Annotated in this window: 55 protein-coding genes, 5 tRNA genes and 1 pseudogene (1 of these 61 cut by a window edge); 34 read left to right on the top strand and 27 right to left on the bottom strand. The window is 35.3% G+C overall.

All coding sequences use genetic code 11. From position 1 onward, the window contains the following. The 5 genes in view from DCS95_RS06550 to rsfS are tightly spaced (at most 41 nt apart) and all read right to left on the bottom strand, a layout consistent with a single transcriptional unit that may run on beyond the window. Nucleotides 1-50, bottom strand: partial view of a phosphatidylserine decarboxylase family protein gene (locus DCS95_RS06550; RefSeq protein ID WP_116769960.1) — the beginning only. Its footprint begins 634 nt before the window's first position; the window shows 50 of its 684 coding nt (coding positions 1-50); its start codon is at nucleotides 48-50; the stop codon falls past the left edge of the window. Further along, nucleotides 40-843: a phosphatidate cytidylyltransferase gene (locus tag DCS95_RS06545; protein WP_116769959.1), complete on the bottom strand. Its 804-nt coding sequence runs from the start codon at nucleotides 841-843 to the stop codon at nucleotides 40-42. Before DCS95_RS06545 ends, DCS95_RS06550 begins: the two co-directional genes overlap by 11 nt. Nucleotide 844: 1 nt before the next feature. Continuing rightward, complete coding sequence (locus DCS95_RS06540) at nucleotides 845-1,456, bottom strand: LUD domain-containing protein (protein WP_116769958.1); 612 nt, start codon at nucleotides 1,454-1,456, stop codon at nucleotides 845-847. Nucleotides 1,457-1,497: 41 nt separating this feature from the next. Then, nucleotides 1,498-3,501, bottom strand: a complete 2,004-nt coding sequence (gene ftsH / locus DCS95_RS06535; protein WP_116769957.1) for an ATP-dependent zinc metalloprotease FtsH — start codon at nucleotides 3,499-3,501, stop codon at nucleotides 1,498-1,500. A 9-nt stretch (nucleotides 3,502-3,510) separates the two neighbouring features. After that, on the bottom strand, nucleotides 3,511-3,888 hold the full coding sequence (gene rsfS, locus DCS95_RS06530) for a ribosome silencing factor (RefSeq protein WP_116769956.1): 378 nt from the start codon (nucleotides 3,886-3,888) through the stop codon (nucleotides 3,511-3,513). Nucleotides 3,889-3,982: 94 nt separating this feature from the next. Between rsfS and DCS95_RS06525 the strand changes: the two genes are divergently transcribed. After that, nucleotides 3,983-4,714 (top strand): biotin--[acetyl-CoA-carboxylase] ligase, encoded by a 732-nt coding sequence (locus tag DCS95_RS06525; protein ID WP_116769955.1) that lies wholly within the window; start codon nucleotides 3,983-3,985, stop codon nucleotides 4,712-4,714. Here the strand turns inward: DCS95_RS06525 and DCS95_RS06520 are convergent. Beyond that, nucleotides 4,711-5,103 carry an SRPBCC family protein gene (locus DCS95_RS06520; protein ID WP_116769954.1) on the bottom strand — a complete coding sequence of 131 codons (393 nt, stop codon included), beginning with the start codon at nucleotides 5,101-5,103 and terminating at the stop codon, nucleotides 4,711-4,713. The two genes, DCS95_RS06525 and DCS95_RS06520, sit on opposite strands and share 4 nt — an antisense overlap. Before the next feature lie 3 nt (nucleotides 5,104-5,106). Then, on the bottom strand, nucleotides 5,107-5,751 hold the full coding sequence (gene pyrE, locus DCS95_RS06515) for an orotate phosphoribosyltransferase (protein ID WP_116769953.1): 645 nt from the start codon (nucleotides 5,749-5,751) through the stop codon (nucleotides 5,107-5,109). Between the two features lie 7 nt (nucleotides 5,752-5,758). On the opposite strand from pyrE, the gene DCS95_RS06510 reads away from it, so the two are divergent. Then, entirely contained in the window at nucleotides 5,759-6,349 is a 591-nt protein-coding gene (locus DCS95_RS06510) for an NUDIX hydrolase (RefSeq protein ID WP_116770184.1), read from the top strand. A 2-nt stretch (nucleotides 6,350-6,351) separates the two neighbouring features. Here the strand turns inward: DCS95_RS06510 and DCS95_RS06505 are convergent, their stop codons facing one another. The 6 genes from DCS95_RS06505 to DCS95_RS06480 form a co-directional block, all read right to left on the bottom strand. Next, nucleotides 6,352-8,094 (bottom strand): M14 family metallopeptidase, encoded by a 1,743-nt coding sequence (locus tag DCS95_RS06505; RefSeq protein WP_116769952.1) that lies wholly within the window; start codon nucleotides 8,092-8,094, stop codon nucleotides 6,352-6,354. Nucleotides 8,095-8,159: 65 nt separating this feature from the next. After that, on the bottom strand, nucleotides 8,160-8,564 hold the full coding sequence (locus DCS95_RS06500; protein ID WP_116769951.1) for a response regulator: 405 nt from the start codon (nucleotides 8,562-8,564) through the stop codon (nucleotides 8,160-8,162). Continuing rightward, nucleotides 8,551-10,404 carry a PAS domain-containing sensor histidine kinase gene (locus DCS95_RS06495; RefSeq protein WP_116769950.1) on the bottom strand — a complete coding sequence of 618 codons (1,854 nt, stop codon included), beginning with the start codon at nucleotides 10,402-10,404 and terminating at the stop codon, nucleotides 8,551-8,553. Before DCS95_RS06495 ends, DCS95_RS06500 begins: the two co-directional genes overlap by 14 nt. A 114-nt stretch (nucleotides 10,405-10,518) precedes the next feature. Continuing rightward, on the bottom strand, nucleotides 10,519-12,366 hold the full coding sequence (locus tag DCS95_RS06490) for a PAS domain S-box protein (protein ID WP_164674134.1): 1,848 nt from the start codon (nucleotides 12,364-12,366) through the stop codon (nucleotides 10,519-10,521). 123 nt (nucleotides 12,367-12,489) lie between these two features. Next, on the bottom strand, nucleotides 12,490-12,942 hold the full coding sequence (coaD, locus tag DCS95_RS06485; RefSeq protein ID WP_116769948.1) for a pantetheine-phosphate adenylyltransferase: 453 nt from the start codon (nucleotides 12,940-12,942) through the stop codon (nucleotides 12,490-12,492). A 31-nt stretch (nucleotides 12,943-12,973) separates the two neighbouring features. Further along, the gene (locus DCS95_RS06480; RefSeq protein WP_116769947.1) at nucleotides 12,974-13,948 is read right to left on the bottom strand and encodes a D-alanine--D-alanine ligase; all 975 of its coding nucleotides are present in this window, start codon (nucleotides 13,946-13,948) and stop codon (nucleotides 12,974-12,976) included. A 175-nt stretch (nucleotides 13,949-14,123) separates the two neighbouring features. Between DCS95_RS06480 and DCS95_RS06475 the strand changes: the two genes are divergently transcribed. From DCS95_RS06475 to DCS95_RS06460, 4 genes are all read left to right on the top strand, one after another. Beyond that, entirely contained in the window at nucleotides 14,124-14,714 is a 591-nt protein-coding gene (locus DCS95_RS06475; RefSeq protein ID WP_116769946.1) for a PASTA domain-containing protein, read from the top strand. Beyond that, a complete protein-coding gene (locus tag DCS95_RS06470; RefSeq protein ID WP_116769945.1) occupies nucleotides 14,715-15,746 on the top strand; it encodes an RluA family pseudouridine synthase in 1,032 nt (343 codons plus the stop codon). Nucleotides 15,747-15,835: 89 nt separating this feature from the next. Beyond that, nucleotides 15,836-16,597, top strand: coding sequence for a peroxide stress protein YaaA (gene yaaA / locus DCS95_RS06465; RefSeq protein WP_116769944.1), 762 nt, complete (start codon nucleotides 15,836-15,838; stop codon nucleotides 16,595-16,597). A 47-nt stretch (nucleotides 16,598-16,644) separates the two neighbouring features. After that, nucleotides 16,645-17,010, top strand: coding sequence for a hypothetical protein (locus tag DCS95_RS06460; protein WP_116769943.1), 366 nt, complete (start codon nucleotides 16,645-16,647; stop codon nucleotides 17,008-17,010). Nucleotides 17,011-17,012: 2 nt separating this feature from the next. Here DCS95_RS06460 and DCS95_RS06455 read toward each other — a convergent pair whose 3' ends face one another. Further along, a complete protein-coding gene (locus DCS95_RS06455; RefSeq protein WP_076551090.1) occupies nucleotides 17,013-17,141 on the bottom strand; it encodes a 30S ribosomal protein THX in 129 nt (42 codons plus the stop codon). Nucleotides 17,142-17,224: 83 nt separating this feature from the next. Here DCS95_RS06455 and DCS95_RS06450 point away from each other — a divergent pair, with 83 nt between their 5' ends. After that, nucleotides 17,225-17,893 (top strand): uracil-DNA glycosylase family protein, encoded by a 669-nt coding sequence (locus tag DCS95_RS06450; protein WP_116769942.1) that lies wholly within the window; start codon nucleotides 17,225-17,227, stop codon nucleotides 17,891-17,893. Nucleotides 17,894-18,190: 297 nt separating this feature from the next. Further along, a complete protein-coding gene (locus tag DCS95_RS06445) occupies nucleotides 18,191-20,737 on the top strand; it encodes a phosphoenolpyruvate carboxylase (RefSeq protein ID WP_116769941.1) in 2,547 nt (848 codons plus the stop codon). 74 nt (nucleotides 20,738-20,811) lie between these two features. Here the strand turns inward: DCS95_RS06445 and DCS95_RS06440 are convergent, their stop codons facing one another. The 12 genes from DCS95_RS06440 to DCS95_RS06385 all read right to left on the bottom strand — a co-directional run bounded on the left by DCS95_RS06440 (nucleotide 20,812) and on the right by DCS95_RS06385 (nucleotide 31,217). Then, the gene (locus DCS95_RS06440) at nucleotides 20,812-20,955 is read right to left on the bottom strand and encodes a hypothetical protein (protein WP_164674133.1); all 144 of its coding nucleotides are present in this window, start codon (nucleotides 20,953-20,955) and stop codon (nucleotides 20,812-20,814) included. A 98-nt stretch (nucleotides 20,956-21,053) separates the two neighbouring features. Continuing rightward, nucleotides 21,054-22,553, bottom strand: a complete 1,500-nt coding sequence (locus DCS95_RS06435) for a M20/M25/M40 family metallo-hydrolase (RefSeq protein WP_116769939.1) — start codon at nucleotides 22,551-22,553, stop codon at nucleotides 21,054-21,056. A 285-nt stretch (nucleotides 22,554-22,838) separates the two neighbouring features. Beyond that, on the bottom strand, nucleotides 22,839-23,603 hold the full coding sequence (gene trpA / locus DCS95_RS06430) for a tryptophan synthase subunit alpha (RefSeq protein WP_116769938.1): 765 nt from the start codon (nucleotides 23,601-23,603) through the stop codon (nucleotides 22,839-22,841). Between the two features lie 7 nt (nucleotides 23,604-23,610). Next, a complete protein-coding gene (trpB, locus tag DCS95_RS06425) occupies nucleotides 23,611-24,795 on the bottom strand; it encodes a tryptophan synthase subunit beta (protein WP_116769937.1) in 1,185 nt (394 codons plus the stop codon). Then, nucleotides 24,792-25,418 carry a phosphoribosylanthranilate isomerase gene (locus DCS95_RS06420; protein ID WP_116769936.1) on the bottom strand — a complete coding sequence of 209 codons (627 nt, stop codon included), beginning with the start codon at nucleotides 25,416-25,418 and terminating at the stop codon, nucleotides 24,792-24,794. The genes trpB and DCS95_RS06420 overlap by 4 nt, the downstream gene beginning before the upstream one ends. Before the next feature lies 1 nt (nucleotide 25,419). Beyond that, nucleotides 25,420-26,205, bottom strand: coding sequence for an indole-3-glycerol phosphate synthase TrpC (trpC, locus tag DCS95_RS06415; protein ID WP_116769935.1), 786 nt, complete (start codon nucleotides 26,203-26,205; stop codon nucleotides 25,420-25,422). Between the two features lie 49 nt (nucleotides 26,206-26,254). Then, on the bottom strand, nucleotides 26,255-27,250 hold the full coding sequence (gene trpD / locus DCS95_RS06410) for an anthranilate phosphoribosyltransferase (protein WP_116769934.1): 996 nt from the start codon (nucleotides 27,248-27,250) through the stop codon (nucleotides 26,255-26,257). 36 nt (nucleotides 27,251-27,286) lie between these two features. Further along, nucleotides 27,287-27,850 carry an anthranilate synthase component II gene (locus tag DCS95_RS06405; protein WP_116769933.1) on the bottom strand — a complete coding sequence of 188 codons (564 nt, stop codon included), beginning with the start codon at nucleotides 27,848-27,850 and terminating at the stop codon, nucleotides 27,287-27,289. A 1-nt stretch (nucleotide 27,851) separates the two neighbouring features. Further along, nucleotides 27,852-29,249 carry an anthranilate synthase component I family protein gene (locus DCS95_RS06400; RefSeq protein ID WP_116769932.1) on the bottom strand — a complete coding sequence of 466 codons (1,398 nt, stop codon included), beginning with the start codon at nucleotides 29,247-29,249 and terminating at the stop codon, nucleotides 27,852-27,854. A 268-nt stretch (nucleotides 29,250-29,517) separates the two neighbouring features. Then, complete coding sequence (locus DCS95_RS06395) at nucleotides 29,518-30,099, bottom strand: YceI family protein (RefSeq protein WP_201304100.1); 582 nt, start codon at nucleotides 30,097-30,099, stop codon at nucleotides 29,518-29,520. Between the two features lie 30 nt (nucleotides 30,100-30,129). After that, nucleotides 30,130-30,762 carry an NAD(P)H-dependent oxidoreductase gene (locus tag DCS95_RS06390; protein WP_116769930.1) on the bottom strand — a complete coding sequence of 211 codons (633 nt, stop codon included), beginning with the start codon at nucleotides 30,760-30,762 and terminating at the stop codon, nucleotides 30,130-30,132. Between the two features lie 8 nt (nucleotides 30,763-30,770). Beyond that, complete coding sequence (locus DCS95_RS06385) at nucleotides 30,771-31,217, bottom strand: MarR family winged helix-turn-helix transcriptional regulator (RefSeq protein WP_116769929.1); 447 nt, start codon at nucleotides 31,215-31,217, stop codon at nucleotides 30,771-30,773. A 140-nt stretch (nucleotides 31,218-31,357) separates the two neighbouring features. On the opposite strand from DCS95_RS06385, the gene DCS95_RS06380 reads away from it, so the two are divergent. From DCS95_RS06380 to DCS95_RS06260, 25 genes are all read left to right on the top strand, one after another. Beyond that, complete coding sequence (locus DCS95_RS06380) at nucleotides 31,358-31,666, top strand: rhodanese-like domain-containing protein (RefSeq protein WP_116769928.1); 309 nt, start codon at nucleotides 31,358-31,360, stop codon at nucleotides 31,664-31,666. Between the two features lie 57 nt (nucleotides 31,667-31,723). After that, nucleotides 31,724-33,001 (top strand): DUF2851 family protein, encoded by a 1,278-nt coding sequence (locus DCS95_RS06375; protein ID WP_116769927.1) that lies wholly within the window; start codon nucleotides 31,724-31,726, stop codon nucleotides 32,999-33,001. An 11-nt stretch (nucleotides 33,002-33,012) separates the two neighbouring features. Continuing rightward, entirely contained in the window at nucleotides 33,013-33,240 is a 228-nt protein-coding gene (locus DCS95_RS06370) for a PspC domain-containing protein (RefSeq protein ID WP_116769926.1), read from the top strand. A gap of 3 nt (nucleotides 33,241-33,243) precedes the next feature. Next, nucleotides 33,244-34,251, top strand: coding sequence for a potassium channel family protein (locus tag DCS95_RS06365; protein WP_116769925.1), 1,008 nt, complete (start codon nucleotides 33,244-33,246; stop codon nucleotides 34,249-34,251). A gap of 88 nt (nucleotides 34,252-34,339) precedes the next feature. After that, nucleotides 34,340-35,950 (top strand): alanine/glycine:cation symporter family protein, encoded by a 1,611-nt coding sequence (locus DCS95_RS06360; protein WP_116769924.1) that lies wholly within the window; start codon nucleotides 34,340-34,342, stop codon nucleotides 35,948-35,950. A gap of 112 nt (nucleotides 35,951-36,062) precedes the next feature. Next, nucleotides 36,063-36,842: a ComEA family DNA-binding protein gene (locus DCS95_RS06355; RefSeq protein WP_244178398.1), complete on the top strand. Its 780-nt coding sequence runs from the start codon at nucleotides 36,063-36,065 to the stop codon at nucleotides 36,840-36,842. A gap of 10 nt (nucleotides 36,843-36,852) precedes the next feature. After that, nucleotides 36,853-38,022, top strand: coding sequence for an acyl-CoA dehydrogenase family protein (locus DCS95_RS06350; RefSeq protein ID WP_116769922.1), 1,170 nt, complete (start codon nucleotides 36,853-36,855; stop codon nucleotides 38,020-38,022). Nucleotides 38,023-38,123: 101 nt separating this feature from the next. After that, nucleotides 38,124-38,318 (top strand): 30S ribosomal protein S21, encoded by a 195-nt coding sequence (gene rpsU / locus DCS95_RS06345; protein WP_058105996.1) that lies wholly within the window; start codon nucleotides 38,124-38,126, stop codon nucleotides 38,316-38,318. 89 nt (nucleotides 38,319-38,407) lie between these two features. Next, on the top strand, nucleotides 38,408-39,301 hold the full coding sequence (locus DCS95_RS06340) for a tyrosine-type recombinase/integrase (RefSeq protein WP_116769921.1): 894 nt from the start codon (nucleotides 38,408-38,410) through the stop codon (nucleotides 39,299-39,301). A 45-nt stretch (nucleotides 39,302-39,346) separates the two neighbouring features. Then, the gene (gene hpf, locus DCS95_RS06335) at nucleotides 39,347-39,649 is read left to right on the top strand and encodes a ribosome hibernation-promoting factor, HPF/YfiA family (protein WP_116769920.1); all 303 of its coding nucleotides are present in this window, start codon (nucleotides 39,347-39,349) and stop codon (nucleotides 39,647-39,649) included. A 103-nt stretch (nucleotides 39,650-39,752) separates the two neighbouring features. Beyond that, nucleotides 39,753-39,826 (top strand) — tRNA-Thr (locus DCS95_RS06330). Nucleotides 39,827-39,853: 27 nt separating this feature from the next. Further along, nucleotides 39,854-39,935, top strand: a tRNA-Tyr gene (locus DCS95_RS06325). Between the two features lie 45 nt (nucleotides 39,936-39,980). After that, nucleotides 39,981-40,053 (top strand) — tRNA-Gly (locus DCS95_RS06320). Nucleotides 40,054-40,123: 70 nt separating this feature from the next. Then, a tRNA-Thr gene (locus DCS95_RS06315) sits at nucleotides 40,124-40,195 on the top strand. 55 nt (nucleotides 40,196-40,250) lie between these two features. Then, a complete protein-coding gene (gene tuf / locus DCS95_RS06310; protein ID WP_116769919.1) occupies nucleotides 40,251-41,438 on the top strand; it encodes an elongation factor Tu in 1,188 nt (395 codons plus the stop codon). 98 nt (nucleotides 41,439-41,536) lie between these two features. After that, a tRNA-Trp gene (locus DCS95_RS06305) sits at nucleotides 41,537-41,612 on the top strand. A gap of 54 nt (nucleotides 41,613-41,666) precedes the next feature. Beyond that, a complete protein-coding gene (gene secE, locus DCS95_RS06300; protein ID WP_081819476.1) occupies nucleotides 41,667-41,855 on the top strand; it encodes a preprotein translocase subunit SecE in 189 nt (62 codons plus the stop codon). Between the two features lie 7 nt (nucleotides 41,856-41,862). Then, nucleotides 41,863-42,414, top strand: a complete 552-nt coding sequence (nusG, locus tag DCS95_RS06295) for a transcription termination/antitermination protein NusG (protein WP_058106001.1) — start codon at nucleotides 41,863-41,865, stop codon at nucleotides 42,412-42,414. A 79-nt stretch (nucleotides 42,415-42,493) separates the two neighbouring features. Then, nucleotides 42,494-42,931: a 50S ribosomal protein L11 gene (gene rplK, locus DCS95_RS06290; protein ID WP_058106002.1), complete on the top strand. Its 438-nt coding sequence runs from the start codon at nucleotides 42,494-42,496 to the stop codon at nucleotides 42,929-42,931. An 18-nt stretch (nucleotides 42,932-42,949) separates the two neighbouring features. Then, entirely contained in the window at nucleotides 42,950-43,639 is a 690-nt protein-coding gene (gene rplA, locus DCS95_RS06285; RefSeq protein WP_116769918.1) for a 50S ribosomal protein L1, read from the top strand. Between the two features lie 25 nt (nucleotides 43,640-43,664). Further along, nucleotides 43,665-44,180 carry a 50S ribosomal protein L10 gene (gene rplJ / locus DCS95_RS06280; protein ID WP_116769917.1) on the top strand — a complete coding sequence of 172 codons (516 nt, stop codon included), beginning with the start codon at nucleotides 43,665-43,667 and terminating at the stop codon, nucleotides 44,178-44,180. A 51-nt stretch (nucleotides 44,181-44,231) separates the two neighbouring features. Beyond that, nucleotides 44,232-44,609 carry a 50S ribosomal protein L7/L12 gene (gene rplL, locus DCS95_RS06275; RefSeq protein WP_116769916.1) on the top strand — a complete coding sequence of 126 codons (378 nt, stop codon included), beginning with the start codon at nucleotides 44,232-44,234 and terminating at the stop codon, nucleotides 44,607-44,609. 132 nt (nucleotides 44,610-44,741) lie between these two features. Continuing rightward, a complete protein-coding gene (rpoB, locus tag DCS95_RS06270; RefSeq protein ID WP_116769915.1) occupies nucleotides 44,742-48,551 on the top strand; it encodes a DNA-directed RNA polymerase subunit beta in 3,810 nt (1,269 codons plus the stop codon). A gap of 62 nt (nucleotides 48,552-48,613) precedes the next feature. After that, nucleotides 48,614-52,912: a DNA-directed RNA polymerase subunit beta' gene (gene rpoC / locus DCS95_RS06265; protein WP_116769914.1), complete on the top strand. Its 4,299-nt coding sequence runs from the start codon at nucleotides 48,614-48,616 to the stop codon at nucleotides 52,910-52,912. Nucleotides 52,913-52,968: 56 nt separating this feature from the next. After that, a complete protein-coding gene (locus DCS95_RS06260) occupies nucleotides 52,969-53,283 on the top strand; it encodes a DUF3467 domain-containing protein (RefSeq protein WP_116769913.1) in 315 nt (104 codons plus the stop codon). Between the two features lie 32 nt (nucleotides 53,284-53,315). Here DCS95_RS06260 and DCS95_RS06255 read toward each other — a convergent pair whose 3' ends face one another. Then, nucleotides 53,316-54,905, bottom strand: coding sequence for a peptide chain release factor 3 (locus DCS95_RS06255; protein ID WP_116770183.1), 1,590 nt, complete (start codon nucleotides 54,903-54,905; stop codon nucleotides 53,316-53,318). A gap of 372 nt (nucleotides 54,906-55,277) precedes the next feature. Here DCS95_RS06255 and DCS95_RS06250 point away from each other — a divergent pair. After that, a pseudogene (locus tag DCS95_RS06250) lies at nucleotides 55,278-57,671 on the top strand (gliding motility-associated C-terminal domain-containing protein); the annotation flags it as partial.

The following is a 57,671-nucleotide window of genomic DNA, read 5'->3' as shown; positions in this document are numbered from 1 at the left end:
ATTAGTAAAAAAGAAAACAATATAATTTTTTGTCCCTCTCTATGAAACATAACTGAAAATATTTAAAGTTAAATATGCAAACGGTGCTGCAAAAACTAAACTATCCAAACGATCTAACATGCCACCATGGCCCGGTAATATGGCTCCACTGTCCTTAACACCCGCAGTTCGTTTAAATTTTGATTCTATCAAATCTCCCAAACTTCCTGCTACAACTATAACGGTGGCCAATATCATCCATTGAATAGGACTAATTAGCTCTTCAAATCTACCCATAAGATAAGCTGCAGCCAGTGCAAATATAAAACCTCCTAAAGTACCTTCAATGGTTTTTTTAGGAGAAACTGATGGAAAAAGTTTGGTACGTCCAATACTCTTACCAACTAGATATGCAAATGAATCGTTTACCCAAATTAAAATAAAAATACCCATGATCAATAATTTGGCAAAGGCGTCATTTTTGTAAGGTATCATAGTAAGAAAAATACAACCTCCCCCGATGTAGAACAAGCCTACAATAAATTTTAGTGGTGTATTGAGAATCAAAGGTTTTTTTGTAAAAAGGTTTGCTAACAAAAAAATGTTGACCACAATAGTTACCAACATAAGAACATTGATAAGCAGTTGATCTTTTACTAAATAGATGAAGACCCACCAAAGAGCAAGGTATGCAGCAAAAATGTAAAACCCTTTTAAGCGAACTAGTTTTTTATATTCATATAGACAAGCGAGACCGAATGTCATGAACAAAAAATCAAATGCGTCGGAGCTTAAAAAAACTGCCGACAGTAATAAAATGATATATACAGCCCCAGTTAATGACCTTCGTAAAATTTCTTTCATACTATAAATCTTCCAGTAGTAAAAGATAAAGATTTTTAGTACTACTACCATAGGTTAGAAAATCATCTGAATTTTCTTTGGTAGCCTTAAAGTGTTTTAGGGTTGTTATATTGGCCGGAATTTTTTGACCGTATTTCTTTTTAATAGTTTTTAAACCTTCACCAATATTTTCTACCAATTGACTTGTAGTTGCAAAAACAACTACATTACTTGGTAGTTCATTTACTTTTTTCTCAAGTAATTGATTAGAGCAAACTAAAATACTTCCGTTTTGGGCTATTAAATGCTCACAGGTGGTAAAGAATACCTCACTTTGCCTGGCATTATCGGTAAAAGTAATCGGTTCCTTTGAAAATTTTTGGGCTAGCCTTTCATTGAGAACAAAGAAAGGCTCGCTTTCCCAATTATTTTCCGTTACTATATTTTGTATAGCACGTGACACTTCTATGTCAGAATCGCAATAGATAAACTTTCCACCATTTTGCTTGAAATGTATGGTAAATTTCTCGTCAACGGGAATATTTATATCAGGCATATGGTCTCCACGCGTCTCCGCTGTTTCTTTCGAAACTTTCTTCTTACCACCACCAAATAAAATATCTAAAAACCCCATTTATACTATTGAACTAATTGCTAATCTAAAGTAGTGCAATTTTACTTATTTTCAGTAATTTCTTGCTCCTCTGTAGAATTGTTTTCCTCTTCTTCTTTAAGTTTCTTTTCGTTTTCTAATGCTAAAACATCCTTTTCGAAATTACGCTTTCCAAAAATCTTTTCTAAATCTTCCTTAAAGATAACCTCTTTCTCTAACAATCGTTCGGCCAAAGTGGTAAGTTTATCTTTATTGTCTGTTAATACCTTAATTGCTCGTTGGTATTGCTCTTCTATGATTTTAGAGATTTCTGCATCAATTTTACGAGCAGTATCTTCACTGTAAGGCTTAGAGAAACCGTAAGAATCTTGACCAGATGAATCGTAGTACGTTGTATTACCAATAATATCGTTAAGACCATAAATGGTAACCATAGCCCTTGCTTGCTTGGTAACTTTTTCCAAATCACTTAAAGCACCGGTAGATATTTTATTGAAAATAACCTTTTCTGCAGCTCTACCTCCCATTGTTGCACACATTTCGTCCAACATTTGTTCTGGTCTTACAATTAAACGCTCTTCCGGTAGATACCATGCAGCGCCTAACGACTGTCCTCTAGGTACAATAGTAACTTTTACCAATGGAGCAGCATGTTCCAACATCCAACTTGTAGTTGCATGCCCTGCTTCGTGATAAGCTATAGTTTCTTTTTCACCAGGGGTAATTATCTTGTTTTTCTTTTCAAGACCACCAACGATTCTATCAACGGCATCTAAGAAATCTTGCTTAGTAACCGCTTTCTTTTCGTTACGTGCAGCTATTAATGCCGCTTCGTTACAAACATTGGCAATATCTGCACCAGAGAAACCAGGAGTTTGTCTAGCCAAGAAATCCAAGTCTAAAGTTTCAGCTGTTTTGATAGGTCTTAGGTGAACCTCAAAAATTTCTTTACGTTCACGAATATCCGGTAGGTCAACATAAATTTGTCTGTCAAATCTACCGGCACGCATTAATGCCTTGTCCAATACATCTGCACGGTTGGTTGCTGCCAATACAATTACATTGGTATTGGTTCCAAAACCATCCATTTCTGTTAGTAATTGGTTCAAGGTATTTTCACGTTCATCATTTGAGCCCGTAAAATTGTTTTTACCTCTAGCTCTACCGATAGCATCGATTTCATCGATAAATATAATGGCAGGAGATTTGTCTTTTGCCTGCTTAAATAGATCACGTACCCTAGAAGCACCAACACCTACGAACATTTCTACGAAGTCTGAACCGGATAAGGAGAAGAAAGGCACTTTAGCTTCACCGGCAACTGCTTTGGCTAAAAGTGTTTTACCAGTTCCTGGAGGACCTACTAATAATGCTCCTTTTGGTATTTTTCCACCTAATGAGGTATACTTGTCTGGGTTTCTTAAAAACTCAACAATTTCTTCAACCTCTTCCTTGGCACCTTCTAGACCTGCAACATCTTTAAATGATGTTCTTGTATCGGTCTTTTCGTCAAATAATTTTGCTTTCGATTTACCAATGTTGAAGATTTGCCCACCGGCACCGCCGCCGCCGCCGCCAGACATTCTGCGCATTAAGTATATCCAAATACCAATGATCAATACAAAAGGTAATAATGATAACAGGAAATCTAGTATAGCTGTTGATTCTTTACCAAATTCAATAATGGTATCTAAATTGTTCTCTTTTTTGATGTCGGTAATTTCATTTTGAAAAATTTGAAGATCACCGTAATCTAAAGTGTATTGAGGAACATTGCCAGACGAAGGAAGAAAAGACTTCTCATTGACATCTTTGTGAACATCTTTAGAAATAGCTTCATCGGTCAAAAAGACTTTTGCTTGATTTGTATTTGTGATGATTAAAATCTTTTTAACATCACCATTTCTCAAATACTGCTGTAATTCTGAAGTAGTCGTTTTTTGTGTGCTAGCTAAATCATCACTATTGAATAATTGAAACCCAATAAGTAATACTGCTACCAATCCGTAAATCCACCAAGAGCTAAACTTTGGTTTTTTCGGATTTGTTTTGTTTTCTTTTGCCATTTTAATTTTTTATTGATTTACGCTACTTTCTATTGTTGTGAATTTTGCATCTCCCCATAAACCTTCTATGTCATAAAATTCTCGAACTTGCTTTTGGAATACATGGACCACTACATTAACATAGTCCATTAATACCCATTCGGCATTGTCCTCGCCTTCTACGTGCCAGGGTTTATCTTGAATCGCTTTACTTACTGTTTTTTGGATAGAACCTACGATAGCATTTACATGCGTATTGGAAGTACCGTTACAAACTATGAAGTAATCACAAACGGTATTCTCAATTTCTCTTAAATCTAATAGATTGACATTTTGTCCTTTTACCTCGTCAACTCCTTGTATAATTAATGCAATTAACTCATCTGCGCTAGTTTTACTTTCCTGCATTCAAAAATTTTAGTTTTTACAAAGTTATTATTTTTTTGTTCTTTTAGGTCTAGTTTTTAACAATACATTAAAGTTTCACAATAAGGTACGTCAAATGCAAATAATCAAACTTGATGCCACGCAATCAACAAACACCTATTTAAAAAATTTGTCATTTGAAAGAGCGTTAGAAGATTTTACTGTCATAACCACTAAAAACCAAACATCGGGTAGGGGGCAATTAAATGCGGTGTGGGAGTCTCAGCCTGGTAAGAATCTAGCTTTCAGTGTATTGAAAAAAAATATTGATATTCCAATTCAACGGGTTTTTCTTGTAAGTGTTTGTGTTTCATTGGCTATTTTAGAGAGTTTAAAAGATTTTGGAATACCTAATTTGAGTATTAAGTGGCCAAACGACATTCTGTCAGGTAATTACAAAATTGGAGGTATATTGATAGAAAATATTATATCGGGCTCAACAATTAAACGTAGTATTATAGGTTTTGGGTTGAACGTAAATCAAAAATCATTTAAAAATGCGCCTCATGCATCTTCGTTAAAAATAATTACGGGTATTGATTATGATCTTGATGAAGTGTTCTATTCCCTGGTAGAACATCTACACCAAAATTTGATCAGACCATTTCAATTGCGTGAAAAAGAATTATATGCACAATACCATACCCACTTATTTAAAAAGGGGCAAACCAGTATTTTTAAGCTTCCGAACGATGAGCAAATTACGGGTACAATAGAAAAGGTTTCCATTGACGGTAAATTGGTCGTGAAACTAGTTAATGGTGATTTTAAGGAGTTCGGATTAAAAGAAATACAGTTACTGTATTAGATTTTACCCAAATTAGTCGATAGTGTATTTATGAAATTCGTGATAGGCGATTTTATCATCATGGCCATCATAGCATTGAACTCACCTTTGAAGCTTAAAACAACTTCACTTTGTTCGCTACCAACTTCACTAATGTCTGCAGTTAACGTAAATGGTAATTTTTCACTGGCAGCACCCAAAACTAATTGATCAAAAGGTGTTTGCTCCTTTTTTTCTAAAACTATTTCTGGCATACCCTTTAAAGCAAAAAGAAGCCTATTTTCATTAAGAACTTCGAACTTATCTATATTTTCGGGCATTAACTGTCTAAAATTAGATAGGTCGTTCAAAAAGTTGAAAGTTTCTTCTTTACTTTTTGCTACTTGTGCCTTAGGCGTTTCTATAAACATATATTATTTATTTGTCCATTGTGAAGGGTCTTTCCTCCATTCCATTAATGTTGTTAATTGTTCTTCTTTTACATAACCTGTATCCGAAGCTTGTTCAATTAAATGGGCGTAATTGCTTAACGTATGCAATTCAGTATTTTCTTCCTTAAAGTTTTTATCAGCAGTTTCAAATCCGTAGGTAAAAATGGCCAACATTCCCTTAACATTGGCATCTATAGCTTTAAGGGCCTTTACTGCATTTAAACTGCTTTTTCCCGTGCTGATCAAATCTTCGATTACAACCACTGTTTGATGGGCTTCTAAATGACCTTCGATTTGATTTTGACGACCATGAGATTTAGGTTCAGGTCTTACATATACGAACGGAAGGTTAAGTTTATCTGCCACTAAAGCACCAATGCCAATTGCTCCTGTGGCAACACCAACAATACAATCTGGCTTGCCGTATAATTGCTCAACTTGCTTCGCCATTTCATCACGAACGTAGTTTCTGATTACAGGGTAAGAAAGTAATATTCTGTTATCGCAATATATAGGAGATTTCCATCCAGAAGCCCATGTAAAAGGATTTTCGGGATTCAATTTAATTGCATTAATTTGCAAGAGAAGCTCTGCTGTTTTTTTTGCAGTGTTTTTGTCTAAAACCATGACGCAAATGTATAAAGTTTTTGTTAATGAATTGCCTTTGATTTTAACAAATAAACTCTCTGATACTACAAACGGTGAGTATTTTTTGTTAAATAAGGAGTCTGTTGAAGAGGCTATAAGTTCATTGAGGAAGGGGAAGTTGGAGGAAGCGTTCATATACCACCCGAATCACGATGAAATTTTTAAAAAATTTACGCAATATATTCCACTGGTTATTGCTGGCGGTGGTGTTGTATATAATAAAGAGAGAAAGGTTCTTTTTATTTATAGAAACGATAAATGGGATTTACCGAAAGGAAAACTCGATAAAGGTGAAACCATTGAGGAGTGTGCCATACGTGAGGTAGAAGAAGAGACCGGAGTAAAAGGTCTTAAGCTAGATAATTACTTGCGCACTACCTATCACCTTTTTAAACGTAACGGCATTACTAAACTAAAGCAAGTATATTGGTATGAAATGAGTACCGATTATGAGGGTAAATTAAAACCCGAAAAAAAGGAAGGCATCTTTAAGGTAAGATGGAAAGGTCCCGAAAAAATAAAAAAGGCTTTAGAAAATTCTTACGTCAATATAAAAATATTATTTCAAGAGGATTAGTATCAGTTTGGTATTCTATAGATAGGATATTGCATGTGAGCTTCTTCATAATGCTTACTGTGTTTAAATAACCATTTTAGTTGTAGGTACCAGTTGTTTTTAAAGTCTTGATCTTGATTCTTTTTAATGTCAAATTCAGTTCTTAGGATAGAATCATTTTTTAACATTTCTAGAGCGGTATCTTCAAATACGTAAGGTGAAAAACCTTCTTTTTGTTGTAAAATGGTATCAAAGAAATTCCAATTGAAAAATGAATCTACAGCACTAGGTTCTAAGGTTTCAAGTATATACCTAAGCCCTGGTTGGTCTGTAGGTATAATAATATCTCCCGCTTTAAATTCTTTTGAAATGTTGGCAGAATTTACTGAGGTATTATAATGAAGATAATGACCTTCGTAAGGAGATGTATATGTTTTGTAGTTGTCTATTTTATACGATTCAACCAAAAATGTAGAATCTTTTTGTAGTTCGGTATATGAAATGTTATTGAGCTCTAATCGCTTTATGACATTATGCCACTGCTTACCGATGATGTACGCTTGAGGTATGCGTATGGAGTCTGAGGCTTTAAAGTAATCTTGATACATTACTTCTTTTTGGGTGGGGATTTCTCGATTATATTTTAATCTTTTAAAGCCGGTAATTTCACTAATAATGGTATCTGCTTTAAATCCTTTGAAAACATAATTTGAAGTTTTGGTCGTATCCAATTGCCATTTTAGCGGGTAATAATCACTTTGTTGTAGAGCGGCATTGGCAACATTGCGCATTTCTTTAATCTTTTTACCATCTTTCTCTGCAATGGCAATCATTTTTAGCATAAGCTGGTAAGTGCCGGCTACCCGTTTATCGTAAGGTTTTAGCATATGCGTCTCTACCATCATACCTACGGTATTCCATAATGTGGTATAACCGGTAGAATATCTCGGGTGATCCATAAATTGTTGAAATCCATTTTCGGGCGGAGCGTTGAATACATTTACATAGGGTGTAATTTCCCACCCATCGTTGAGCAATGAATCCTGTAATTGGGGCATTAATTGATCATGAACATAATCACCTAAGGCGCCACCTAATTTATTGTGTTGTGTAAAAAGGTGGGTAAGGGTGTACTGGTAGTCAGCACCGTTACTAACGTGGTTATCTATAAAAATATCAGGATTTATTAAATGAAATATTTCAGTAAAAGTTTCAGTGTTTTTAGTATCCGTTTTAATGAAATCCCTATTTAGATCATAGTTTTTGGCATTACCCCTAAAACCATATTCTAAGGGTCCATTTTGGTTGGCTCTAGTGGTGCTATTTCTGTTAAGGGCACCACCAACATTATAAACCGGTATGGTAGCAATTATCGTCTCCTCTGGTACTTTAATTTCTTTACTAGCTAAATCTCTAAATAGAAGCATTGTAGCATCAATACCGTCGCTTTCACCGGGGTGAATACCGTTATTGATCAACATCATTGTATTGTTCTCTGCTAATTTTTTAAAATCAAAATCACCTTTGCCGCTATACGTAACCACATGCAAAGGTTTACCACTATCGGTAGTACCAATGGTTTGTATGTTTATACTGGAAAATTCTTTGGACAGTTTTATATAAAAATCAATTACCTGCTCGTAGGTAGCTGTTTCCGTTTTGTTAGAAGTTTCAAAAGGGGTAGGGAAATCGGTTTTGGTATTTTCAACTTTATTCTCGCAAGAGAGCAATGTAAAAAACAATAATAGCGGTAATATCGTTTTCATGAACTATCAATTAAATAGGTTAAATGCCAGTAATTGATAGTAAAAATAATAATTACTTTATTGCTTTAAGCAACTTGGGTAATTTCAACGATTTTATTTCTATCGATCGGTTTTTGATTGAATGTAATTAAATGATGGCTTTTTCCTTTAAAATACTCCCATTGCTGTTGATCACGAGGGTCAATGGAAGAGGTGACAATATTGATTCTGATTTTTTCCCTAATCGGTAGGTTGATAAAAGCTTCTAAAAATTCCCACCCATCCATAATGGGCATATTAATATCTAAAAATATTATCTGTGGAATTTGCTGTTTGCTATTAAAAAAATCGTTCATAGCGTCTATAGCAATTTTGCCATTTGCATACGATGCTATAGAATTGCACTCTACACTTGAAGAAATTAATTTTCGTAAACCGAAAACGGTAATTGCATCGTCATCAATAATAGTGATATCACTAATTTTTTTCATTAAAGAAAATTTTAAATTCTGTACCTTTTCCTACAACACTACTAACTTCAACTTTACCGTTCATAGCATCAATTTGATTTTTGGTAAGGTAAAGACCTATACCTCTGGCGTCTTTATGATCATGAAATGTTTTATACATTCCAAAGAGCTTTTTGCCATACTTTTCTAAATTTATTCCCAGTCCGTTATCTGCAATTGTCAATATTGAATAGTTATCTTTTTTCTCTGCACTTAAAATTACTTTAGCATCTCTTTCTGGGTGTTTGTACTTAACGGCATTAGAGATAAAGTTCGTTAAAATACTATCTAAATATGCCGGTACAGAATGAACCATAAAGTCCTCCGGTACATTGTTTTCAATGGTGGCATTGTTATTTGAAAGAAGTGAAGATAAATGCTGTTTAGTATCTAATATCTTGTCATTTAGAGGTAACTCCTTTATTTCAATATTGGTATTCGTGTTTATGGAAACAACTTCATTTAAGTTGTCTAAAGTTTCAAGTAAATTATTAGAAGCTTTGGTAAGCATTTCCACAATTTTTGTTTTCTCATTCTCGTCTTCTTCATTTTCCAAAAAGTTTAAAAGCATGGAGAAATTTGCAGAATGAGAGCGCAAATTATGGGAAACTATATGAGCAAAGTTTAATAATTTTTTATTCTGAACAGAGGCAATATTAATAATGTTACGTAATTCTTTTTCTTTTTCCTTAAGTCTAGTGATATCCAAGCTTATACCAACAATACCATAGGCAATTCCTTTACTGTTAAGTAGCGGTATTTTAGAACTAAGAAAAGATGTTACCTTGCCGTCTAATGTAGTTTTTTTAGTCTCCTTACCAATTACTGGTTTAAGAGTGTTCATTACTTTTAAATCCTCTGCACGAGATTTTCTGGCAGCTTCTAAAGGGTAAAGATCAAAGTCGTTCTTTCCAATAATTTCTTTTGGGTCGTTTACGCCTAAGTATTCACATTCAGCCTTATTGATCAATACTTTTCTCGATTCAGTGTCTTTGATATAAACATTAACGGGTAAGTTGTCTATAAGTGTTCTAAGTAATTTTTCGTTATCAATGGTTTTAGTATGTGCCTCTACCTGCTCATGAATATCTTGAAAAGTACCTATTAAACCTACCATTTCCCCTTTATTGTAGATAGGTTTTCCCCCAGCCATTACCCACTTTTCTTTTCCAGAGGCGGTTACAATCTGTAGTTTTAAGTTGCTCCACGTTTTGCCTTTGTTCTGTGCTTCAAATAATGACATGGAAATAGTATTTCTACTATGCCCTTCTTTATAATAGAATAAAGCAGTTTCTATATTAGGGGTGAAATCTCTCGGTACTTCATGTATTGCCTTTGTGGTTTCGCACCAAAACAATTTGTTTTCGACAATATTATATTCCCATCGACCAATTTTAGTGATTTCGGCTTGTTGTTGTAGAAAAAGTTCTTTTTTATTTAGCTCAAGCTCATTTTTTACGGCGTCGGTAATGTTACTCAATTGAATGATTGCTCCAACGATATTTTCATCAACGTCGTACCAAGGTGCGTTGGTCCACTCAAACCAAAGCTCTTGTCCGTCGCAATCAATGGCTTTGTGTATGCCCATTGGTTGTGAATTTCCTTTAAAGCAATTTTCTATGACCATTTTCCATTTATGGCTTAAATCGGGGAAAACTTCAAATAAGCTTCCTGAGTTAGAGCATTCGTCATTTTTATTAAAAAGGCTCGTCCATTTGTCAGAGGTCTGAACAATGTTAAAATTAGTATCAATGAAGGCAGTTGGTGCCGGTAATTGTCTAATTATGTACGAGGCGTTAGATGTTAGGGGAACTTTTACCATGCCGCTGAAATTTCTTACGAATTTAAAGGGATTGAAACAGTTAACTGTATAATTGTTGTGAATGCTATCATTTACGTTGTAAAAGAATTAAAAATCAGATTTTAAACTGCGTTATTATTTTTTGTTAAAGTGAAATCTAAAAATAGAACCCTGCCCAGGATTACTTTCTACAGTAATTTTACCTTTCATTGCTTCCATTTGATTTTTTGTTATGTATAAGCCAATACCTCTAGAATCTTTGTTTCTATGAAAGGTTTTGTAAAGCCCGAATAATTGGTCGCCATATTTTTCTAAATCAATACCCAAACCATTGTCTTCAATACTTAAAATAGTATAATTTTCATTTTCTTCTGCACTTAAAATTATAATAGGTGTTTTGTCTTCACTCCTATATTTTATGGAATTTGTAATACAGTTGGTCAATATACTGTTCAAATAAGCAGGCAAAGCTTTAATGGTAACGTCGTCTGGTATTTCATTAATGATTTTACCATTTGTCTGTTTTAAAAGCCCAGCTACATTCTGCTCAACGATAAAAATACTATCGTTTAAGCAAAGTGATTTCTTCTCATTGTTTACATTAGATTTCACTGCTACGATCTCCCTAAGACCTTTAATGGTTTCAGATAGATTGTCGGATGCATTGAAAAGCATCGTCATAAATTTATTTCGTTGAGTAAGCCCTTTTTCATCGTTTAGAAAATTTAAAAGCAATGAAAAGTTTGTAGCATGGGTTTTAAGATTATGTGAAACCATATGGGCAAAGTTGAGAAGCTGGTCATTTTTTTCCCTTGATGCGGTAATGGTATTTTTTAACCTCTTTTCTAATTTAGTTTGAGTTGTAATATTCTCAATAGTACAGAGAATGCTCTTTTTGCTATTACGTCCTACAAGCAGATTTCCAGTAACCTTTAGATTTAATTGATGTTTTAATTTGTTTGAATATGTAAATTTCACAGGTTTAAATACACCGTTATTTTCTAATTGTTGCATTAGGTTGTCTGATTTGCTAATGAGCGTTGAACTCACGAAACTCTTAACACTCTTGTTCAGGAAATAATTTTTGTCATAACCAGATAGTTTTAAAAATTGTTGATTGACATTTATAATTCTTCCAGTACTAAAATCTACAATAGCTAGACCTAGTGGTATTTTCTCAAATAATGGGTATTCGTTAAGCTCGTTTTCTAGTTTAGTAAGCTGTATGTCAATTTGATTTATTTCATCAACTTCTTGAATAGTGCCAATAATTCTGGTGCACTTACCGTCTTTAAACTTTGGTCTGCCAATGGTGTTTACCCAAATAATTTTTCCATCTTGTTGTTGTAGCTGAGCTTTTACGTTCCAAGGTTTACCTGAGTTGATAGCTTCATCAAGTGCCTTTTTTATGATATCTTTAGATTCGTCTACGTAGAAGTCGATGGCATTATCTAAAGTAGGTTCATAATCTACTTTTAAACCATATATCTTGTTCACCACTGGTGTCCATTGTAATAAGTTGTTAACGACATCGAGCTCCCAACTTCCTATTTTTGCAACAGACCTTTTATTATTAAGCAATAATTTTGTCTTGTTCAGTTCCAATTCCAGCTCTTGGGTTTTGGAAATAGGTTCTGTTTTTATGATTACACCAATGATATTGCCATACCCATCTTTCCAGGGGTTTAAATGCCAAATGGAGTCTTCAGATGAGTAATGGGAATTTTTAGCGTTGTACTTAAATTTAATATCCCTTAAACCATCTAAGCTATACTTTAACCGTGTAGTAAGTTCTTGAGAAAGTTCTGGGAAAAGACTATCAAGGTTTTTACCTTTTATTTGATCAAGATCAAATTGAAAATTGACCAACCACCTGGGTGAAGCACTTATAAGATTGTAATCGGTATCTATGATGGCAATAGATGATGGAATTTGTTGAATCCAATCTAAAGAAAATGAAGAGCTATTTTTTGATTTTAGCATAGGTGGAAAGAATTTTCCTACTAAATTATAAGAATATTCCAACCTTACCTTGTAAATTGTTGTGTTTTTGCGAAAAAGTGTGGTTATACGGGCCTTTTATGTTGTCTGGCCGATGAAATACGCTTATTTTCTTACAGAATCAGGTACTAAGCCAGTGTAATCGCCACCGTTGCGTATTACATCTCTTACTATAGATGAACTTATATATGATTTGCCCGATGAGGTCAATAAAAACACGGTTTCTATCTCAGATAATTTTCTATTTGTATGTGCAATTGCCTTCTCAAATTCAAAATCTCCAGGGTTGCGCAATCCCCTTAAAATAAAATTAGCATCTACTTTCTTACAAAAATCTACTGTAAGCCCTTCGTATGATTTTACAGAAATTGAGGGTACATCTTTAAATGCCTCTTCTATAAATTTTATACGTTGTTCTAAGCTGAACATGTACTTTTTATCTGCATTTTTTCCTATGGCAATTATAATCTCATCGAATAAAGTGATGCCTCTCATAATAATGTCATGATGGCCTAAAGTCAATGGGTCAAAAGAACCGGGAAAAATTGCTCGTCTCATATAAAGATTTTACTTGCTAAATATAGGCAATTTAAGATAATGCTTCGGTTATAGCGTGTTCAAATAACATACCCAATTCAATGCCTGCTTCTTTTGCTTGTTGCGGTAAAATACTCTCAGTGGTTAAACCTGGTGTAGTATTCATTTCAAGCAAATATGGTTCGTTTCCTATAAATATAAATTCACTTCGAGAAAAGCCGGTCATTTTTAAGACATCATATATTTTTTTTGAAGTTTTTGTAACCTTCTTCAATTGAACGGCATTAATTCTGGCGGGTGTTATTTCTTGCGATTTACCCTCATATTTGGCTTGGTAGTCAAAGAAATCGTTCTCAGATACTATTTCGGTGATAGGGAAAACAGTTGTTTCTCCTTTTATTTTTAATACACCAACAGATACTTCTGTACCTTCTAGAAAACCTTCTATAATTATTTCATCATCTTCTTTATATGCAGATTCTATGGCACCCTTTAATTCTTCGGGTTTATATACTTTATTAATACCATAACTACTACCAGATTTATTAGCTTTAACGAAACACGGCAACTTGACTTTTTCAATGATTTCGGCTTCGTTGATTGGGTCTCCTAAATTTAAATAGTATGATGGCGCAGACTTAATTCCGTAAGGTTTAAGAACGCTTAATAAATCCCTCTTGTTAAAGGTTAGAGCTGCTTGATAAAAATTACATGATGTATGTTTAAGACCTAAAAGTTCAAAGTAGGCCTGCATTAATCCGTCTTCACCTGGTGTGCCATGTATGGCATTAAAAACACAATCAAAAGTTATAGATGTACCGTTAAGAGGTATTGAAAAATTATTACGGTCTACAGGTGTTTCGTTTTCCTCATCATCGACATAGACCCATTTATCTTTAAAAATATGAATTCTAAACAGGTTGAACTTTTCCTTATTTAGGTAATTATAGACCACATTACCACTTTTAAGTGATATTTTATATTCACTAGAGTAGCCTCCCATTATAATTGCTATATTTTTTTTCATCTGTATGGTCTGTTAAAATGCTATAGCAAAGATGGAGCATTGAAATAAAATAAAAAAGAAAACCTTGTTCATTCATGAACCCGATATATAATTTTTGGATATGCATTAACTATAACCGTAAGCTCATTAAAAGGTAAGGGGGCATTTACTATATTTGTCTGGTCAAATAATTTGTATGAGAAATTTTTTCAATTTTTTAAAAAGTAAGACATTTTTAATTCAACTTGGTCTTGCGTTATTGGTACTAATCATCATCATTTTTCTTGTGTTAGGGTACCTGAAGAGTACTACCAATCATGGTGAGTTTGTAGAAGTGCCAGACTTTTCTAAAAAGTCGGTAATGGAAATGAGAAAATCTATAGAACAAGCCGGATTGCGATATGAGGTGTTGGATTCTGCAAATTATAATCCAGATTACCCAAGGTTTTCTATCATAGAACAAAACCCTGCGGCAGGATCAAAAGTTAAGGAGAACAGAAAAGTATATTTTACGGTCAATCCATCAGGATATAAAAAAGTTACCGTGCCCCAAATAATTCAGGTGACCAAGCGCAATGCCTCTTCTATGTTAAAGGCAGTAGGTTTAGATGTACAAAGGGTTACCTATATTGATGAGTTAGGTAAAGACATGGTCTATCGTATTAAATTTAAGGGTAAGGATATTAAACCAGGCGATAAGCTGCCCAAAACTTCTAAGATAGAACTGATCTGTGGTAATGGTAGCATTACCGAGAGGGCCATTATTAAATCTGAATCTGAGGATTAAATGGAAGATAATATTGAACGCCCAGTGAATGAAGATGGAGAACTTTTTGAACATCATAGGGTTGTAGCATCAAAAGGTCAAGTACCGCTACGTGTAGATAAATTTTTGATGAATTTTATTGAAAATGCTACGCGGAATAAAATACAGCAATCTGCCAAAGATGGTCATGTATGGGTAAATGATCAGATAGTAAAATCTAATTATAAAGTTAAAGCTGGCGATGAGGTTAAGGTGCTTTTTGAGCATCCTCCGCACGAATTTTTGTTGGTTCCAGAAGACATTCCTTTGGATATTGTCTACGAGGACGATGTATTATTGGTAGTGAATAAACCTGCAGGTATGGTGGTACACCCTGGGCATGGTAATTATACGGGAACTTTGATTAATGCCTTAATACATCATACCGATAACTTGCCGTCTAACAGTAATGAAAGACCAGGTTTGGTGCATCGTATAGATAAAGATACATCGGGTCTTTTAGTTGTGGCAAAGACCGAAGCTGCTATGACACATTTAGCAAAACAATTTTTCGATAAAACTTCAGAAAGGGAATATATAGCTTTGGTTTGGGGAAATATTGAAGAAGATGAAGGATCCATTGATGGTCATGTTGGGCGAAATCCTAAAAACCGATTACAGATGCATGTTTTTCCTGAAGGTGAGGAAGGAAAAGAAGCAGTTACCCATTTTAAGGTTTTAGAACGTTTAGGTTACGTTACGCTGGTATCTTGTAAATTAGAGACAGGTAGAACGCACCAAATTAGGGTGCATATGAAATATATTGGTCATACCCTGTTCAACGATGAGCGTTATGGAGGCGAGAAAATTTTAAAGGGTACAACATTCACAAAGTACAAGCAATTTGTAGAAAATACCTTTAAACTATTGCCTCGGCAAGCGTTACATGCTAAAACATTAGGTTTTGTACATCCGGTAACTGGTAAGCATATGAGTTTTGATTCTGAAATACCAGATGATATGGCGAGCGCTATAGAAAAATGGCGTAGTTATAGTAAAAATAGTACGGCATAAGATTTGTCAATACCACTATTTAAACTCTTTTTTATCTTTTGTAGGTGGTACAGTTGATCATGTTTATTTTTGGGTATTAAAATTGCATTATGAAAATTGTTATTTCTCCGGCAAAATCGTTGAATTACGAAAGTGAATTGCCAACAACTAAATATACATCTCCTGAATTTATCGATGATGCTGAAAAGCTGAACAAAGTATTAAAGAAGAAGAAACCTAAGGCACTTTCTGAGCTAATGTCTATTTCAGATAATTTGGCGCAATTGAATTGGCAACGCAATCAAGATTTTACTACACCATTTACTCCAGAAAATGCAAGGCAGGCCGTGTACGCCTTTAGTGGTGATGTATACCAAGGTTTGGATGCGTATACCTTATCCGAAGAAAAAATTGAGAAGTTGCAACAGACGCTTAGAATTTTATCTGGACAGTATGGTATTTTAAAACCGTTGGATCTAATGCAGCCGTACCGATTAGAAATGGGTACATCTTTAAAAATTGGCAGAAAGAAAAACTTGTATGAATATTGGGGAGAAAGGCTTACAAATCATTTAAACAATGAAATGGAAGATGATGAGCTGTTGGTGAATTTAGCAAGTAACGAATACTATAGCGCATTAAAACCTAAGAAAATAAAGGCAGAAATTATTACTCCAATTTTTAAAGATTGGAAAAAGGATAAATTAAAGATTATCAGCTTCTTTGCTAAAAAAGCTCGAGGTGCAATGGTAAGGTATATTATAGATACCGATGCTAAATCTTTAAGTGACATTAAAGGGTTTAATTTAGACGATTACCAATTCAGTCAAGAACATACTTTAAAGGAAAACGAACCCGTTTTTATCAGATAAAATATAATTCGCTCTTTTTCGTTCATAGAGTATATAAAAATACGTTTATGAAAAGGGTATATCTGCTGTCTGTAATTTTTGTTGTTCTATTATTTTCTTGTACTGATAGGGATGATGAGGTTAACCTCGTTAATATTCGAATTCAAAATAGTACCGAGTTATTTTTTAATGAAGTAAGGGTAGCGGAAAAGGATACCGTATATGAGAATATAGCAGCAGGTGAGTTTTCTAATTACATGGAATTCGAAACCGCTTTTGCCAATACCAGAATAACGATTCTTACCGATTCAACCAGCTTAAATTATTTTCCGACGGAGGTAGTTTCAGATTCACTTCCCATAGGTTTTTATACGTATGAGATTTCTTTAGATGAAGATAACCAAGTAGATCTTACCTTTAGAATAGACGATTAAGACTATTTCTTTTTATTGATTTTAATTTTTTCCTCAACGGTAGGTCTTTTCTTAATCTTTCGTGGTCTTCTTGCACCATAAGAATTATTGGATATTTTCCCTTTTTTAGATTTCTTGTCTCCTTTTCCCATATCTCGTTGTCTTTGCTTTCTCTTAAAGTTAGTAATTTAGTAATGATCGGTCTTTATAATAGGCTCAAGAGAATAAAACACTAATGCAAAAGATATTTAAGCATATTCATCCTTATGAACCTTTTATTAATAATTCTACGGAAAAACTTATTGTAGGAACCTTACCACCCCCTCGTTTTACTACTGGAGATCTCAAGGAAGGAGATGTAAATTTTTGCTATGGAAGTAGAGATGGGCAGTTATGGCCTATATTAAATAAAATCTTTGATCTTAATTTACAGTTTGAGACTACTCAAAAGGCGATAGACCAACGTAAATTATTTTTGAGGGAAAGAAAAATTGGTATTTGTGATATTGTAGCTTCTGCTGAAAGGATAAAAATAGACGCCTCTGATTTAGGCATGAAAAACATACAATTAAGGGATGTTTTAGAATATCTGGAAAAGTACCCAAAAATTCATACCCTTCTTTTTACAGGTGGAAACAGTAAAAACGGACCAGAGTATTTTTTTAGAAAACACTTAAAAGAGAAATCTGTAGTTCTCAAATCGGTTTCAAATGATGTGCCTAGAATTCATGAATTTGAACATCCTTGTACCAATAAGGTAATAAGAACGGTTTCATTAACGGCACCTTCTGGAGCAGCAAATAGGGCAGTGGGCAGTCTTGAACTTTATAAAACGTTGAAGAGGCAAAATCCTAAGTTCAATACAATAGATTTTAGGGTTTTACAGTATAAGCATCATTTTTAAAATTCAAATGTTAGTGGTATTGGGTGTAAAACTAAAAAGAGTCTTGCTTTTAAGACAAGACTCTTTTACGAGAACACTATATGAAAATGAAAAAATTTTTTACTTATTTACATTGTAAAGATATATAGCTGTTCGTGTTTTTTGGAATATTTGTTGTCAATACAGACAATTTTGTGGTATACGACCATGAATATGATATTTCACAAAAATGATTCTCTAAATTCTCTTGGAATAGCGATATTTATGTTCGAAATTTAAAGAGTTTGCCGTAATGGTACGGCCAAAAGTTTTTAATATATGCAGCAAAAAGAAAGATTGGCAGAATTTAAGAAGTCTGTCCAAAATAAATTCAATGTTTATAATAGTCTATTCTTAAATCTACCCTACGAGAATATCGAAAATGTGGGTATGTTGATTCCTTTACTATTGAATCAATCGGAAAAGGGATTAAGTAATGGTCTAAACCCAAAAGAAATTCTTGAGAATTTTTTCGAGAACTTCGTAGAAATTAAATCCGAAAAAGAGCAGATAGACTTTATGTTCCGCATTATACAGTACGTGGAGAGACAAGTGGTTCTTTATGATAGTGTTGAAGACGCAGCGTTTCCTAAGTTGCATAAGCATTCAAGCTCCCTATCCTTAAAAGATTATTTTCAGCTTGTAGAAAAGAATAAATCTTGGGATACAATTTGGGATAAGTTGAGCACATTTAGTGCGCGAATTGTATTAACGGCACACCCAACTCAGTTCTATACTCCGGCAGTATTGGATATTATCACTAATCTTAGAACCTTAATTTTAGAAGATAAAATCGATGAAATAGATGTAGGTTTACAACAGTTAGGTCTTACCTCGTTGATTAATGCTAAAAAGCCAACTCCTTTAGATGAAGCCAAAAACATCATCTATACATTAAGACATGTGTATTATGATGCTATTGGTGATATGTACGCATATATAAAAGGGAGTACAGGGTCAAAGCAGTTTGAAAATCATGATATTGTAAAACTAGGTTTCTGGCCAGGTGGAGATAGAGATGGTAATCCGTTTGTAACTGCCGATATTACTAGAGATGTAATGAACGAACTTCGTTTAACATTAATGAAGTGTTATTATAATGATTTAAAGGGATTGGTGCATAAACTAACCTTTAAAGATGTACAAGAACCTTTGCAGAAACTTAGAGCCAACCTTTATACGGCTATGTTCGATAGCTCTAAGGATATTGGCTATGAAGACTTGATTGTTCCTTTAGAGGAAATACAATCGATACTAATTGAAAAATATCAAAGCCTTTACCTTAAGGATCTTGAAAAGTTTATAGATAAGGTAAAGATTTTTAAAGTTCACTTTGCAACCATAGATATTCGTCAAGACCACAGTATGCATACCAAGGTAATGGTAGAGGTTTTAAAAAAGAACGGTTTTATAAAATCGGAACTGAGCGAATTATCTGAAGAAAAATTGTTAGATATTCTTTTGCATGAAAAGTTGAATTTATCTGCAAGTGATTATGAAGAGGAGATTGTAAAAGATACTATTAAGAACATACTTCAATTACAGACTATTCAAGCTAAAAATGGAGAAGAGGGTTGTAATAGGTACATCATCAGTAATTCTGAAGATAAATTCTCTATTCTTTTCGTTTATGCATTGTTTAGATGGTGCGGCTGGGCAGATAAGGAAATTACGTTTGATATAGTGCCGTTGTTTGAAACCATGAACGGTATGGATACCGCTCAAGATACTATGAGGTTTTTGTTCAGTTTACCTGAATACAAAGCACATTTAGAGAATAGGAATAATAAGCAGACCATTATGCTAGGTTTTTCTGATGGCACTAAAGATGGTGGTTATCTTAAAGCCAATTGGTCGATATTAAAAACCAAAGAAGAATTATCGGAAGTTTGTGATGAACATGATATAGCGGCCATTTTCTTTGATGGTAGAGGAGGTCCACCGGCAAGAGGAGGAGGAAAAACCCATCGTTTCTATGCTGCGCAGACAAATAAGGTTGCCAATAATGAAATTCAGCTTACCATTCAAGGGCAAACCATTACAAGTACTTATGGTACAAAAGAGCAGTTCATTTATAATAGTGAGCAATTATTGACTGCCGGTCTGTCAAATACCATTTTAGAAAAAGAGATCGTTATTTCAGATTCAGATAGAGAATTGATTGAAGAATTATCTGAATTGAGTTTTAAAAAGTATGATGATCTAAAACATCATGATAAGTTTATGCCGTACTTGGAAAATATGAGTACGCTTAAATATTATACAAAAGCTAATATTGGTAGTAGACCGGGTAAAAGAGGGAATAAAGCCAAGCTTGAATTGTCTGATTTAAGAGCAATATCATTTGTGGGTTCTTGGAGTCAATTAAAGCAGAACGTACCTGGTTATTATGGTATAGGAACTGCATTGGAGAAGCTCGAAAAGGATGGAAGGTTCGAAGAGGCTAAAAGGTTATACCAAGAAGTGCCGTTCTTTCAAGCGTTGATGATGAACAGTATGATGAGTCTTACCAAATGCTATTTTGAATTGACCAGCTACATGAAAGAAAACGAAGAGTATGGTGCTTTTTGGGAAATTCTACATGCAGAATATGAATTGTCTAAAGAGATGCTTTTAAAACTTTCCGGTATGGAAATCTTAATGAAGAAAGAAGCAATTTCAAGAGAGTCCATTAAAATACGAGAAAGTATAGTATTGCCGTTATTGGTTATTCAACAATATGCCCTACAAAGAATAGGTGAGGGAACAGAATTTAAAGAGTTGTATGAAAAAATTGTAACTAGATCTCTTTATGGAAATATTAATGCCAGTCGAAATTCGGCATAAAGTATAAGTAATACTATAAGAAAAGCCCGATTCAAATTATGAATCGGGCTTTAGTTTTTTATTGATGTAGTATACTATTTTTTGTTTTGTTGATTCTTAATAGTTTCCTTATCAATATCAAAATTGTTAGTGTCTATATCAGTGTTTCCCGTAGGGTTTGTGGGGTTGTTCTGTTCTACTTTTCTGTTAAACTTTTTTCTATCTTTTATAATTCCCATAGTTTTATTTTTTTTAGGTTCAATTTTAAGATACCAAATAGAAGACAAGAACTGCGTTAATTGCTTTATAAAGCTTTGTTATAGAATGTTAAACCAAGCTATTCAGCTTGATTTGGACTAAGCAGGGCATAAAATAATTTTATGCCATAGGCTATCTGTCCAATTTTTAAATTTTCATTTGGGCTATGTTGATTATTGTCTGGGTTTACCATCGGAACAATAAACGCAGGAATTTTTAATTCATTGATGAATGGTGAAATAGGCACCGTACCGCCCATTATACGAATCTGAACAGGTTTTTCTCCAAATTTAGATTCCATAGTCTTTACGATACCATTACCGAATGGATTGTCTAGTTCAGTACGGAAGGCATCGGTTACAGAACCCTCTTTAATAGTAACGATTTTGTCATATTTTAGACGGTCTTCCATTGTCGGTTCAGTGTTCATTACATGGTAACCTTGATTTTTAATATGAGCTTTTACCAGGTTTTTAAGTATTGTTCCATCACTTTCGGGCAATAACCTTAAATCTAACTCTGCAGTGGCAGTGGCAGGAACAATTGTTCTAGCTTGGTCACCAATCCATCCAGAGCCTAAACCTCTTATGTTCAAAGAAGGATATTGTAATGATTCTTGGTAAAAGCTACCCACTTTTTCTGGGCTTGATATTGCCAAGTTTTTATTGATTTCTTCTATGTTGTCAGGTACACTTTTTAAAATATCTAGTGTTGCATCATCTAAAGAAATTCCATCATAATAGCCCTTTATCAATACTTTGCCATCAGCATCTTTCATTGTAGCTAAAAGCTGTGTTAATTGAAAACCTGGGTTAGGTGCATAATTTCCGTAATGACCACTATGCTGAGGTTTTATTGGGCCATAGGTAGTAATTGATAACGTTGTGATTCCTCTACAACCATATACGATGGTAGGTTTTCCCGAAACATGAACAGGGCCATCATTAATCACCAAGAAATCTGCCTGTAATAAATCTTTATAGGTTCGAACCGCTTTTGGTAACGGGGCGCTACTTTTTTCTTCTTCACTGTCTAATATAACCTTTACGTTGTACGGAATATCAATATTATCTTTTTTAAGCGCATCAATAGCGTTTAAGAACATGATTATAGGTCCTTTGTCATCAGAGGTAGACCTACCAAAAAGTCGCCAGTCATAATTGATGTCATCAGTTAAATCTGAAAAAGATTCGGTTTTCCAGCCTTCATTAGTTTTAGATTTCAAAACTACTTTGTAAGGGTCTGCCTGGTCCCATTTAGCGGCATCAACAGATTGCCCATCTAAATGCATATAGAATAAAATAGTAGGCTTATTATCGTCCATTGGTAAGGCGGCAAAAAATAGCGGAAGACCTTCTGTTTCTAAAATGGTACTATTAAAACCGCGTTCAGTAAATTTTTTTCTAAGCCAAAAAAGGTTGGTATCAATATCATCGGCATTCAATGCGTCATTTGGTATGGCAACAAATTCCCTTAATTCACCAATGGCATTTGCAACCTTTGATTTTATTAAAATGGAGTCTTGGGCAGTTGCTGAAAAAAGAGAAAATAGCAATACAATGGTAAGTAATTTTTTCATGTTGGTTCACGTAGATATATTCTCTAAATGTAAGCAAATTGCAGGGAAAAGAACATGAAAAAGGATGCTTACCTGTGTTAAAGGAAACTAAAAAAATAATAGTAAAAACATATCATCTAATTTACTAGGGCATGCGATTGTTGACCGCAACATTAAATGGAGTAATAGATGCTTGATGATAAGCTTTATAATGGTCCCATTTTAAATCGTAGAAATTAAAAATGGTATAAGAATAACCTAAAGATTGGTCGTTCTTATACCATAGTTAGAGGAACACTATTGTAATTAACGGATAGTTTTTACAAACTCTGCAATAGAATGTACTCCGCTTGCAGTCAAGTGCTTAATAAAAGCAGAACCTATAATGGCTCCTTTAGCTGTTTTGGTAGCTTGCTTAAAAGTTTCTTCGTCTTTAATACCGAAACCAACAATTTGTGGATTCTTTAATTTCATGTTAGCGATACGCTCAAAGTAATTCTCTTGTTCTTGACCAAAACCAGATTTTGATCCTGTAACACTCGCAGAACTTACCATGTAAATGAATCCGTTTGAGGCGTTATCGATTTGTTGGATCCGCTCATCACTAGTTTGTGGGGTAATAAGGAAAACATTTAAAAGTCCGTATTTTTTAAACGTTTCTTCGTACTCGTCTTGATAAACATCGAGCGGTAAATCGGGTAGAATAAGTCCGTCGATACCAATTTCCTGACATTTTTTGCAAAAAGCCTCCACACCATATTGTAACATCGGGTTGAAATAACCCATAATAATTAATGGGATTGAAACCGATTTACGAATGTCCTTTAGCTGCTTAAAAAGAATTTCGGTGGTCATTCCGTTTTTCAATGCAGCAGTAGAGCTTTCTTGAATTGTTGGTCCGTCTGCTAAAGGATCACTAAATGGTAACCCTATTTCGATCATATCAACACCGTTTTTTTCTAAATCTTCAATGATTTTAACGGTATCGTTGAGTGCAGGATAACCAGCAGTAAAATATATGGAAAGGAGTTTTTTGCCTTCTTGTAATTTTGTGGTAATTCTATTGCTCATAATAAAGTTATGCTAGCTTAAAGTAATCTATGTAAGTATTTAAATCTTTATCTCCACGACCGGAAAGGCTGATAACAACAACATCATCTTTTTTGAATTTTTTATGTTCAAAAATTGCAAATGCATGTCCCGTTTCAATTGCAGGAATAATACCTTCCAATTTAGATAACTCAAGACCGGCAGCCATTGCTTCATCATCCGTAGCAGAATAGAATTCAGCACGACCAGATTTATATAGATGCGAGTGCATTGGACCAACACCAGGATAATCTAATCCTGCGGAAATAGAATAGGGTTCAGTAATTTGACCATCTGTTGTTTGCATTAGCATAGTTTTACAACCATGAATTATCCCAACTTTGCCAAGTGCCGATGTAGCTGCGCTTTCTCCGGAATCTATACCTTTACCGGCAGCTTCAACCGCAATAATACCAACATCAGGTTCATGCAAAAAATGGTAGTACGTACCAGCTGCATTACTGCCACCACCGATACAAGCCACTACATAATCAGGGTTTTCACGACCTTCTTTCTCTTTTAATTGCCATTTTATTTCCTCTGAAATTACAGATTGAAAACGGGTTACCATATCTGGGTAAGGATGCGGGCCAATAGCTGACCCAATAATATAATGGGTGTCTACCGGATTATTGATCCAATCTCTAATAGCTTCGTTCGTGGCATCTTTTAGGGTTCTACTACCTGATTTTGCAGGTCTTACTTCTGCGCCTAACATTTTCATACGAGCCACGTTAGGTGCTTGACGGGCAATATCAATTTCGCCCATATAAACAATACATTCCATGCCCATTAAAGCACAAACGGTAGCAGTGGCGACACCATGTTGCCCAGCACCAGTTTCGGCAATAATTCTTGTCTTACCTAGCTTTTGAGCCATTAGAATCTGACCAATGGTATTATTTACTTTGTGCGCACCAGTGTGGTTTAGATCTTCTCTTTTTAAATATATTTTACAGCCGTGCTTTTCAGAAAGTCGTTTAGCAAAATATAGGGGAGAAGGTCTACCAACATAGTCTTTTAAAAGCTGATTGAATTCTTTCTGAAAAGAATCTTCATACATCAGTTTTAAATAATTTTGTCGTAGCTCTTCAACGTTTGGGTACAACATTTCGGGAATAAAGGCACCGCCAAATTCACCGTAGTATCCTTTTTCGTCAGCATTATAATTCATAGCGCTTCTTTAAACTTTTGTAATTCTTCAATATTTTTTAAACCCGGTTCTATTTCAAATCTGCTATTTACATCAATGGCATAGCAATACTTAGACTCGGGGCTTTTTAAAAATTCATTAATCTTATCAAGATTGTTCAGCCCAATTCCACCGCTTAAAAAGAAAGGTTTGGTAGAAGGGTAATCTTTTAAGACAGACCAATTAAATGTGTAACCATTACCACCAGGTAACTTTCCTTTGGTGTCAAAAAGATAATAGTCGCAAACATTTTCATAAGGTGTTAGTACATCAAAATTGAATGCTTCCTTTATGGAGAAAACTTTAATAATTTCGACCTTCTGATTGCATTTTTTTAATTCGGAAGCAACTTGTACGCAGTATTCAACACTCTCATGACCATGCAATTGAACTCCTTGTAACTGATGCTTATTAACAATTTTAATGACATCATCTATATCTGCATCCACAAAAACACCAATTTTACTAATTTGATGTGGTAAATCTGGAGTTTCACCTTTAAAATACCTCGATGAAGGTTTCCAAAATATAAAACCAAGATAATCTGGTTGCAATTGAGCAACATCAGATGTATTTAGTTTCATTCCGCAGATTTTGAGTTTCATATTATTTTTTTAAATCTTTTATGAACGTTATGGCGCTTTTACCTGGGTTGTCGGTTTTCATAAAATTTTCACCAATAAGAAAACCTTGATAGCCATATTCCTTCAACTCTTTAATAGCTTCAATAGAGCTGATTCCGCTTTCGGACACTTTTACAAAATCATCGGGAATTAAGTTTGAAAGTGATTTGCTAGTCTCTAAACTAACCTCAAAAGTCTTTAAATTTCTATTGTTAACACCTAACATATCTATACTGGGCATAATAGATTTGTGAAGCTCTTCTTCGTTATGAACCTCTAAGAGTACATCTAGACCCAAGCTTTTTGCCAATTCAGAGAATTTTTTAATTTCTTCCCTAGTCAGCACTGCAGCTATTAAAAGTATAACATCGGCACCATAAGCTTTTGCTTCTATAATTTGGTATTCACTGATTATAAATTCTTTGCGGAGTAAAGGGATTTGTGCGGAAGCCCTGGCAATTATTAAATCTTCTAAAGAACCACCAAAATATTTAATATCGGTCAATACGCTCATACCGCAAACGCCTGCTTTTTCATATCCCATTGCTACCTGCCCAACATTGGCATTCTGATTAATGGTTTTTTTAGACGGAGATCTGCGTTTAAATTCAGAGATTATTCCCGTGTCACTATTTCTAAGCGCTTGAGCCAAAGAAAAAGTGTCTCTTTTAAAAATTACCGAATGTGTGTATTGAGCGGCTGGAAAAATCAAACTTTTTAATTCAATTTCCTTTCGTTTATCCGCTACAATCTTATCTAGAATATTCATAACATATATGTTTATTATAGTCTCGATAATTCGAGACACGGCATTCGATTTAATTTTTACTCAGTTCCTGTATTTTTTTTAAAGCTACCAACCCGTTACCACTTAATAGCGATTCCTTAGCTTTTTCAAAACCCTCAATAGGAGTTAGGTTTTCTACCGTAGCAATGGCGATACCTGCATTGGCACATACCACATTGTTTTGCGGCTCAGTACCTTTGCCTTGTAAAACGTTCATGAAAATTTGCGCGGATGATTCTATACCATCACCACCAACAATATCCGATTGTTTAATTTCTGCCACACCAAAATCAGATGGTTTTAGCATCGCCTCGGTAGTATTTGAAATGGTCTTGGTGCTACCTGTCAATGATATTTCGTCATAACCGTCTAAAGCATGTAGCACAGTAAAATTCTTATCGGTTTTCTGATAAAGATAGCCATACATACGAGCTAGCTCAAGGTTAAAAACACCCACCATTTGGTTCTTTGGAAATGCAGGGTTTACCATTGGGCCTAACATATTAAAGAACGTTTTTACTGCTAAATCTTTACGAATAGGAGCCACATTTTTCATAGCAGGATGAAATAGGGGAGCGTGTAATACACAAATACCTGCCTCATCAATACATTTTTCAAGAAAGCCGGCATCGTTGCTGAATTTTATTCCTAAAAATTCCATCACATTACTACTACCACATTTAGAGGAAACCCCATAATTACCATGTTTAGTGACTTTTACACCTGCACCAGCGGTAACAAAAGAAGCCAGTGTAGAAATATTAAAAGTGTCTTTACCATCACCTCCAGTACCACAAAGGTCAATAGGATTGTAAGCAGATAAATCTACCGCCAAACATAAATCTAACAAAGCATCTCTAAAACCCTCTAATTCTTCAATGGTAATGCTTCGCATCATATAGACGGTCAAGAAAGCCGCGATCTGACTTGTGTTGTAATCACCCTTTGCGATATTCACCAAAATGCGTTTGGCATCTTCTTTAGAAAGTATCTCGTGATTTATAAGCTTGTTTAATGTTTCTTTCATTTTTGTAATACTATATAGTTGGTTCTTAAGGCTGGTTTAAGCGTTCAACCAATTTTCTAACATTTTTTTTCCTTCCGGGGTAAGCACCGATTCGGGGTGAAATTGCACGGCATGTACATCATATTCCTTATGGCGTAAAGACATTATTTGTCCGTTTTCATCTACAGATGTTGCTTCTAAAACTTCCGGTAAATCAGGATTTACAACCCAAGAATGGTATCTGCCAACTTCAATTTCATTTGGAAGTCCTTCAAAAATAATATCATCCTTTGTGATTTTTATTTTAGTTGCAATACCGTGATACACTTCATCCAAATTTATTAAGGAACCACCAAATACTTCAGCGATTGCCTGTTGCCCCAAACAAACTCCAAAAATACTTTTGGTAGGTGCATATTTTTTGATGATTTGTTTTAATAATCCAGCTTCATCAGGAATACCTGGACCTGGAGAAAGTACAATTTTATCAAATGCATCAACCTCTTCTAGGGTAAGCTGGTCATTACGTTTTACAATAACTTCACAACCTAATTCCTCTAAATAATGCACTAGGTTATAAGTGAAACTATCGTAATTATCTATAACTAATGTTTTCTTCATTTTATATGTCTTCAGCTATTTCTAATGCCTTGGTCAAAGCGCCTAGTTTGTTATATGTTTCTTGTAGTTCGCTTTCTGGGTTTGATGCAGCGACCAATCCGGCACCAGCTTGGTAATGTAGTTTATGATTTTTACTTAAAAATGTTCTGATCATAATGGCGTGATTAAAATTTCCTGAGAAATCCATGAAACCTATAGCTCCACCATAATACCCACGACTGGTTTTTTCATATTTTTCAATAAGTTGCATGGCCATGTGTTTTGGAGCGCCACTTAATGTACCGGCAGGGAAAGTGTCAGCTACCACTTTCATGGTAGGAATATCACTTTTCTTCATTCCTGTAACCTTAGAAACTAAGTGTATAACATGGGAGAAAAATTGCACCTCTCTATAGTTTTCTACCTGTACAACACTACCGTTTCTACTAAGGTCGTTACGGGCAAGATCTACTAACATCACGTGCTCACTGTTTTCCTTATTGTCCGTTTTCAATTCTTTCGCAAGTTGAGCATCTTGTTCATCGTTACCGGTTCTTTTAAAAGTACCCGCAATAGGGTGTATTTCAGCTTTACCTTCGCTAACGATCAGTTGCGCTTCTGGAGAGCTTCCAAATATTTTGAAATCACCATAATCAAAATAGAATAGATATGGAGATGGATTTACAGAACGTAAAGCTCTATATACATTAAACTCATCACCTTTAAAACCTTGGGAAAAACGTCTGCTTAACACCAACTGAAAAACATCGCCACGTTGACAGTGTTTTTTAGCTAATTCAACATGTTTTCTGTAATCTTCATCTTCTAAATTAGATTCTCTTTCTCCTTCGATCTTAAAGTTGTAGGTGGCAAAATTTCTAATGTTTAGAAGTTGTTCCAGTTCAGGGATATTGTTCTCGGTATTGTAACAATGAGCAAAAAGATATGCTTCATTCTTATAATGATTTATAGCTATGATATTTTGATACACGGCATAGTAAATATCTGGAATATGAACAGAGTCATCTTTAACCGATATATCTACATCTTCAAAATACCGAACGGCGTCGTAAGCCATATAGCCAAACAAGCCGTTATTAATGAATTTATAGTCATTGTCATCAGCTTTAAAAGTTTTGCTGAAAGAATCGATACAGTTGACCACATCAATTTCTGGTGTTATTTCAATATCTTCTATAACACCATCTGGAAATTGTTTGGTAATAACTTCATTTTCCACTTTAATAGATGCAATTGGGTTGCAACAGATATAAGAAAAACTGTTGTTGTTTGCATGATAGTCGCTACTTTCCAAAAGAATGCTATTTGGAAAACGGTCTCTAATTTTTAAGTAGACACTTACCGGGGTAACGGTATCGGCAAGTATTTTTTTATGATATGTTTTAAATTGATAGGCCATACATAGGTACTTTTATAAAATAAAGAAGGCTTGTCGTGATGACAAGCCTTTATATAGTTTTACTACAATGATGCTGTGCTCACGATGTTTTTCGTAAGTTGTTCCACCACCAAGTATTTGCGATTAAATTTTTCATTGAGCACCAAATATAAAAAGGAAATTTAAACTTTCAAACTTTACCTTGGCAAAAATAAAAATCCCTTTGAATATATCTCAAAGGGATTTTAAATTGTTGTAATTCCACAGGGTCAATGGAATTTAATGGGTGTTATAGTGCTAGATCAACTACTAAATCGAAATCATCATAGATAGCTTTATCACCTAAATTGTCAAAGAAGCTTCCTGAACCATACTTAATATCAAATTTTGTTCTGTCAATCTTTACAGTAGCAGTAGCTTTGTTTTCGAACATAGAAACAACTAGAGTTACAGGTTTAGTTATGCCTTTAATGGTAAGGTCTCCGGTTACAGTGTATGAATTATCGTTCATAGGTTTAACGGAAGTAAAAACCAATTTTGATGTTGGGTTGTTTTCAACACCAAAGAAATCTGCGGATTTTAAATGTCCTTCTAATTTTTCTTTTCCCTTACCAGCTTCAAGGTCGTTTACGGTAATTGAAGTCATATCAACCACAAATTCCCCTCCTGTCAATTTTTTGCCGTTCATTTCTAAATGGCCAGATTTTAGGTTTATGCTACCGTTGTGCGCACCGGTAACTTTGTAGCCCTTCCAGGTAACTGTACTTTCACTAACTTTTACTTCTTTCTTTTCTCCGTCAATTGGGGTAGTAGCAGTTGCGCTAAAGCCAAAAACAGCTACGAATACTAAACTTAATAATGATTTTTTCATGTTTCTAATTTTAAAATGATTGTGTTTAATTTATATATGTGTAATAATTTGTTCTTCTGGGTATCTTACTTTTGGATAATGCTGTGTTGCATCTTCAGATGATCGGTATCCAACGGCCAGCACTACCGCGGCGTTTAAACCTTTGTTTGTTAGGCCTAATATCTCATTGTATTGCTCTTTGTCAAAACCTTCCATAGGGCAGGTATCAATTTCCATTTCAGCGGCAATCGTCATAAGGTTACCTAAAACAATATAGGCTTGATTAGAAGTCCATGCGCCTTTGTAAGCATCTGGAAGGTCTAAAAGAGTTGATTTCATTGTTTTGGAAAACCCTTCAAGATCCTCTTTACTTAGACCGCGAACTTTCATAATATTAGCTATGTATTCATCTATCATACTATCATCAAAGGTAGGCTTGTTGGCTAAAACAATAATACAAGATGCGTCTGTTATTTGCGGTTGGTCATAAGAAGCTTTTCTTAATTCTTTTCTTACTTCCTCATTTTTGATTACATAAATCTCATAAGGTTGCAAACCGTAAGAAGAAGCTGTTAGTCTTCCAGCTTCTAACAATGTATTCAAATCTTCGTTGCTCACTTGTTTAGAGCTGTCGAAATTTTTGGTGGCATAACGCCAGTTTAACTTATTTAAAATAGTACTCATAGTTGTGCTTAAAATTTATCTAATAATTCGTTGAATTGGTGTAATTCTTCTTTGGTAAAGTTTTTAAGCATATTTTCTTCTGCTTCAAAAAGTATTCCATCAATTTCATTTAAAATATTTAATCCGTTTTCGGTAATTACAATTTCTACTTTTCTTCTATTTTTTTCGCATACCGTTCTGTTTACAAACCCTTTTAAAATTAGCTTGTCTACCAAACGGGTAGTATTACTCATTTTGGTAACCATACGTTCGTTAATAGTAGAAAGATTTGCAGGTTTTCCATTTTGCCCTCTTAAGATTCGCAGCACATTAAACTGTTGTACCGATATGTCATAAGGTTTTAAAACCGTAGAAACACCTTCGTTAATTTTATTTGCTACAAGAGCAACATGAATTAATGTCCGTTTGGCCAACGGCATTTTTTTATTCGTCTTTATAATTTCCTCTACATTCATGTATGTACAATAATTGTATATACAAATGTATAATTATATTTGGAATTGGATTTAATTGTTATGATTAATTTTTTGTTAAAAACATGAAGACGGTCTCAATAAATAAAAATCGATTATTTTTACAGCATATAATTTACACTATGGCAGATTTATCACAACAAGAATGGGAAGAGCAGTTAGAGAAAGATTCTAATGCAGTAATTCTCGATGTACGAACAGAAGAAGAAGTAGAAGAAGGTATAATTCCTAATTCAATCAATATCGATATTTATAAAGGACAAGAGTTTGTTGAAGAATTGGAGAAGCTTGACAAAACAAAAAACTATTATGTGTACTGTAGGTCTGGAGCAAGAAGCGGTCAGGCATGTGCGATCATGAAAAACTTAGGCTTTGATAAAGCTTTTAATCTTCAAGGAGGATTTATGAATTGGGAAGGTGAAACCGCTTAACTTCAATTCTTTTCAGAAAATATGCCCGCTTTACAGCGGGTTTTTTATTTTTATAAAATGAAGGAAGACTTACTTCATTTTATTTGGAAGTACAAAAAATATCCAGTGAATGGGCTCAAGACAACATCAGACGAAGATGTTTATGTCAAGTCTGCCGGTACTCATAATGATTTAAGTGGACCTGATTTTTTCAATGCACAAATAGAATTGAACGGGCAGCTATGGGCTGGTAATGTAGAAATTCATCTAAAATCATCAGATTGGTATGCGCATAATCACCAAGAAGATCGTAATTATGACAATGTAATTTTGCATGTTGTATGGGAAGATGATATTTCTGTATATAGAAAAGACGGAAGTCAAATACCAACGGTATCCCTTAAAGATATTATTTCTGAATCATTATTACAGAACTATCAGAAATTGTTCAGTACTAAAAATTATAAGTTTATCAATTGTGAAAATGATTTTGATAAAGTAGACGAGTTTATTAAAGAGAATTGGTTAGATAGACTATTTGTAGAACGTTTAGAGCAAAAATCAATATTCATTACCGAGCTGCTTGTTTATACCAATAATAATTGGGAGCAAGTTTTATTTTTAATGCTTTTAAAATCATTTGGTTCTAAAATTAATAGAGATGTATTTGTGGAGATCGGTAAATCAATAGATTTTTCTATTATAAGAAAATTGCATAAAAAGCCGCTTCAGATGGAAAGTTTGTTCTTTGGGCAGGCAAAATTGTTAGATAACGCTACAACCGACGATAAGTATTTAGAAGTTTTACAAAAGGAATATAACTACCTAGCGCATAAGTTTAATTTGACACCGGTTTTTAAGTCTCCCGAGTTTTTTAGGTTAAGACCCATGAATTTTCCGACCATAAGATTAGCGCAATTGAGCGCTATTTATGCAGAAAATAATAATTTATTTCATTTGTTGATTGAAAAGGAGGAGTCGGACTTCTTCGATATTCTAAAAATTGGTACCTCACCATATTGGGACACACATTATAATTTTGGCAAGATTTCAAAACAGAGCAAAAAGAGAATATCAAGCTCATTTTTAAATTTACTGTTTATAAACACTATTATACCATTAAAGTTTGCATACCGCCAATATAAAGGTGCAACGGACAATGAAGGTCTGTTTCAAATGATGGCGAAAATTAAAAAAGAAGAAAACAGTATAATAGCTAATTTTGATAAATTGCAGGCATCGATAATAAGTGCTAAAGATTCTCAAACATACTTACAGTTGTATAATAACTATTGTAAGAAAGATAAATGCTTGGATTGTGCTATTGGGGCATCTTTAATGAATGTAAAAGCCTAATTTTATACTCAATGAATGTATTCTATGAAATATTGCTTTATTTTCAAAAAAGGGGATTCGAAGTCTGTGGTAGAATCGCTGAACGACTAGGTATTAGGGCTAGGGTTGTTAGAACATCTTTTATTTACCTCACTTTTGTAACAGTTGGCTTTGGTTTTGCCCTTTACCTTTTTCTGGCGTTCTGGTTGAAAATAAAAGATTTAGTGTACACCAAACGAAATTCCGTTTTTGATTTATAATGTATGATACAATTATTTAAGTCTAAAATATATCTAGCATTGGCCTTAATGCTACTGGTTTTGACTTTTGGTGTATTGGGGTATCGCTTTGTGGCAGACTATTCTTGGGTAGATGCATTTTACATGACCATAATTACCGTTACTACCGTAGGGTTTTCTGAGGTAAGGCCTATGGGGCCAGAGGGTAAGATTTTCACCATTATACTTATAGTTACGAGTGTATTTATTGTAGGTTTTGCTATTTCGATAGTAACCGAATACCTACTTTCTAGAAATTCAGTAGAACTGCTTAAAAAAAGAAAAATGAAAAGTGCCATCGAAAATTTAAATGAACACGTTATTGTCTGTGGTTTTGGTCGTAACGGTATGCAGGCGGCCGAAAAATTAAAAGCTTATAGAAGACCTTTTGTGGTAATTGAAAAGGACAAAGAAATTATAGAAAGGTTTGAAGATGACATATTGTTTATTGAAGGTGATGCAAATGATGACGATGTGCTCTTACAAGCCGGTATAGAGCGGGCAAAATATTTAATTGCCACGTTACCAGATGATGCGGCTAACCTTTTTGTGGTATTGTCGGCTAGACAGATGAAAAGAAATCTCTTTATAATTAGTAGGGCTTCTCTCGTAAATTCTCAAAAGAAATTGTTTCTGGCTGGTGCCAATAAGGTAATTATGCCAGATAAAATTGGAGGGGACCATATGGCGTCTTTGGTGGTAATGCCAGATTTGATAACGTTTATGGACAAGCTTTCTACCGAAGGTGAGAACACCACAAATCTTGAGGAGGTAGCTATTGAAGATTTTTCAGATCAAATTGAATGTAACTCTTTGCGAGATCTTGATTTACGAAGAAAAACGGGGTGCACTATAATAGGATATATTTCGCCAGATGGTAAGTATATCATCAATCCGGAAGCTGATATGGAACTACAGCCGAAAAGTAAGGTCATAGTACTGGGTAGACCAGAACAGATAAAGAAATTAAATGAGATGTTCCATATAGAATAATGATCTTTATACCATATATATTTGATTGCATCCATTATTTTTAAGATATTGCTAGACTAACTGACTAATTCAAAAAATTTTAAAACTTATGAAGTATAGACTTCTAACTCTATTAACGATGTTAATTCCATTTCTTACAATTGCACAAGAAAAGGGCTTGGATGAAAAAGTAAATGATGCCTTCATGCCTTTTGCAACATGGTGGGAAGCAACGGTTTTAACTTCTATTCCAATAGCAGGTTACAACATTCCAATTGTACTTATTTTATTAATTGTAGGAGCTACCTTTTTTACGATCTATTTCAAATTTCCCGGTATTAGTAAATTTCCTTTAGCTATCAATGTAGTAAGAGGTAAATATGAAGAAATTGAAAAGTACGGACTTGAGAAAGTTCAATTACATATGACAGAGGATGGCGATATTCCTGATACCATTAGAGATGAAAGTGAAGAAGGTGAGGTAAGTCACTTTCAGGCTTTGGCAACTGCCGTTTCTGGTACGGTAGGGTTAGGTAATATTGCCGGTGTGGCAGTGGCAATAGCCTTAGGTGGTCCTGGAGCTACATTTTGGATGATAAGTTGTGGTTTGATTGGAATGTCTACAAAATTTGTAGAATGTACTTTAGGGGTTAAATACAGAGATGTAGGTCCTGATGGTACCGTTTATGGCGGTCCTATGTACTATTTATCAAGAGGACTAAGTGAAAGCAACTTTAAGATATTAGGTAAAATATTGGCAGGGCTCTTTGCAATATTATGCGTAGGCGCCTCCTTTGGTGGTGGTAACGCGTTTCAATCTAACCAAGCTGCGGTACAATTAACTTCAATGTTTAATTTGGAGGGTGGTGCAACTGGGGTTGTCATAGGTTTAATTCTTGCAATTTTAGTGGGTATCGTTATCATAGGTGGTATTAAAAAGATTGCCAGTGTAACGGAAAAGATAGTTCCTTTTATGGCAGGTATTTATGTTCTGGCATCTTTGGTGATCATTTTTGCTAATATTAAATATATAGGCGATGCATTCGGGATGATTTTTGCCGGTGCCTTTTCTCCAGATGCTGCTATTGGTGGTATCGTTGGTGTTATAATCGTTGGTTTCCAAAGAGCGGCATTCTCTAATGAAGCAGGTGCTGGTTCTGCAGCCATTGCACACTCTGCAGTGAAAACAAGATACCCTGCAAGTGAAGGTATAGTGGCATTATTAGAGCCGTTTATCGATACTGTGGTAATTTGTACAATGACAGCTTTGGTAATTATATTTTTTAATATGGACGCTGGTGCTTTTGATTATGGTAATGGTATAGGTAGTACGGTTATGTTAAATGAATCTGGTGCATATGTCGGTGGAGTTGATTTGACTTCGATGGCGTATGATTCTGTTATTCCAGGCTTTAGGTATGTACTTACAATCGCAATTATTCTATTTGCATTTTCAACAATGATTTCTTGGTCTTATTACGGACTTCAATCATGGAAATATTTATTCGGAAGAGGTAAAACGGCCGATATCGTTTATAAAGTACTTTTCTTAATGTTTGTTGTTATTGGTGCGGCAGCTACCTTAGATGCAGTTATTAAATTTTCGGATGCTATGATTTTAGCATTGGTATTTCCTAATATGATAGGTTTACTTATTCTTTTCCCGAAAGTGAAGAAAAGTTTTGATAGGTATTTAACGGCCATTAAGAAGGTGTACTAATATTTATTAGATTTTGAAAAATCTTAAATCCCACTTCAAGTTCAATAAACAAGAACGAAGTGGGATTTTCTTTTTATTATTTATACTAATTTTTATTCAAATAGGGTACTATGTGTACCGATCGTATGAGGTAAATGATGCTGATGCTCTGATATTTGAAAATACAATACAAACACAAATTGATTCTTTAAAAGTTATAGCATCACAGAGTGATGTAAAGCACGAATATCCTTTCAATCCTAATTATATAACAGATTTTAAAGGGTATACACTAGGGATGTCTGTTGAGGAAATAGATAGGTTGCATAAATACAGGGAAGGAAATAAATTTGTTAACTCAGCAAAAGAATTTCAAGAAGTGACCAATGTTTCAGATTCTTTACTGAATAAAATAGCTCGAAATTTTAAATTTCCTGAATGGGCAAAAAAATCAAAAGTTAAAGCCTCTTATCAAACTAATTCAACGAAACCAAATGAGCATGTCAATAAAGTAATCTATAAAGATTTAAATAAGGCTACGGCTCAACAGTTGCGAAAAATTAATGGAATAGGTGAGAAGCTGTCAGCAAGAATCATAAAATTTAGAGATAGATTAGGCGGTTTTTTAATTGACGAACAGTTGTTTGATGTGTATGGTCTTGAAAAAGAAGTGGTAAATAGAACTTTAAAAGAATTTAAAGTGATCAGTAAACCGCAAATTGTAAAAATTAACGTAAATAATGCAACGGCTTCAGAATTATCAAAATTGATATATCTTCAAAAACACGTGTCTGAAAGCATTGTAAATTATCGTAATCTCAACGGAAGTATCAATTCTTTGAACGAATTGTCAAAAATAGAAGATTTTCCTATAGAGCGTATTGATAGAATTGCTTTATATTTGTCATTATAAAAATAACGCTATGCAAAGTATGTACTTCACTGAAGAACATCAACTATTTAGGGCCAGCCTTAAAGATTTTTTACAAAAAGAAGTAGTTCCCCATATTGATAAATGGGAAGAAACAGGAACCATTGAAAGGTTTATTTGGAAGAAGTTTGGTGATATGGGCTATTTTGGTCTGGCAACTCCTGAAGAAGATGGTGGTTTGGGTCTTGATCTTTTTTATACCATTATCTTGTTAGAGGAGCTTCAAAAAATTAATTCTGGTGGATTTGCAGCTGCAATTTGGGCTCATGCATATTTGGCTATGACCCATTTAAACAAAGAGGCAGATGCTTATTTAAAGGAAAAGTATTTGCGTCCAAGCGTAGATGGAGATAAAATAGGTTGTCTATGTATCTCAGAACCTTTTGGAGGTAGTGATGTTGCGGCAATGAGAACAACTGCGATCAAGAATGGTGATCATTATATTTTAAATGGTTCCAAAACTTTTATTACCAATGGGGTTTATGCCGATTATATGATCGTAGCGGCAAAAACCAATCCGGAATTAGGGAATAAAGGAATTAGCATTTTTGCAGTTGATAGAAAAAGTGAAGGGGTTACCGCCAATAAATTGAATAAATTGGGGTGGCGAGCATCTGACACCGCAGAACTTGCTTTTGATAATGTGAAAATTCCTGCAGTGAATCTTATGGGTGAAGAAAACATGGGTTTTTCCTATATAATGGAACATTTTTCTTTGGAACGATTGATAATGGGTGTAAATGCTCATGCTCGCTCAGAACATGTTTTAGAATATGCATTAAACTACATGTCTGAAAGAGAGGCCTTTGGTAAATCAATAAATCAATTTCAGGCTTTAAGACATAGAGTAGTTGATCTTCATGCGGATATTGATATGTGTAAAGAATATAATTATTCTGTAGCATATCGATTGGATAAAGGTCAATATGTGGTTAAAGAGGCAACGATCTCTAAATTAAAGTCTACTAAAGTTGCAGATGAGGTGGCTTATGAGTGTTTACAGTTTTTAGGTGGCTATGGTTATATAGAAGACTATCCGATGGCACGTAATTTTAGAGACAGTAGATTAGGGCCAATAGGTGGTGGAACATCGGAAATATTAAGAGAAATTATTTCTAAAATTATTATAGATAAAAAAGAATATAAGCCGGCTACGGTTTAGTCGGTTGAATTAAAAAATTTAAAAAGTAGATTAAAGGTTGCCCATTTGAATATAGTTAGTATATTTGCAGCCTTAATCATAAAGAAAGGAGGTTGTAGCCCATGTTAATAATACCAGTAAAAGAAGGAGAAAACATCGATAGAGCTTTAAAGCGTTTCAAGCGTAAGTTTGATAAGACAGGTACAATGAGACAGTTGCGTAAACGTCAACAGTTCACAAAACCTTCAGTTGAGCGTAGAGCACAAATACAAAAAGCAGAATATATTCAAGGTCTAAGAGATCAAGAAGAAGTTTAGACTTTGTACTAGAAAATAAAAATCCCGCAATTTGCGGGATTTTTTTTGCGTTAAAATCAAGTAATTTAAAACTTTGATACCTTTAGTATATGTTTTTGTCGGAATTTATATCATATCTCACTCTAGAAAAAAATTACTCTGCACATACCGTGAAGGCGTACCAAAAAGATATTTTAGAGTTTGTGGAATTTTGTAAATCAGTGTATGATGTTGATGATATTGACTCTGTGGAATACGCATTGGTTCGTAATTGGATAGTAGTGTTAGCAGAAAAACAGATAAACAATAGAACTATAAATAGAAAAATTTCATCTCTAAAGGCATATTATAAATTTCTTCAAAAGATAGGTGTCTCAGAAGTCAGTCCTTTAAGTAAACATAAAGCATTAAAAACTTCCAAGAAGATAGAAATACCTTTTTCAGAGTATGAGATGGAAAGAGTATTGTCTGAAATTGAGTATACGGCCGATTTTGAAGGTGTAAGGGATGAATTGCTTATACATGTACTTTATGTAACGGGAATGAGAAGGGCGGAAATTATATCGCTTAAAGTGGCAGATGTTGATTTTGCTAACATGACAATAAAGGTTTTTGGTAAAAGAAGCAAAGAGCGTTTTGTTCCCATGTTGTTAGAGACTAAAGAAAAATTTAAAGTTTATTTAGAAAACAGGAGCGCATTAGCTAATATTAAAGATGATGCATTTATGTTTTTGACCATTTCAGGTAATAAATTGTATGAAACACTTGTTTATAGGTTAATAAAAAAGTACTTTAGAGAGGTTTCCTTTAAGGTGAAAACGAGTCCGCATATTCTTAGGCATACCTTTGCAACGCATCTTTTGAATAAAGGTGCCGACTTAAATGCGGTAAAAGAATTGCTGGGTCATTCCAGTTTGGCGTCTACACAGGTTTACACGCATAATAGTATTGCAGAGTTAAAAAAAGTGCATGCAAATGCTCATCCAAGGGGAGATAAGAAATAAATGTTTAATCTGGCTAAATTCTTAAAGCCTATAAATTTCCTGACTATGAAAGTAAATACGCAATCGGTAAATTTCAATGCAGACAGAAAATTGATTAATTTTCTTCAAAACAGACTTGATAAGGTGGAAACCTTTTATTCTAAGGTAATTAGCTCTGATGTATATATGAAAGTCGAAAATACAAGTGCAAAAGAGAATAAGATAGTGGAGATAAAAATTTCGGTTCCAAAAGATAAATTCGTGGTAAAAAAACAATGTAGGTCATTTGAAGAAGCTGTGGATTCTGCCTGTAGTTCCCTGGAACGTAGGCTAATAAAACAAAAGCAGAAATTAAGATTACAAGCTTGATAAAAATTTTTCAAAATTTGTTTTGAATAAACAAAAAATACTATACATTTGCAGTCCGTTAGAAATAGCGGGCTTTTTTATGGCGATTAAAACCGTAAAATAAGCCGATGTAGCTCAGCTGGCTAGAGCAGCTGATTTGTAATCAGCAGGTCGTGGGTTCGAGTCCCTCCATCGGCTCTGAAGTTCTTTAAAATAATAGTTTGAGGGGAGATACTCAAGCGGCCAACGAGGGCAGACTGTAAATCTGCTGACTACGTCTTCGCAGGTTCGAATCCTGCTCTCCCCACAAATTTTTTTTAAAGGGTTTTATTGAAATATTGTAATATTATAAGCGGGAGTAGCTCAGTTGGTAGAGCGTCAGCCTTCCAAGCTGAATGTCGCCGGTTCGAACCCGGTCTCCCGCTCTATAAATTTGACAGAAATGTCATTCCTGCGAAGGCAGGAATCTGCTATTTGGTAGATTCAACACTTTACGCCGGTGTAGCTCAGGGGTAGAGCGTTTCCTTGGTAAGGAAGAGGTCACGAGTTCAAATCTCGTCATTGGCTCAATTAAGGTATAAATTTGTACACTAATATAAACTAAGATTAAAATACATTAAACATGGCAAAGGAAACTTTCGATCGTTCCAAACCGCACTTAAATATAGGTACTATTGGACACGTGGATCACGGTAAAACTACATTGACTGCTGCTATTACTACTGTTTTGGCAAATGCAGGTCTTTCTGAATTGAGAAGTTTCGATTCTATCGATAACGCTCCTGAGGAAAAAGAAAGAGGTATTACAATTAACACATCACACGTAGAGTACTCTACAGCTAACCGTCACTACGCGCACGTTGACTGTCCTGGTCACGCGGATTACGTAAAGAACATGGTTACTGGTGCTGCTCAGATGGATGGTGCTATTTTAGTTGTTGCTGCTACTGATGGTCCTATGCCACAAACACGTGAGCATATCCTATTAGGTCGCCAGGTTGGTATTCCAAGAATTGTTGTATTCATGAATAAAGTGGATATGGTTGATGATGAGGAATTGATCGAGCTTGTTGAGATGGAAGTTAGAGAATTACTTTCTTTCTATGAGTATGATGGTGATAATGGGCCTGTGATCGCTGGATCTGCATTAGGTGCATTGAACGGTGAGCAAAAATGGGTTGACACGGTTATGGAATTAATGGCTGCTGTTGATGATTGGATCGAGCTTCCTAAGAGAGATGTTGATAAGGATTTCTTAATGCCTGTTGAAGATGTATTTACAATTACAGGACGTGGTACTGTTGCAACTGGTCGTATTGAGACTGGTATCGCTAACACTGGTGATGCAGTTGAAATCATCGGTATGGGTGCTGAGAAATTAAACTCTACTATTACTGGGGTTGAAATGTTCCGTAAGATTTTGGATAGAGGTGAAGCTGGTGATAACGTAGGTATCTTATTAAGAGGTATTGAAAAATCTCAAATTAGCCGTGGAATGGTAATCTGTAAGCCAGGTTCTGTTAAGCCACATGCTAAATTCGAAGCTGAGGTTTATGTATTGAAAAAAGAAGAAGGTGGTCGTCATACACCATTCCATAATAACTATCGTCCACAGTTCTACGTAAGAACAACGGATGTAACAGGTAACATTGCACTTCCTTCAGGAGTTGAAATGGTTATGCCTGGTGATAACCTTACAATTACAGTTGAATTGATTCAGCCAATCGCATTGAGCGTAGGTCTTCGTTTCGCTATCCGTGAAGGTGGTAGAACAGTAGGTGCTGGTCAGGTTACTAAGATTATAGATTAATTTTAATCTAATAAGAGTATTGTGTATAAGGGTGTCCTGCTCAAGCGGGACACCTTTACATGCAAAATATAGAATAGGTGATTTAATTCATCGTTCATACGGGTGTAGCTCAGTTGGTAGAGCACTGGTCTCCAAAACCAGGTGTCGGGAGTTCGAGTCTCTCCTCCCGTGCCACAATAGAATTTGGGTGTATAATCCTATTTGTTGAAATTGTAAAACAGTATTTGAATGTTCACATATATAAAAGAATCCGTTGAAGAGTTAAGGAATAATGTTACTCTTCCTTCACGTGCAGAATCATCTAATCTTATGGTGATTGTAGCTGTGTTTTCTATCCTTTTCGCTTTGGCTACATGGGGTGTAGATACGGTTTTTAGTAAAGTGATCAAGTCTTATTTCAACTACGTTTTAAACTAATAGGACTATGTCAGAGGTGTTAGAGAAAAAGTGGTACGTTGTACGCGCTGTAAGTGGTCAAGAGAATAAAATCAAAGGATACATTGAAAGTGAAGTAGAGCGTCATGGTTTTTCAGACTATTTAGAGGATGTTCTTGTTCCTACTGAAAAAGTAGTTCAGATAAGAAACGGAAAGAAAATCAACAAAGAGAGGGTTTATTTTCCGGGGTACATCATGATCAAAGCTAATTTAGGCGGAGAGATGGTTCATATTATAAGATCTATAACTAATGTTATTGGGTTTTTAGGTGAAACAAAAGGAGGAGATCCTGTTCCTTTGAGAAAGAATGAGGTCAACAGAATGTTAGGTAAGGTTGATGAGTTGGCTGTTAATACCGATAGTGTTGCTATTCCATTTGTTTTTGGTGAAACGGTTAAAGTAATTGATGGTCCTTTTAATGGCTTCAATGGAACCGTTGAGAAAATAAACGAAGAAAAGCGTAAGCTAGAGGTAATGGTTAAGATTTTTGGTAGAAAAACACCATTAGAACTTAGCTATATGCAAGTAGAAAAGATTTAAGTATTTAAATTAAGTGTTACATACATATAATTAAAGTAGTGTTGCTTCCGTAAACACACTTTCAATTTAATTTTAAACAATGGCAAAAGAAGTAGGTAAAGTAGTTAAACTACAAGTTAGGGGAGGTGCAGCGAATCCATCGCCACCGGTTGGACCCGCCTTAGGTGCTGCTGGTGTTAACATTATGGAGTTCTGTAAGCAGTTCAATGCTCGTACGCAGGATAAACCAGGTAAAGTATTACCAGTTGTTATCACCGTTTACAAAGATAAGTCGTTCGACTTTGTTGTAAAGACACCACCGGCGGCAATTCAGCTATTGGAAGCGGCTAAGATTAAAAAAGGATCTGGCGAACCTAACAGAGTAAAATTAGGTAGTGTTACCTGGGACCAAATCAAGGCGATCGCCGAAGATAAAATGGTTGACCTTAACGCATTTACAGTAGAATCTGCTATGAGTATGATAGCTGGTACTGCTCGTTCAATGGGTATGAAGGTTGCAGGAAAAAGACCTTTTTAAAATCTTAAAAGTAATTAAATGGCAAAGTTGACAAAGAAGCAAAAAGAAGCTCAGTCTAAAATAGAGAAAGATAAACTATACTCTGTTACAGAAGCTTCAGCTTTAATTAAAGAGATAACCAATACAAAATTCGATGCATCAGTAGATTTAGCTGTTCGTTTGGGTGTTGATCCAAGAAAAGCTAATCAAATGGTTCGTGGTGTAGTTACATTACCTCATGGAACTGGTAAAGATGTAAAAGTTTTGGCTTTGGTGACCCCTGATAAGGAAGCAGAAGCTCAAGAAGCTGGTGCAGACTATGTTGGGTTAGATGAGTATTTGGAGAAGATTAAAGGCGGTTGGACAGATGTTGATGTTATTATCACCATGCCAAGCGTAATGGGTAAATTAGGTCCTTTAGGTCGAGTATTAGGACCAAGAGGTTTAATGCCTAATCCAAAAACAGGTACTGTAACTATGGATGTAGCGAAAGCTGTATCTGAAGTTAAAGCAGGTAAGATAGATTTTAAAGTTGATAAAACAGGTATCGTACATGCTGCGATAGGTAAGGCTTCTTTTTCTGCTGATAAAATAGCGGATAATGCTAAGGAGTTGTTGGATACTTTGAATAAGATGAAGCCAACTGCGGCCAAAGGTGTTTATATGAAGACAATCTTCATGTCTAGTACCATGAGTCCTAGTTTGCAATTAGATCCAAAGTCAGTTTAACAACTGGTAGTTAAAAATTAATAGTATGACAAGAGAAGAAAAAGCAACGGTTATAAAAGATTTGACTACGCAGTTGGCAGATAGCAGCACTATTTACGTGGCTGATATCTCAGGTTTAGATGCAGGTACAACTTCTGATTTAAGAAGAGCTTGTTTTAAAGCTGATATTAGACTAGCTGTAGTTAAGAATACATTGCTTGCTAAAGCAATGGAAGCTTCTGATAAAGAATTTGGTGAATTACCTGAAACATTAAAAGGGAATACTTCTCTTATGTTTTCAGAAGTTGCCAATGCTCCTGCAAAATTAATAAAGAACTTCAGAAAAAAATCTGATAAGCCTTTATTGAAAGGAGCTTTTGTTGAAGAAGCAATTTACATAGGTGATGAAAACTTGGAAGCTTTAGTTAGCATTAAGTCTAAGGAAGAAATGATTGGCGAAATAATTGGATTGTTACAATCTCCAGCCAAGAATGTTATTTCTGGTCTTAAGTCTGGTGGTGGTAAAATCGCTGGTATCCTTAAAACATTATCCGAAAAATAAGTACGCACAATAAACTAAGTATATTTTAAAAATTTTATTAAACGATAGAAAATGGCAGATTTAAAAGATTTCGCAGAACAATTAGTTAACTTAACAGTTAAAGAAGTAAACGAGTTAGCTGATATATTAAAAGAAGAATACGGTATTGAGCCTGCAGCAGCAGCAGTAGCGGTAGCTGCCGGTGGTGGTGGTGAAGCTGGTGAAGCAGCAGAAGAGAAAACTGAATTCGACGTTATTTTGAAAGCAGCAGGTGCTTCTAAATTAGCAGTTGTAAAATTAGTTAAGGAATTAACTGGTTTAGGTTTGAAAGATGCTAAAGATATCGTTGATAGTGCACCAAAAGCAGTAAAAGAAGGTGTATCTAAAGACGAAGCGGAAGGTATCAAAAAATCATTGGAAGAAGCTGGAGCAGAAGTTGAGCTTAAATAATAGCGACAACCATATTACTTTTGGTTTAGGTCTTTGCGCTTTTTGCGTTTAGACCTAAGCCTTTTTATAGAATTAGGTATATCAAGAGGTATACTACCCAACTAGTACTCACGATCAAAACACTGTCCGTAGATGTTCACAAATAATACTGAAAGAATAAGCTTTGCTTCTGCAAGAAACACACCGGATTATCCGGATTTCTTAGATATTCAGATTAAATCTTTCCAAGACTTTTTTCAACTTGAGACTAAATCAGATGAAAGAGGTAATGAAGGTCTTTATAACACCTTCATGGAAAATTTCCCAATTACTGATACCAGAAATCAGTTTGTATTGGAATTCCTTGATTATTTCATAGATCCACCTAGATATTCAATTCAAGAATGTATTGAGCGTGGTCTTACTTATAGCGTTCCATTAAAAGCACGTTTAAAATTATATTGTACAGATCCAGAACATGAAGATTTTGAGACTATAGTACAAGATGTTTATTTAGGGACCATTCCTTACATGACTCCAAGTGGTACTTTCGTTATCAACGGAGCTGAAAGAGTTGTGGTATCTCAGTTACACAGATCTCCAGGGGTTTTCTTTGGTCAGTCTTTCCATGCAAATGGAACAAAATTGTATTCTGCTAGGGTAATTCCTTTTAAAGGTTCTTGGATAGAATTTGCTACCGATATCAATGGCGTAATGTACGCTTATATCGATAGAAAGAAAAAATTACCGGTTACTACTTTGTTCAGAGCTATAGGTTTTGAACGTGATAAGGATATATTAGAGATTTTTGACCTTTCTGAAGAAGTTAAGGTTTCTAATGCCGGACTTAAAAAAGTACTAGGTCGCAAATTAGCGGCAAGAGTGTTGAACACATGGCATGAGGATTTCGTAGATGAGGATACAGGTGAGGTGGTGTCAATTGAACGTAACGAGATAGTTTTAGATCGTGACACTATTCTTGAAAAAGAACACATTGCTGAAATTATTGATGCAGACGTAAAAACAATTCTTTTACATAAAGAAAATAATGCGCAATCTGATTACGCTATTATTCATAATACCTTACAGAAGGATCCAACGAATTCTGAAAAAGAAGCTGTTGAGCATATCTATCGTCAATTACGTAATGCAGAACCGCCAGATGAAGAAACTGCTCGTGGTATTATAGATAAGTTATTCTTCTCTGATCAACGTTACAACTTAGGTGAAGTTGGTCGTTATAGAATGAACAAGAAATTACAGTTGGATATTGGAATGGATAAGCAAGTCTTGACCAAAGAAGATATCATAACTATTATAAAATATTTAATTGAGTTAATTAACTCAAAAGCAGAGATTGATGATATTGACCACTTGTCTAACCGTCGTGTTAGAACTGTGGGTGAACAGTTATCTTCTCAGTTCGGTGTTGGTCTTGCTCGTATGGCAAGAACAATTCGTGAGCGTATGAACGTTCGTGATAACGAGGTGTTTACACCTATAGATTTGATTAATGCAAAGACATTGTCTTCTGTAATTAATTCTTTCTTTGGTACCAACCAGTTGTCTCAGTTTATGGATCAAACGAATCCATTGGCAGAGATTACGCACAAGAGAAGATTATCGGCATTAGGTCCAGGTGGTTTATCTAGAGAACGTGCTGGTTTTGAGGTACGTGATGTTCACTACACGCACTACGGTCGCTTATGTCCTATTGAAACTCCTGAAGGTCCGAACATTGGTTTGATCTCTTCATTATCGGTGTTTGCGAAAGTAAACCCAATGGGATTCTTAGAGACACCATATAGAAAAGTAACTGACTCTGTTGTTGATTATAAGAACTATGCATATTTAAGTGCAGAAGAGGAAGAAGGAATGAAAATTGCTCAAGCGAACATTCCTATGAAAGAAGATGGTACTATAGATGCGGAAAAGGTAATTGCCAGAGAAGAAGGTGATTTCCCAGTAGTAGATCCATCTGAAATCCAATATACGGATGTTGCTCCTAACCAAATTGCTTCCATATCGGCTTCATTGATTCCTTTCTTGGAGCATGATGATGCAAACAGGGCTTTGATGGGATCTAACATGATGCGTCAAGCAGTTCCTTTGTTAAAACCACAGTCTCCAATTGTTGGTACTGGATTAGAGCGTCAAGTAGCTTCTGATTCTAGAGTATTGATAAATGCTGAAGGTGATGGTGTAATTGAGTATGTAGATGCTCAGAAAATTACTATCAAATATGATAGAACTGATGAGGAGAGATTGATCAGTTTCGAAGAAGATAGCAAGACTTATTTCTTGGTGAAGTTTAGAAAAACAAATCAGGGAACTAATATTAACCTAAAACCAATTGTACAAGTAGGTGATAGAGTTAAGAAAGGACAAGTTCTTTGTGAAGGTTATGCAACTGAAAAAGGTGAATTGGCATTAGGTAGAAACCTAACTGTGGCATTTATGCCTTGGAAGGGTTACAACTTTGAGGATGCAATTGTAATTTCTGAAAAGGTTGTTCGTGAAGATATTTTCACATCTATTCATGTTGATGAATATTCTCTTGAAGTAAGAGATACCAAATTGGGAGCTGAAGAACTTACTCATGATATACCAAATGTTTCTGAAGAGGCAACAAAAGACCTTGATGAAAATGGTATGATCAGAATAGGTGCAGAAGTAAAACCTGGTGATATTCTTATTGGTAAGATTACTCCAAAAGGTGAGTCTGATCCAACTCCAGAAGAGAAATTATTACGTGCCATATTTGGTGACAAAGCTGGTGATGTAAAAGATGCTTCTTTAAAGGCTTCTCCTTCTTTAAGAGGTGTTGTAATTGATAAGAAATTATTCTCTAGATCTGTAAAAGATAAGAGAAAACGTTCTGAAGATAAAGAAGAGCTTTCTAAACTTGAATTGGAATACGAAGTAAAATTCCAAGAGTTAAAAGATATTTTAGTAGAGAAATTGTTTACGATTGTAAACGGTAAAACTTCTCAAGGTGTTCTTAATGATTTAGGTGAAGAGGTATTGCCTAAAGGTAAGAAGTACTCAATGAAGATGTTGAACTCTGTTGATGATTTTGCACACTTGGTAGGTGGTAGTTGGACAACAGATGCAGATACAAACGCATTAGTTGCTGATCTTCTTCATAACTATAAGATTAAGCTTAACGATTTACAGGGTAACCTAAGAAGAGATAAGTTTACCATATCAGTTGGAGATGAATTACCAGCAGGTATTATGAAACTTGCTAAAGTATATATCGCTAAAAAGCGTAAGCTTAAAGTTGGTGATAAAATGGCAGGTCGTCACGGTAACAAGGGTATCGTATCAAGAATTGTACGTCATGAAGATATGCCTTTCTTGGAAGATGGAACTCCGGTTGATATTGTATTGAATCCGTTAGGTGTACCTTCTCGTATGAACATTGGTCAAATCTATGAAACAGTATTAGGTTGGGCTGGTCTTAAACTTGGTAGAAAGTATGCTACGCCAATTTTTGATGGTGCTACTTTAGAAGAGATCAATAAATATACCGATGATGCTGGTATTCCAAGATTCGGACACACATACTTATTCGATGGTGGTACAGGACAACGTTTTGATCAACCTGCAACAGTTGGGGTTATTTATATGTTGAAGCTTGGTCACATGGTAGACGATAAGATGCACGCACGTTCTATAGGACCATATTCTCTTATTACACAACAACCTTTGGGTGGTAAAGCTCAATTTGGTGGTCAGAGATTTGGTGAAATGGAGGTATGGGCGTTAGAAGCTTATGGTGCATCTGCAACTTTACGTGAGATATTAACGGTTAAGTCTGATGATGTAATCGGAAGAGCTAAAACCTATGAGTCCATTGTTAAAGGTGAAACAATGCCAGAGCCTGGTTTACCAGAATCTTTCAACGTTTTAATGCACGAACTTAAGGGATTAGGTTTGGATATTAGATTGGAAGAATAGTTCAATAGTTAGTATTGAAGACTATTAAGTAAAACAAATTAAAACATTATCAGAACGCTATTATGGCTAGAATAAAAGATAATAACCAAGTAAAAAGGTTTGATAAAATTTCCATAGGTTTAGCTTCTCCAGAATCTATTTTGGCAGAATCTAGAGGTGAAGTTTTAAAGCCAGAAACAATTAACTATAGAACTCACAAACCAGAACGTGATGGTTTATTCTGTGAGCGTATCTTTGGTCCTGTAAAGGATTATGAGTGTGCTTGTGGTAAATATAAGCGTATTCGTTACCGTGGTATCGTATGTGACCGTTGTGGGGTAGAGGTAACTGAAAAGAAAGTTCGTAGAGACCGTGTAGGTCATATTAACTTGGTAGTACCAGTTGCACATATTTGGTATTTCCGTTCATTACCTAATAAAATAGGATATCTTTTAGGCTTACCTTCCAAGAAATTGGATATGATCATTTACTACGAACGTTACGTAGTAATTCAACCAGGTATTGCTAAAGGTCCCGAAGGTGAAGAAATCAATAAAATGGATTTCTTGACCGAAGAAGAGTATTTGAATATTTTAGATACGATTCCTCAAGAAAATCAGTATTTAGAAGATTCTGACCCTAATAAGTTTATAGCTAAAATGGGTGCAGAGTGTTTAATTGATTTATTGGGTAGAATAAATCTTAAAGAGCTTTCTTTTGAGCTTAGACACAAAGCAAATACAGAGACTTCTAAGCAGAGAAAAACTGAAGCACTTAAACGATTACAAGTTGTTGAGGCGTTAAGGGAATCTCAAGAGAATAGAGAAAACGAACCAGAATGGATGATTATGAAAGTAATTCCGGTTATTCCACCAGAATTACGTCCATTGGTACCATTGGATGGAGGTCGTTTTGCAACATCAGATTTAAATGATCTTTATAGAAGGGTAATTATCCGTAATAACCGTCTAAAAAGATTAGTTGAAATAAAGGCTCCTGAAGTAATTTTACGTAATGAAAAACGTATGCTTCAAGAAGCGGTAGATTCTTTGTTTGATAACACAAGAAAGGCTTCAGCTGTAAAAACTGAATCTAACAGACCATTAAAATCGCTTTCAGATTCATTGAAAGGTAAACAAGGTCGTTTCCGTCAAAACTTACTAGGTAAGCGTGTTGATTATTCTGCACGTTCTGTAATTGTTGTTGGACCTGAATTGAACCTATATGAATGTGGTCTTCCTAAAGATATGGCTGCAGAACTTTATAAGCCTTTTGTAATCAGAAAATTGATTGAAAGAGGTATTGTAAAAACGGTAAAGTCTGCTAAGAAAATTATAGATAAAAAAGAGCCTGTAGTTTGGGATATTTTAGAAAATGTATTGAAGGGTCACCCAGTTTTATTGAACAGGGCTCCTACATTACACCGTTTGGGTATCCAAGCATTCCAACCTAAATTAATAGAAGGTAAGGCAATTCGTCTACACCCATTGGCTTGTACTGCATTTAATGCGGATTTTGATGGGGATCAAATGGCGGTTCACTTACCATTGGGTCCAGAAGCTATTTTGGAAGCACAATTATTAATGCTTGCTTCTCAAAACATATTAAATCCAGCGAACGGTTCGCCAATTACGGTACCATCACAGGATATGGTCTTGGGCCTTTATTATATGACCAAAGAACGTAAGTCAACTCCCGAAGTTCCAATTATCGGAGAAGGTTTAACTTTTTATTCTGCAGAAGAGGTAGAAATTGCTTTCAATGAAGGCAAGGTTAACTTAAATGCAGGTATTAAGGTTAGAGCTAAAGATTTTAACGAAGAAGGAGAGTTGGTTAATCAAATTATACCTACAACTGTTGGCCGTGTATTATTCAATAAGAACGTACCAGAAGAAGCAGGTTATATTAACCAAGTTTTGAATAAAAAGGCTTTAAGAAATATCATTGGTGATATTTTAGCGGTAACAAGTGTACCTGCAACTGCTGCATTCTTGGATAAAATAAAAACTATGGGTTATGAATTCGCCTTTAAAGGTGGATTGTCCTTTAGTTTAGGGGATATTATTATCCCAGCTGAAAAAATGGATATGATCGGTGAGGCAAATGGTCAAGTAGATGGCATTATGGCCAACTATAACATGGGTCTTATTACCAATAATGAAAGATACAATCAAGTTATTGATGTTTGGACATCGACTAACGCTATGTTGACGGAGTTGGCTATGAAACGTATCCGTGAGGATCAACAAGGTTTCAACTCTGTGTATATGATGCTTGATTCTGGTGCAAGGGGTTCTAAAGAGCAAATTCGTCAGTTAACAGGTATGCGTGGGTTAATGGCTAAACCTAAAAAATCAACTGCTGGTGGTGGTGAAATTATTGAAAACCCTATTCTTTCTAACTTTAAGGAAGGTCTTTCAATTTTGGAATACTTTATTTCAACCCACGGTGCTCGTAAAGGTCTTGCGGATACCGCTTTGAAAACGGCGGATGCTGGTTACCTAACAAGAAGATTGGTTGATGTTTCTCAAGATGTAATTATCAATACAGAGGATTGTGGTACACTTAGAGGAGTAGAAGTACAAGCACTTAAGAAGAATGAAGAAGTAGTTGAAAGCTTAGGTGAAAGAATATTAGGTCGTGTTTCATTACATGATGTATACAACCCTATGACCGAAGAATTAGTTCTTGAGGCAGGTCAGCAAATCATGGAATCTGATGTGAAGAGAGTTGAAGCATCTCCGATTGAAAAAATCGAGGTACGTTCAGCACTTACATGTGAGGCAGAAAAAGGTATTTGTGCTAAATGTTACGGTAGAAACCTTTCAACCAATAAAATGGTACAAAGAGGTGAAGCTGTTGGTGTAGTTGCCGCTCAATCAATTGGTGAGCCGGGTACACAGCTTACACTTAGAACATTCCACGTAGGTGGTATTGCGGGTAACATTTCTGAAGATAATAAATTAGAGGTAAGATTTTCTGGTATCGCTGAAATCGAAGATTTAAGAACGGTAACGGGTGAAGGTTCTGATGGTAAACCAGCAGAAATCGTAATATCAAGAACAACTGAAATAAAAGTTGTTGATGCTAAAACCGGTATCACGTTAAGTACTAGTAATATTCCTTATGGTTCTCAATTATTTGTGGAGAATGGAGCTAAGGTTGAAAAAGGTGATGTTATCTGTTCTTGGGATCCATATAACGGTGTAATCGTTTCTGAATTCCCAGGTAAGATTGCTTATGAGAATATTGAGCAAGGTGTTACTTATCAAGTGGAAATAGATGAGCAAACTGGTTTCCAAGAAAAAGTAATCTCTGAATCTAGAAACAAGAAGTTGATACCTACGTTATTGATTCAAGATTCAAAAGGAGAAACATTGCGTTCTTATAACCTACCTGTAGGTTCTCACATTATGGTTGATGATGGAGATAAGATTAAAGAAGGTAAAACTTTAGTTAAAATACCACGTAAATCTGCTAAAGCAGGTGATATTACCGGTGGTCTTCCAAGAGTTACCGAATTATTCGAAGCTAGAAACCCATCTAACCCAGCTGTAGTATCTGAAATTGATGGTGTTGTTTCTTTTGGTAAGATAAAGAGAGGTAATAGAGAGATCATTATTGAGTCTAAATTAGGTGAGGTAAAGAAATATCTTGTAAAGCTATCTAATCAAATCTTAGTTCAAGAGAACGATTATGTTAGAGCGGGTATGCCATTATCTGATGGATCTATTACCCCAGAAGATATCTTAGCAATTAAAGGACCATCTGCGGTACAACAATACTTGGTAAACGAAGTTCAAGAGGTATATAGACTACAAGGTGTGAAAATTAATGACAAACACTTTGAGGTAGTTGTTAGACAGATGATGCGTAAAGTAAGAATACAGGATCCAGGTGATACGATTTTCTTAGAGAATCAATTGATTCATAAAGATGATTTCATTAAAGAAAATGATGAAATCTTTGGTAAGAAAGTGGTAATGGAAGCGGGTGATTCTGATAATCTTAAACCAGGTCAAATTGTAACTCCAAGAGAGTTGAGAGATGAAAATTCTTTATTGAGACGTGGAGATAAGGCATTGGTTGAAGCTAGAGATGCAGTTTCTGCAACGGCTACCCCAATACTTCAAGGTATTACAAGAGCATCATTACAGACAAAATCATTTATATCTGCAGCATCGTTCCAAGAAACGACTAAAGTATTAAATGAAGCTGCTGTAAGTGGTAAAGTAGATACTTTAGAAGGTCTGAAGGAGAATGTTATTGTAGGTCATAAGATTCCGGCAGGTACGGGGATGAGAGACTATGATAGTATAATCGTTGGGTCTAAAGAAGAGTATGATGAAATAATGGCCAGAAAAGAGGCATTAAGATTCTAATAATTCAACAACCCTCAAATTTTATTTGAGGGTTATTTTTTTAATATAAATTACGCATGAGTGACAATAAAAATCCGAATCAGAAACAAATAAATATTGAATTGGATGAGAAAATGGCAGAAGGGATATACTCTAATCTAGCTATTATCAATCATTCAGTCTCTGAATTTGTTGTTGATTTTATTAGTATGATGCCAGGAGCACCAAAGGCAAAGGTTAAAAGTAGAATTATTTTAACCCCTCAACATGCCAAGAAATTTTTAAAGGCATTGAATGATAATGTACAGCGTTTCGAAAAAGCTCACGGAACAATAAAGGATTATGAACAACCCTCTATACCAATAAATTTTGGTCCAACTGGAGAAGCATAAAAAAAAGCCCAATTTTTAATTGGGCTTTTTTTTTATTCAAATTCTGAAGTGAAATGTAACTTGACCGACGGGTATTTTTGTTGGGTCATTTGTAGAGAAAATTGAGAATCTGCCAAGAAAACCAATTGCCCTCTTTTATCCTTTGCCAAGAATTTTTGTTTTACCCGTTCAAATTCCTTGAACTCATCTGTTTTTCTGTTTTCAGTACCAACCCAACACGCTTTGTGAACATTGAAATTTTCGTAGCTACATTTGGCACCATATTCATGCTCCAATCTATATTGAATTACCTCAAACTGTAATGCTCCTACAGTACCAATAACTTTTCTACCATTCATCTCTAAGGTAAATAATTGAGCAACTCCTTCATCCATTAACTGGTCAATACCTTTATTAAGTTGTTTTGATTTTAATGGGTCTGCATTATTTATGTATCTAAAATGCTCTGGAGAAAAACTTGGTATTCCTTTGTAGTGTAGTGTTTCGCCCTCGGTTAAAGTATCGCCAATTTTAAAGTTACCGGTATCATGCAGACCAACAATATCACCTGGATAAGAAATATCTACAATTTCCTTTTTCTCAGCAAAAAATGCATTGGGGCTGGAAAATTTTAAATTTTTACCATGTCTTACATGTAAGTAGGGTTTGTTCCTTTCAAAAGTTCCAGAGACAATTTTAATAAAAGCAAGGCGATCTCTATGCTTAGGATCCATATTGGCATGTATTTTAAATACAAAACCAGTCATAGCTTTTTCGGTAGCCTCTACTAACCTCTCTTCAGCATTTTTTGAACGAGGGGTAGGTGCAATTTGAATAAAACAATCAAGTAACTCCCGAACTCCGAAATTATTTAAGGCCGAACCAAAAAATACAGGTTGCTGATCTCCTTTCAAATAAAGTTCTTTATCAAACTTAGGATAAACACCCCAAACCAATTCAAGATTATCTCTTAATTCTGCAGCAGGGTTACTACCAATTATTTTATCTAAATCTGGGTTGGTAACATCGTCAAAAGCTATGGTTTCCTCTATGTTCTTTTTGCTGTCACCACTAAACAAATTAATATTCTTTTCATAAATATTGTAGATACCTTTAAAATCATAACCCATTCCTATAGGAAAACTTAATGGGGTGACAGATAGTCCTAGTTTTTGCTCCAATTCATCCAATAGGTCGAAAGCATCTTGACCCTCTCTATCTAACTTATTAATGAATACCAGCATAGGTATTTTACGCATTCTACAAACTTCAACCAGTTTTACAGTTTGCTCCTCAACACCTTTGGCTACATCAATAACGACAATAACGCTATCTACTGCAGTTAACGTTCTAAAAGTATCTTCAGCAAAATCTTTGTGCCCAGGAGTATCTAGAATATTAATCTTCTTATTTTTATAATTGAAAGCAAGTACAGAAGTAGCGACAGAGATACCCCTTTGTCTTTCAATTTCCATAAAATCACTAGTTGCCGATTTTTTGATTTTATTATTTTTAACGGCACCTGCTTCTTGAATAGCACCTCCAAAAAGTAAAAGCTTTTCTGTTAAAGTAGTTTTACCTGCATCTGGGTGTGAGATGATACCAAAGGTTCTTCTTCGTTCTATTTCTTGTTTGAAGCTCATATAAAAAATTTGTGCAAAAGTAAGATAAAATAGATACTTAACATTTAAGAATACATGCTTATCCTTTGGTGGGGAATATTGTAAAAACATACACAAACAAGTCCAATTTTAAATTAAGAATTGGAATTTATTCATGAAAATGATCCATATTATAAAAATTAACGTATTTAAATAAATGTTAAATTGTTTACATCAATTAAACTAATTAATTGACCGATTAACTATTGATTTTGAGGGTTAATCGAAAAAGAATTTGAGTTCAATTCATTTTAATATATCTTAGCAACGTTTTAATAAGACTGCCCCACTTTCTTATAAAGGACAACAAAAACACTACCATTTGCCATGGTGATTAGTAAAACACTAACACTTATGGGTAAAATTACTTTTAGAAAATATTTCCTATTTTCCTTTCAAACTTTCGTTGTTGTATCAACTTTGTTTTTGATTTTGTCATTTTCTGCCGAATCTAATCTAGAATCCACTTTGGGTGGTATATTTACTATTGATTCAGATGGGGATGGTGTATTAGATTCAGTTGACATTGACGATGACAATGATGGTATTTTAGATTTAAAAGAAGATAAAAATTTAGATGGAGACAACGACCATACCACTAATCCTACTGATACGGATATGGATGGTGTCCCAGATTATTTGGATATTGACTCTGATAATGATGGTATCTTAGATAATTTAGAGGGTCAGAATTTCCATACATACCAGCCGATTTCAGGAGATGATTTGGATGGAAATGGTCTAGATGATATGTATGAGAATTTTCCTGGAAGCGGAGAAGGTGTTAGGGTTGATGATAGGGATGGAGATGGAATTCCCAATCATCTCGATATAGATACAGATAATGATGGTATTCCAGATAATGTAGAAGCACAGACCACTGCTGGGTATGTACCACCAAATTTGGATAGTGCTGTTGTTTATGCAAGTAATAATGGAATTAATAGTGCTTATATTGGAGGATTAACACCTGTAAATACTGATGGTACGCCACCACCAAACAAACCCGATTATCAAGATTATGACAGTGATGATGATTTGGTTCTAGATAATAATGAGGGTAATGATTTCAACTTCGATGGTATTCCGGACCAGACCTATACAGGTGTGGATACCGACGGTGACGGTCTTGATGACGGTTATGAAGGTTCTGATGTGAACGATGGATTCGATGTCAACGACGAGATTGACGATCCTGATACCGACCTCCCTAATACCGATGGTTCAGAGGATGTTAATTTTCGAGATTTTGATGATGACGGGGACTTAATAAATACTCCTGATGAAGATGCTGATAACGATGGCGACCCTACCAATGATGATACTGATAATGATGGTACTCCTGATTATTTAGATATAGACAATACACTTGGTCCGGATACCGATGGCGACGGAGTTTCCGATAGTGCTGACCTTGATGATGACAACGATGGTATCTTGGATGCGGTTGAAGACCCGAATATGGATGGGGACAACGATCCATTGACCGATCCGTTGGATACGGACAACGATGGCATACCTAACCATTTGGATATCGATAGTGACGATGATGGTATTCCCGATAACGTTGAGGGACAGACCACCGAAGGTTATATCGCCCCCAACGATGACGATTCCGCAACCTATGCTTCCAACGATGGTGTGAACAGTGCATATCCCGATGGTCTGGAACCGGTGAACACCGATGGTACCGACGATGTTGATTACCTTGATGACGACAGTGACAACGATTTAGTACCGGACAACAACGAAGGCAACGATTTTAACTTCGACGGTATTCCGGACCAGACCTATACAGGTGTGGATACCGACGGTGACGGTCTTGATGACGGTTACGAAGGTTCTGATGTAAACGATGGCTTCGATGTCAACGACGAGATCGATGACCCTGCGAACGACTTGCCCGATACCGATGGTACCGAGGACGTGAACTACCGTGACCTTGACGATGACGGTGACGGAGTTGATACTCCCGATGAGGACGTCGACTTGGACGGTGACCCTACCAACGATGACAGTGACGCAGACGGCACTCCCGATTATCTGGATCCCGATAGTCCAGGTTCGGATACCGATGGCGACGGAGTTTCCGATACTGCGGACCTTGATGATGACAACGATGGTATCTTGGATGCGGTTGAAGACCCGAATATGGATGGGGACAACGATCCATTGACCGATCCGTTGGATACGGACAACGATGGCATACCTAACCATTTGGATATCGATAGTGACGATGATGGTATTCCCGATAACGTTGAGGGACAGACCACCGAAGGTTATATCGCCCCCAACGATGACGATTCCGCAACCTATGCTTCCAACGATGGTGTGAACAGTGCATATCCCGATGGTCTGGAACCGGTGAACACCGATGGTACCGACGATGTTGATTACCTTGATGACGACAGTGACAACGATTTAGTACCGGACAACAACGAAGGCAACGATTTTAACTTCGACGGTATTCCGGACCAGACCTATACAGGTGTGGATACCGACGGTGACGGTCTTGATGACGGTTACGAAGGTTCTGATGTAAACGATGGCTTCGATGTCAACGACGAGATCGATGACCCTGCGAACGACTTGCCCGATACCGATGGTACCGAGGACGTGAACTACCGTGACCTTGACGATGACGGTGACGGAGTTGATACTCCCGATGAGGACGTCGACTTGGACGGTGACCCTACCAACGATGACAGTGACGCAGACGGCACTCCCGATTATCTGGATCCCGATAGT

Source organism: Maribacter litoralis (assembly GCF_003075045.1).
GTDB lineage: Bacteria > Bacteroidota > Bacteroidia > Flavobacteriales > Flavobacteriaceae > Maribacter > Maribacter litoralis.
The sequence above is the reverse complement of the archived record's forward strand: the minus strand, read 5'-3'. Positions and strand labels throughout refer to the sequence as shown.

What these genes read in the sequence shown, in the direction of transcription:
- DCS95_RS06490 (WP_164674134.1), bottom strand. Translation starts at nt 12,366, where the DNA reads ATGCTAAAATCAAAAAATAGCTCTTCATTTTCTTTAGATTGGATTCAA.
- DCS95_RS06255 (WP_116770183.1), bottom strand. Translation starts at nt 54,905, where the DNA reads ATGAGCTTCAAACAAGAAATAGAACGAAGAAGAACCTTTGGTATCATC.
- rplJ (WP_116769917.1), top strand. Translation starts at nt 43,665, where the DNA reads ATGACAAGAGAAGAAAAAGCAACGGTTATAAAAGATTTGACTACGCAG.
- trpA (WP_116769938.1), bottom strand. Translation starts at nt 23,603, where the DNA reads ATGAGCAATAGAATTACCACAAAATTACAAGAAGGCAAAAAACTCCTT.
- secE (WP_081819476.1), top strand. Translation starts at nt 41,667, where the DNA reads ATGTTCACATATATAAAAGAATCCGTTGAAGAGTTAAGGAATAATGTT.
- hpf (WP_116769920.1), top strand. Translation starts at nt 39,347, where the DNA reads ATGAAAGTAAATACGCAATCGGTAAATTTCAATGCAGACAGAAAATTG.
- DCS95_RS06495 (WP_116769950.1), bottom strand. Translation starts at nt 10,404, where the DNA reads ATGGTAAAAGTTCCCCTAACATCTAACGCCTCGTACATAATTAGACAA.
- DCS95_RS06450 (WP_116769942.1), top strand. Translation starts at nt 17,225, where the DNA reads ATGCAAAAGATATTTAAGCATATTCATCCTTATGAACCTTTTATTAAT.
- DCS95_RS06260 (WP_116769913.1), top strand. Translation starts at nt 52,969, where the DNA reads ATGAGTGACAATAAAAATCCGAATCAGAAACAAATAAATATTGAATTG.
- DCS95_RS06480 (WP_116769947.1), bottom strand. Translation starts at nt 13,948, where the DNA reads ATGAAAAAAAATATAGCAATTATAATGGGAGGCTACTCTAGTGAATAT.
- pyrE (WP_116769953.1), bottom strand. Translation starts at nt 5,751, where the DNA reads ATGGTTTTAGACAAAAACACTGCAAAAAAAACAGCAGAGCTTCTCTTG.
- rplL (WP_116769916.1), top strand. Translation starts at nt 44,232, where the DNA reads ATGGCAGATTTAAAAGATTTCGCAGAACAATTAGTTAACTTAACAGTT.
- DCS95_RS06445 (WP_116769941.1), top strand. Translation starts at nt 18,191, where the DNA reads ATGCAGCAAAAAGAAAGATTGGCAGAATTTAAGAAGTCTGTCCAAAAT.
- rpoC (WP_116769914.1), top strand. Translation starts at nt 48,614, where the DNA reads ATGGCTAGAATAAAAGATAATAACCAAGTAAAAAGGTTTGATAAAATT.
- DCS95_RS06390 (WP_116769930.1), bottom strand. Translation starts at nt 30,762, where the DNA reads ATGAGTACTATTTTAAATAAGTTAAACTGGCGTTATGCCACCAAAAAT.
- trpC (WP_116769935.1), bottom strand. Translation starts at nt 26,205, where the DNA reads ATGAATATTCTAGATAAGATTGTAGCGGATAAACGAAAGGAAATTGAA.
- DCS95_RS06500 (WP_116769951.1), bottom strand. Translation starts at nt 8,564, where the DNA reads ATGAAAAAAATTAGTGATATCACTATTATTGATGACGATGCAATTACC.
- rplA (WP_116769918.1), top strand. Translation starts at nt 42,950, where the DNA reads ATGGCAAAGTTGACAAAGAAGCAAAAAGAAGCTCAGTCTAAAATAGAG.
- DCS95_RS06365 (WP_116769925.1), top strand. Translation starts at nt 33,244, where the DNA reads ATGATACAATTATTTAAGTCTAAAATATATCTAGCATTGGCCTTAATG.
- DCS95_RS06380 (WP_116769928.1), top strand. Translation starts at nt 31,358, where the DNA reads ATGGCAGATTTATCACAACAAGAATGGGAAGAGCAGTTAGAGAAAGAT.
- DCS95_RS06400 (WP_116769932.1), bottom strand. Translation starts at nt 29,249, where the DNA reads ATGGCCTATCAATTTAAAACATATCATAAAAAAATACTTGCCGATACC.
- DCS95_RS06340 (WP_116769921.1), top strand. Translation starts at nt 38,408, where the DNA reads ATGTTTTTGTCGGAATTTATATCATATCTCACTCTAGAAAAAAATTAC.
- DCS95_RS06440 (WP_164674133.1), bottom strand. Translation starts at nt 20,955, where the DNA reads ATGGGAATTATAAAAGATAGAAAAAAGTTTAACAGAAAAGTAGAACAG.
- DCS95_RS06370 (WP_116769926.1), top strand. Translation starts at nt 33,013, where the DNA reads ATGAATGTATTCTATGAAATATTGCTTTATTTTCAAAAAAGGGGATTC.
- rpoB (WP_116769915.1), top strand. Translation starts at nt 44,742, where the DNA reads ATGTTCACAAATAATACTGAAAGAATAAGCTTTGCTTCTGCAAGAAAC.
- DCS95_RS06545 (WP_116769959.1), bottom strand. Translation starts at nt 843, where the DNA reads ATGAAAGAAATTTTACGAAGGTCATTAACTGGGGCTGTATATATCATT.
- DCS95_RS06525 (WP_116769955.1), top strand. Translation starts at nt 3,983, where the DNA reads ATGCAAATAATCAAACTTGATGCCACGCAATCAACAAACACCTATTTA.
- rpsU (WP_058105996.1), top strand. Translation starts at nt 38,124, where the DNA reads ATGTTAATAATACCAGTAAAAGAAGGAGAAAACATCGATAGAGCTTTA.
- DCS95_RS06385 (WP_116769929.1), bottom strand. Translation starts at nt 31,217, where the DNA reads ATGAATGTAGAGGAAATTATAAAGACGAATAAAAAAATGCCGTTGGCC.
- trpB (WP_116769937.1), bottom strand. Translation starts at nt 24,795, where the DNA reads ATGAATTATAATGCTGACGAAAAAGGATACTACGGTGAATTTGGCGGT.
- tuf (WP_116769919.1), top strand. Translation starts at nt 40,251, where the DNA reads ATGGCAAAGGAAACTTTCGATCGTTCCAAACCGCACTTAAATATAGGT.
- DCS95_RS06395 (WP_201304100.1), bottom strand. Translation starts at nt 30,099, where the DNA reads ATGAAAAAATCATTATTAAGTTTAGTATTCGTAGCTGTTTTTGGCTTT.
- DCS95_RS06360 (WP_116769924.1), top strand. Translation starts at nt 34,340, where the DNA reads ATGAAGTATAGACTTCTAACTCTATTAACGATGTTAATTCCATTTCTT.
- nusG (WP_058106001.1), top strand. Translation starts at nt 41,863, where the DNA reads ATGTCAGAGGTGTTAGAGAAAAAGTGGTACGTTGTACGCGCTGTAAGT.
- DCS95_RS06540 (WP_116769958.1), bottom strand. Translation starts at nt 1,456, where the DNA reads ATGGGGTTTTTAGATATTTTATTTGGTGGTGGTAAGAAGAAAGTTTCG.
- yaaA (WP_116769944.1), top strand. Translation starts at nt 15,836, where the DNA reads ATGAAAATTGTTATTTCTCCGGCAAAATCGTTGAATTACGAAAGTGAA.
- DCS95_RS06505 (WP_116769952.1), bottom strand. Translation starts at nt 8,094, where the DNA reads ATGAAAACGATATTACCGCTATTATTGTTTTTTACATTGCTCTCTTGC.
- coaD (WP_116769948.1), bottom strand. Translation starts at nt 12,942, where the DNA reads ATGAGACGAGCAATTTTTCCCGGTTCTTTTGACCCATTGACTTTAGGC.
- DCS95_RS06420 (WP_116769936.1), bottom strand. Translation starts at nt 25,418, where the DNA reads ATGAAACTCAAAATCTGCGGAATGAAACTAAATACATCTGATGTTGCT.
- DCS95_RS06520 (WP_116769954.1), bottom strand. Translation starts at nt 5,103, where the DNA reads ATGTTTATAGAAACGCCTAAGGCACAAGTAGCAAAAAGTAAAGAAGAA.
- DCS95_RS06435 (WP_116769939.1), bottom strand. Translation starts at nt 22,553, where the DNA reads ATGAAAAAATTACTTACCATTGTATTGCTATTTTCTCTTTTTTCAGCA.
- ftsH (WP_116769957.1), bottom strand. Translation starts at nt 3,501, where the DNA reads ATGGCAAAAGAAAACAAAACAAATCCGAAAAAACCAAAGTTTAGCTCT.
- rplK (WP_058106002.1), top strand. Translation starts at nt 42,494, where the DNA reads ATGGCAAAAGAAGTAGGTAAAGTAGTTAAACTACAAGTTAGGGGAGGT.
- DCS95_RS06460 (WP_116769943.1), top strand. Translation starts at nt 16,645, where the DNA reads ATGAAAAGGGTATATCTGCTGTCTGTAATTTTTGTTGTTCTATTATTT.
- rsfS (WP_116769956.1), bottom strand. Translation starts at nt 3,888, where the DNA reads ATGCAGGAAAGTAAAACTAGCGCAGATGAGTTAATTGCATTAATTATA.
- DCS95_RS06455 (WP_076551090.1), bottom strand. Translation starts at nt 17,141, where the DNA reads ATGGGAAAAGGAGACAAGAAATCTAAAAAAGGGAAAATATCCAATAAT.
- DCS95_RS06475 (WP_116769946.1), top strand. Translation starts at nt 14,124, where the DNA reads ATGAGAAATTTTTTCAATTTTTTAAAAAGTAAGACATTTTTAATTCAA.
- DCS95_RS06510 (WP_116770184.1), top strand. Translation starts at nt 5,759, where the DNA reads ATGTATAAAGTTTTTGTTAATGAATTGCCTTTGATTTTAACAAATAAA.
- DCS95_RS06470 (WP_116769945.1), top strand. Translation starts at nt 14,715, where the DNA reads ATGGAAGATAATATTGAACGCCCAGTGAATGAAGATGGAGAACTTTTT.
- DCS95_RS06405 (WP_116769933.1), bottom strand. Translation starts at nt 27,850, where the DNA reads ATGAAGAAAACATTAGTTATAGATAATTACGATAGTTTCACTTATAAC.
- DCS95_RS06350 (WP_116769922.1), top strand. Translation starts at nt 36,853, where the DNA reads ATGCAAAGTATGTACTTCACTGAAGAACATCAACTATTTAGGGCCAGC.
- DCS95_RS06375 (WP_116769927.1), top strand. Translation starts at nt 31,724, where the DNA reads ATGAAGGAAGACTTACTTCATTTTATTTGGAAGTACAAAAAATATCCA.
- trpD (WP_116769934.1), bottom strand. Translation starts at nt 27,250, where the DNA reads ATGAAAGAAACATTAAACAAGCTTATAAATCACGAGATACTTTCTAAA.